Source organism: Frankia sp. CcCS3 (assembly GCF_977927575.1).
In genome coordinates, this window is the sequence record NZ_CDWRCL010000005.1 from 1 (window position 1) to 41,742 (window position 41,742).

At 69.9% G+C, this 41,742-nt stretch carries 43 protein-coding genes and 1 pseudogene; 23 read left to right on the forward strand and 21 right to left on the reverse strand.

The window, feature by feature from the left end:
* Together AC08OQ_RS00965 and AC08OQ_RS00970 are read left to right on the forward strand one after the other, a co-directional pair.
* Nucleotides 1–900 (forward strand): hypothetical protein (locus AC08OQ_RS00965; RefSeq protein ID WP_476611868.1); only part of this gene is annotated, 900 nt, incomplete at its 5' end.
* Nucleotides 897–1,469 (forward strand): GNAT family N-acetyltransferase, encoded by a 573-nt coding sequence (locus AC08OQ_RS00970; RefSeq protein WP_476598784.1) that lies wholly within the window; start codon nt 897–899, stop codon nt 1,467–1,469. The genes AC08OQ_RS00965 and AC08OQ_RS00970, both read left to right, overlap by 4 nt.
* 600 nt (nt 1,470–2,069) lie before the next feature.
* Here AC08OQ_RS00970 and AC08OQ_RS00975 read toward each other — a convergent pair.
* From AC08OQ_RS00975 to AC08OQ_RS00985, 3 genes are all read right to left on the reverse strand, one after another.
* Nucleotides 2,070–2,429 carry a hypothetical protein gene (locus tag AC08OQ_RS00975; RefSeq protein ID WP_476611869.1) on the reverse strand — a complete coding sequence of 120 codons (360 nt, stop codon included), beginning with the start codon at nt 2,427–2,429 and terminating at the stop codon, nt 2,070–2,072.
* Nucleotides 2,430–2,885: 456 nt separating this feature from the next.
* Nucleotides 2,886–3,491, reverse strand: a complete 606-nt coding sequence (locus AC08OQ_RS00980; RefSeq protein ID WP_476598799.1) for a GNAT family N-acetyltransferase — start codon at nt 3,489–3,491, stop codon at nt 2,886–2,888.
* Between the two features lie 89 nt (nt 3,492–3,580).
* Complete coding sequence (locus tag AC08OQ_RS00985; RefSeq protein WP_476598780.1) at nt 3,581–4,144, reverse strand: hypothetical protein; 564 nt, start codon at nt 4,142–4,144, stop codon at nt 3,581–3,583.
* A 647-nt stretch (nt 4,145–4,791) separates the two neighbouring features.
* On the opposite strand from AC08OQ_RS00985, the gene AC08OQ_RS00990 reads away from it, so the two are divergent.
* Nucleotides 4,792–5,067, forward strand: coding sequence for a hypothetical protein (locus AC08OQ_RS00990; RefSeq protein ID WP_476611870.1), 276 nt, complete (start codon nt 4,792–4,794; stop codon nt 5,065–5,067).
* A 141-nt stretch (nt 5,068–5,208) separates the two neighbouring features.
* A complete protein-coding gene (locus AC08OQ_RS00995) occupies nt 5,209–6,132 on the forward strand; it encodes an HAD-IIA family hydrolase (protein ID WP_476604222.1) in 924 nt (307 codons plus the stop codon).
* Nucleotides 6,133–6,167: 35 nt separating this feature from the next.
* Here AC08OQ_RS00995 and AC08OQ_RS01000 read toward each other — a convergent pair whose 3' ends face one another.
* Nucleotides 6,168–7,616, reverse strand: coding sequence for a hypothetical protein (locus AC08OQ_RS01000; RefSeq protein ID WP_476598774.1), 1,449 nt, complete (start codon nt 7,614–7,616; stop codon nt 6,168–6,170).
* Between the two features lie 274 nt (nt 7,617–7,890).
* Between AC08OQ_RS01000 and AC08OQ_RS01005 the strand changes: the two genes are divergently transcribed.
* Nucleotides 7,891–8,577, forward strand: coding sequence for an adenylate kinase family protein (locus AC08OQ_RS01005; protein WP_476598797.1), 687 nt, complete (start codon nt 7,891–7,893; stop codon nt 8,575–8,577).
* Between the two features lie 26 nt (nt 8,578–8,603).
* Here AC08OQ_RS01005 and AC08OQ_RS01010 read toward each other — a convergent pair whose 3' ends face one another.
* The gene (locus AC08OQ_RS01010) at nt 8,604–8,864 is read right to left on the reverse strand and encodes a hypothetical protein (RefSeq protein WP_476611871.1); all 261 of its coding nucleotides are present in this window, start codon (nt 8,862–8,864) and stop codon (nt 8,604–8,606) included.
* A complete protein-coding gene (locus AC08OQ_RS01015) occupies nt 8,843–9,163 on the reverse strand; it encodes a hypothetical protein (RefSeq protein WP_476598771.1) in 321 nt (106 codons plus the stop codon). Before AC08OQ_RS01015 ends, AC08OQ_RS01010 begins: the two co-directional genes overlap by 22 nt.
* A gap of 844 nt (nt 9,164–10,007) precedes the next feature.
* Between AC08OQ_RS01015 and AC08OQ_RS01020 the strand changes: the two genes are divergently transcribed.
* Nucleotides 10,008–10,565: an NUDIX hydrolase gene (locus AC08OQ_RS01020; RefSeq protein ID WP_476611872.1), complete on the forward strand. Its 558-nt coding sequence runs from the start codon at nt 10,008–10,010 to the stop codon at nt 10,563–10,565.
* A gap of 74 nt (nt 10,566–10,639) precedes the next feature.
* On the opposite strand, the gene AC08OQ_RS01025 is transcribed toward AC08OQ_RS01020, so the two are convergent.
* From AC08OQ_RS01025 to AC08OQ_RS01045, 5 genes are all read right to left on the reverse strand, one after another.
* A complete protein-coding gene (locus tag AC08OQ_RS01025) occupies nt 10,640–10,990 on the reverse strand; it encodes a winged helix-turn-helix transcriptional regulator (protein ID WP_462187137.1) in 351 nt (116 codons plus the stop codon).
* A 42-nt stretch (nt 10,991–11,032) separates the two neighbouring features.
* Nucleotides 11,033–11,914: an MBL fold metallo-hydrolase gene (locus AC08OQ_RS01030; RefSeq protein ID WP_476598769.1), complete on the reverse strand. Its 882-nt coding sequence runs from the start codon at nt 11,912–11,914 to the stop codon at nt 11,033–11,035.
* A 66-nt stretch (nt 11,915–11,980) separates the two neighbouring features.
* Nucleotides 11,981–13,393, reverse strand: coding sequence for a Si-specific NAD(P)(+) transhydrogenase (gene sthA, locus AC08OQ_RS01035; protein WP_476598768.1), 1,413 nt, complete (start codon nt 13,391–13,393; stop codon nt 11,981–11,983).
* A gap of 559 nt (nt 13,394–13,952) precedes the next feature.
* A complete protein-coding gene (locus AC08OQ_RS01040; RefSeq protein WP_476598766.1) occupies nt 13,953–15,344 on the reverse strand; it encodes a class II fumarate hydratase in 1,392 nt (463 codons plus the stop codon).
* 349 nt (nt 15,345–15,693) lie between these two features.
* A complete protein-coding gene (locus AC08OQ_RS01045) occupies nt 15,694–16,653 on the reverse strand; it encodes a 4-hydroxy-3-methylbut-2-enyl diphosphate reductase (RefSeq protein ID WP_476598764.1) in 960 nt (319 codons plus the stop codon).
* Nucleotides 16,654–16,795: 142 nt separating this feature from the next.
* Between AC08OQ_RS01045 and xseA the strand changes: the two genes are divergently transcribed.
* Nucleotides 16,796–18,010 carry an exodeoxyribonuclease VII large subunit gene (xseA, locus tag AC08OQ_RS01050; protein ID WP_476598762.1) on the forward strand — a complete coding sequence of 405 codons (1,215 nt, stop codon included), beginning with the start codon at nt 16,796–16,798 and terminating at the stop codon, nt 18,008–18,010.
* Between the two features lie 68 nt (nt 18,011–18,078).
* Here the strand turns inward: xseA and AC08OQ_RS01055 are convergent, their stop codons facing one another.
* Nucleotides 18,079–18,348, reverse strand: a complete 270-nt coding sequence (locus tag AC08OQ_RS01055; RefSeq protein ID WP_476598761.1) for an exodeoxyribonuclease VII small subunit — start codon at nt 18,346–18,348, stop codon at nt 18,079–18,081.
* Nucleotides 18,349–18,897: 549 nt separating this feature from the next.
* On the opposite strand from AC08OQ_RS01055, the gene AC08OQ_RS01060 reads away from it, so the two are divergent.
* Complete coding sequence (locus AC08OQ_RS01060; RefSeq protein WP_462187145.1) at nt 18,898–19,104, forward strand: hypothetical protein; 207 nt, start codon at nt 18,898–18,900, stop codon at nt 19,102–19,104.
* A gap of 71 nt (nt 19,105–19,175) precedes the next feature.
* Here the strand turns inward: AC08OQ_RS01060 and AC08OQ_RS01065 are convergent, their stop codons facing one another.
* Nucleotides 19,176–19,751 carry a DUF4245 domain-containing protein gene (locus AC08OQ_RS01065; protein ID WP_462187146.1) on the reverse strand — a complete coding sequence of 192 codons (576 nt, stop codon included), beginning with the start codon at nt 19,749–19,751 and terminating at the stop codon, nt 19,176–19,178.
* Nucleotides 19,752–20,188: 437 nt separating this feature from the next.
* Between AC08OQ_RS01065 and glpX the strand changes: the two genes are divergently transcribed.
* Nucleotides 20,189–21,193, forward strand: coding sequence for a class II fructose-bisphosphatase (gene glpX, locus AC08OQ_RS01070; protein ID WP_462187147.1), 1,005 nt, complete (start codon nt 20,189–20,191; stop codon nt 21,191–21,193).
* Nucleotides 21,194–21,310: 117 nt separating this feature from the next.
* A complete protein-coding gene (locus tag AC08OQ_RS01075) occupies nt 21,311–22,045 on the forward strand; it encodes a sterol desaturase family protein (protein ID WP_476604220.1) in 735 nt (244 codons plus the stop codon).
* Between the two features lie 14 nt (nt 22,046–22,059).
* Here the strand turns inward: AC08OQ_RS01075 and AC08OQ_RS01080 are convergent, their stop codons facing one another.
* The 3 genes from AC08OQ_RS01080 to AC08OQ_RS01090 all read right to left on the reverse strand — a co-directional run bounded on the left by AC08OQ_RS01080 (nt 22,060) and on the right by AC08OQ_RS01090 (nt 25,446).
* Complete coding sequence (locus AC08OQ_RS01080; protein WP_476601971.1) at nt 22,060–22,896, reverse strand: polysaccharide deacetylase family protein; 837 nt, start codon at nt 22,894–22,896, stop codon at nt 22,060–22,062.
* 385 nt (nt 22,897–23,281) lie between these two features.
* Complete coding sequence (locus AC08OQ_RS01085; RefSeq protein WP_476601972.1) at nt 23,282–23,848, reverse strand: DUF6542 domain-containing protein; 567 nt, start codon at nt 23,846–23,848, stop codon at nt 23,282–23,284.
* A gap of 146 nt (nt 23,849–23,994) precedes the next feature.
* The gene (locus AC08OQ_RS01090; protein ID WP_476601970.1) at nt 23,995–25,446 is read right to left on the reverse strand and encodes a DNA recombination protein RmuC; all 1,452 of its coding nucleotides are present in this window, start codon (nt 25,444–25,446) and stop codon (nt 23,995–23,997) included.
* 171 nt (nt 25,447–25,617) lie between these two features.
* On the opposite strand from AC08OQ_RS01090, the gene ychF reads away from it, so the two are divergent.
* On the forward strand, nt 25,618–26,694 hold the full coding sequence (ychF, locus tag AC08OQ_RS01095) for a redox-regulated ATPase YchF (RefSeq protein ID WP_476601969.1): 1,077 nt from the start codon (nt 25,618–25,620) through the stop codon (nt 26,692–26,694).
* Nucleotides 26,695–26,824: 130 nt separating this feature from the next.
* Here ychF and AC08OQ_RS01100 read toward each other — a convergent pair whose 3' ends face one another.
* Together AC08OQ_RS01100 and AC08OQ_RS01105 are read right to left on the reverse strand one after the other, a co-directional pair.
* Nucleotides 26,825–27,271 carry a hypothetical protein gene (locus AC08OQ_RS01100; protein WP_476601968.1) on the reverse strand — a complete coding sequence of 149 codons (447 nt, stop codon included), beginning with the start codon at nt 27,269–27,271 and terminating at the stop codon, nt 26,825–26,827.
* Nucleotides 27,272–27,295: 24 nt separating this feature from the next.
* On the reverse strand, nt 27,296–27,991 hold the full coding sequence (locus AC08OQ_RS01105; RefSeq protein ID WP_476604219.1) for a heparan-alpha-glucosaminide N-acetyltransferase domain-containing protein: 696 nt from the start codon (nt 27,989–27,991) through the stop codon (nt 27,296–27,298).
* A gap of 122 nt (nt 27,992–28,113) precedes the next feature.
* Here AC08OQ_RS01105 and AC08OQ_RS01110 point away from each other — a divergent pair, with 122 nt between their 5' ends.
* A complete protein-coding gene (locus tag AC08OQ_RS01110; protein WP_476601222.1) occupies nt 28,114–28,488 on the forward strand; it encodes a DUF952 domain-containing protein in 375 nt (124 codons plus the stop codon).
* Between the two features lie 44 nt (nt 28,489–28,532).
* On the opposite strand, the gene AC08OQ_RS01115 is transcribed toward AC08OQ_RS01110, so the two are convergent.
* On the reverse strand, nt 28,533–28,832 hold the full coding sequence (locus AC08OQ_RS01115) for a 4a-hydroxytetrahydrobiopterin dehydratase (protein WP_462187153.1): 300 nt from the start codon (nt 28,830–28,832) through the stop codon (nt 28,533–28,535).
* A gap of 160 nt (nt 28,833–28,992) precedes the next feature.
* On the opposite strand from AC08OQ_RS01115, the gene AC08OQ_RS01120 reads away from it, so the two are divergent.
* The 6 genes from AC08OQ_RS01120 (at nt 28,993) to AC08OQ_RS01145 (ending at nt 35,094) form a co-directional block, all read left to right on the forward strand.
* Nucleotides 28,993–29,496, forward strand: coding sequence for a (deoxy)nucleoside triphosphate pyrophosphohydrolase (locus AC08OQ_RS01120; RefSeq protein ID WP_476601220.1), 504 nt, complete (start codon nt 28,993–28,995; stop codon nt 29,494–29,496).
* Between the two features lie 275 nt (nt 29,497–29,771).
* Nucleotides 29,772–31,634 carry a translational GTPase TypA gene (gene typA, locus AC08OQ_RS01125; protein ID WP_476601218.1) on the forward strand — a complete coding sequence of 621 codons (1,863 nt, stop codon included), beginning with the start codon at nt 29,772–29,774 and terminating at the stop codon, nt 31,632–31,634.
* A gap of 102 nt (nt 31,635–31,736) precedes the next feature.
* Nucleotides 31,737–32,624, forward strand: coding sequence for an N-acetyl-1-D-myo-inositol-2-amino-2-deoxy-alpha-D-glucopyranoside deacetylase (gene mshB / locus AC08OQ_RS01130; RefSeq protein WP_476601226.1), 888 nt, complete (start codon nt 31,737–31,739; stop codon nt 32,622–32,624).
* 151 nt (nt 32,625–32,775) lie between these two features.
* Nucleotides 32,776–33,780 (forward strand): S1C family serine protease, encoded by a 1,005-nt coding sequence (locus AC08OQ_RS01135; protein WP_476601216.1) that lies wholly within the window; start codon nt 32,776–32,778, stop codon nt 33,778–33,780.
* 23 nt (nt 33,781–33,803) lie between these two features.
* Nucleotides 33,804–34,310 (forward strand): DUF6113 family protein, encoded by a 507-nt coding sequence (locus AC08OQ_RS01140; RefSeq protein WP_476611873.1) that lies wholly within the window; start codon nt 33,804–33,806, stop codon nt 34,308–34,310.
* A 157-nt stretch (nt 34,311–34,467) separates the two neighbouring features.
* Nucleotides 34,468–35,094, forward strand: coding sequence for a flavin reductase family protein (locus tag AC08OQ_RS01145; protein WP_476593187.1), 627 nt, complete (start codon nt 34,468–34,470; stop codon nt 35,092–35,094).
* A 36-nt stretch (nt 35,095–35,130) separates the two neighbouring features.
* On the opposite strand, the gene AC08OQ_RS01150 is transcribed toward AC08OQ_RS01145, so the two are convergent.
* A complete protein-coding gene (locus AC08OQ_RS01150; protein ID WP_476601213.1) occupies nt 35,131–36,132 on the reverse strand; it encodes a transglutaminase family protein in 1,002 nt (333 codons plus the stop codon).
* Complete coding sequence (locus AC08OQ_RS01155; protein WP_476611874.1) at nt 36,129–36,578, reverse strand: putative acetyltransferase; 450 nt, start codon at nt 36,576–36,578, stop codon at nt 36,129–36,131. The genes AC08OQ_RS01150 and AC08OQ_RS01155 overlap by 4 nt, the downstream gene beginning before the upstream one ends.
* An 85-nt stretch (nt 36,579–36,663) precedes the next feature.
* Between AC08OQ_RS01155 and fdxA the strand changes: the two genes are divergently transcribed.
* The 5 genes and pseudogenes from fdxA to AC08OQ_RS01180 all read left to right on the forward strand — a co-directional run.
* Entirely contained in the window at nt 36,664–36,987 is a 324-nt protein-coding gene (gene fdxA, locus AC08OQ_RS01160; protein WP_011438232.1) for a ferredoxin, read from the forward strand.
* A gap of 59 nt (nt 36,988–37,046) precedes the next feature.
* Nucleotides 37,047–38,118: pseudogene (dapC, locus tag AC08OQ_RS01165) on the forward strand (succinyldiaminopimelate transaminase); the annotation flags it as partial.
* A gap of 178 nt (nt 38,119–38,296) precedes the next feature.
* Nucleotides 38,297–39,139, forward strand: a complete 843-nt coding sequence (locus tag AC08OQ_RS01170) for a 2,3,4,5-tetrahydropyridine-2,6-dicarboxylate N-succinyltransferase (RefSeq protein WP_462188423.1) — start codon at nt 38,297–38,299, stop codon at nt 39,137–39,139.
* A 90-nt stretch (nt 39,140–39,229) separates the two neighbouring features.
* Entirely contained in the window at nt 39,230–40,309 is a 1,080-nt protein-coding gene (gene dapE / locus AC08OQ_RS01175) for a succinyl-diaminopimelate desuccinylase (protein ID WP_462188422.1), read from the forward strand.
* Nucleotides 40,310–40,585: 276 nt separating this feature from the next.
* A partial coding sequence (locus AC08OQ_RS01180; RefSeq protein ID WP_476611875.1) for a nucleoside-diphosphate sugar epimerase/dehydratase occupies nt 40,586–41,742 on the forward strand: 1,157 nt, incomplete at its 3' end.

The window sequence follows — 41,742 nt, forward strand, 5'->3', positions numbered from 1 at the left end:
GACGAGATCGACGACTCGATTAACAACCATGCTGCCGCGTTCACCATCGAGCCGCATCACCAGCTCGCGCCGAAGGTGTGGAGAACCTGGGAGTCGGCACACACACTCCTGCGTAGCGGCGGTGCCCGCGCACGGTCGCAGGTGCAACTGACTGTTGCGGCCGGCTACGCCTCGTACATGCTGTGCAGGCTGGCGTTCAACCTCGGTGACACCGTCACCGCCCGCCGGTTCGTGCGCCTCGCGGGTGAGCATGCCGAGCAGACCAACGATGTCGTGCTGGCCGCGTCAGTGGGAGAGATGCTGTCCACGCTGGCGTTCTACGGCCGGCGCTACCGGGAAGCGGCCACCGCGGCGCAGCGGACCGCCGCGGTGGCCGACGGCCCGTACACCCGTGCCCGTATGGCCGCGTACGAAGCGCGGGCGCTCGGCGCGCTCGGCGATGTCGGCGGCACCCGGGCGGCGTTGAACCGGATGCGCACCTCGGTGACAGATCTACCGTTGCAGCCGGGGTGCAGCCCGTTCGGGCAGGCGACCGCGGCCATGTTCGAGGCCGGCGTGCTCGCTCGCATCGGCGCCGGTATCGAGGCCGAGCCGATCGCCCGTCGAGCCGTCGTCGCTTACGAGACCGACCGCGCTACCGGATATGAGGATTACGGGAATGCGTTGCTAGCGATTGCCTGGAGCCTTACCAACCGCGAGCGGCCAGCGGTCGACGAGGCCGCGACAGTCGCCGGGCGTGCTGTTGCGTTGTTGGATGCCAGTCCTACCGCGTCTGTTTCCGCGCGGGTCGTCGAAGTGGCCGCCGGGTTCGGCTCTTACCCGGCGGTGGAGCCCGTACGGGACTTTTGGGACCGATGGAAAGCCCGGCCGCGGCTTGCGTTGACCGGAGGCCACGTATGACCTTCGTCTACGACGCCCCGTCCGTCTTCGAGATACCGACGGTCGTCACGGATCGGCTGGTCCTGGGTGGTTGGCGGGCCGCGGACCTTGAACCGTACGCGGCGATGAACGCCGACCCTGAGACGATGCGGTATCTCGACGGCACCTTCGGCGCGGCCGGAACAGAGCGTCTCGTCACCCATCTCATCGGCATGTGGGTGATCCGCGGTCATGGCATGTGGGCGGTCGAGGATCGGGAGACGGGGGAGTTCCTCGGTCGGGCCGGGACGTACTTCGCGGACGGCTGGCCGGAAGTCGAGGTCGCGGTGTCGATCCGCCGCGATCGCTGGGGCCAAGGGCTTGGCACCGAGGCGATCCGGGCAGCGCTCGACTTCGGCTTCCAGCGGCTGCCCGTCGACGAGCTCATCACGGCGACGCACCAGGAGAACGCGGGGATGAACGCGATCGCGCGCAAGCTTGGGATGACCTTCCGGGAGGTGGCTGACGTCGGCCCATGGAGGGCGAACAACGTCTATGCGATCAGCCGAGTCGAGTGGAACACCCGGCGTGGGGCAACCTCCAGAGCCTGAGCTGCCGGGTACCCATGCCGGAGCCCACGCGAAGGATACGGCGCGGCCGCGCCGGCCGGGCCATCCTGACGGCATGGACGAGGCGCCTGGCAGGCCGTGGCCCAACCCGGTAATCGTGCTGCGCTGCAAGCTGAGCAGCGCCGAGAACCACGCCATCAATATGCAGAGCTGGATCATCGCCACGCAGAATTGGGTGAGTGAGCCGATCAGACCCCCGCCACCCCAGCCGCCACCAAAGCCGATCCTCGGTCCGGAGAGGTTGAAACCTCCCAGACCTAACGACATGCGTGGTCCCCGCATCCGCATTGCAGCCCCCGCTACCGACATATGGAGCGGCAAGCTACAGGAGGACGGCGTCTAAGGGGACGTAATGAAGTAACAAATACGTGATCGAGAGCATCATCGCAGGTCACAGGCCTGTGGAGGGTTCGAAACGCGCAAGTTATTTTATTTCGACTCCTAACCGTCGAGGCGGTGGCGACGACGCGCAACGTGGGCAACGGATGCATGTCGCGGGTAGTCCGCAGGTCCGCGCGCTGTGCTGCGAGACAAGTTCAGCCTGAGCCCTGCTCTACCTGCCACAGCGACGTGCCCGGAGCATCACCAGCGGGCGAGCTTCTCCGCATTGCCCACGAGCGGGTCGTTACTGCGGGTGACTACGTAGCCGTTCTCTTCCAAGACCCGGATCGCTTCCTCGGGAGCATCGTGGACCAGGGCGCCGATCTGACGCTGACGCCAACGGATCCGGCCAGCCTCGACGACCGCGCGCCAACCCTCCTTTGCATCGAAGCTGCATTCAGAAATCAGGAACTGGATGAAGTCCTCGAGACACGGTCGCATCCGCGCCCCGCCCACAGGAAGATGGAGGGACGCCAAGTCATGCGGCGTTTTCTTGCCGGCATGTGCAAGGAGGGCACTGAATGCACCGCGCTCCGCGTGGAACTGCCAGTGCGCAACCAAGTAGGTAGTCGATCTTTTCCAGCTCGGTGAGTGCCTCGAACTCGTCGCCGGTGAGCGCGTAGGCGTCGCAGCGGGCTCGAAGCTCGTCAGCGGTCAGGCCGATATCGATCCAAGATCGACTTCCGGCGCGCCTCAAGCTCCTCCCGGATCGGCTTGATCACGTTCCGCAACATAGGTTCCTCCTCCAGGCTCACCGCCCAAAGTAAGCCACAGAGGTCCGACGGTTTCGCTCATCGGCCAAAAGAGGTCATTATTGCATGTCGGTGTTGGCCGTCCGGTGCCGTGGCACGGCCTGTCAGACCGGTAGGACGGTCCCACGGGACTGGCCGGTCCACGCACAGCCGTATAGACCTACTCGCCGAGGAACGCCGACAAGGCGTACGTCCCGTGCCGGTCGAGGTTGTCGCGGACCCGGTCGTAGCCGCGGGTCGTCCGCGGGTCCCGCCGGTCCGGCGCTCAGTCGAGATCGATGGCCATCAGCATGCGGGAGTTCGGGGCGAGGCCGAGCTCGCTCTCGTGCGCGACGAGGTCGGCGAGCGCCGGGGTCATCTCGGCCGCCACCAGTTCCCGGAAGCCCCACCGCGCATACAACGGACCGTTCCACGGCACCGTCCGGAAGGTCGACAACGTCACCCTCCGCACACGACGGGAGCGCGCATAATCGATCACGCTTAGGCTCAGCGCCCGGCCCCGACCCGACCTCCCGTGCTCCGGACGCACCGAGAGCTGTTCGAGATGGACACTCGCCGCCGGAGTCCCCACGCGTGGCGGCGCGCCGTCGGTCCCCGGCCCGGGCTCGGAGACGTCCGTGGGGAGGACGTCGGCGAGGGCGTAGCCCACCGCGACCCCCACCGGGGCGTCGCTCACCCAGGCCCGCCCCCCGGCGACATACTCCGCCAGCTTCTCGGCCGAAAGCGGAGAATGTCCGGCGATGTCGGTCATCCCAATCCCGGCGAACAGCACTCCGGCGGTCCGCTCGATGTCGCGCATCACGTCGACGTCGTCCTCGCTCGCCGGTCGGACCGACCGCAGGGCGTCGTCGAGGTCACGCGGGTCGGGCATCGCGCTCAAAGCCCGGGAAGAAGTCCACGTAGCCGAGTTTGACAGGACGTGCGGGCCGAGTCGTCCGGCGAGCGGCCGGCCGGGTGCGCTCAGCCGGTGGGAACGATCTGCGCCGGGGCCCCGATCTGGGCGACGAGCATGGTCCAGTGCCCGTCGCCGGCGTTGAGGGCGTCGGTCGTGCGCTGCAGCAGCACCGGCGGGGGGACGGGTGTGCCGTCGAACAGGTTCCCGCACGCCGTGACCGCCTGGGCGTAGGCACCGGCGCCTTCGGTCCAACTCCTGCTCACGCTCTCGACGGGCGGGAGGCCCAGAGGTCCGATGCGGTCGACGGCCCGCCCCAGGTCGGCGCAGGCCGGTTTCAGCGACATGCCGTCCGCCGCCTGGATGTCGGCCCGTACCGCGTTGACCGCCCGCACGACCTCCGAACGGACCTGGGCGGTGGTGGCGTACCAGGACGTGAGCCGGGCCTTGACGTCGGTGGTTGGCGGTGCCGCCGCACCGGCCCCGCCACCGGCCCCGCCACCGGCCCCGACGACGAGGAACACCACGACCACCGCCACGACCCCGACCACGGAAAGAACTGCCAGCCCGCGTCGACGTTCCTCCCTGGTCAGTTCCTCCCAGGTGCGGTAGTCGCTCCGGCGCCGGCTCACGGGTCCCCCAGATAGCAAGAAGTCAGCGACAAAGCAGACGCACAGCTCAATCCTGACGTTGCGTCGGGAGCGACTCCCGACCGCGCCGGTGACGCGACGCCCGGCGTCCCACGTACCCGGTTCAACCTCCCGCTGCGGCACCGAGGCGCCGCGGGGGCACCGAAGAGGCCCCGCGGGGGCACCACCAAAGGGGCACACCGCGAGGGGCACCACCAGACGGGCACCGCCAAATGGGCTCCGGGGCTCTGCGGCTCCGGGGCGGCTGTCCCGGCTACCGCCATAGCAATACGCCGGACCGGCGGTATGCGCGGCGGTAGATGCGGCTGCACGACCGCGAGCGCGGGCAGCGGGCAAAGTACCGGCCTGCGACATCACCCGAGTGTCGGTGCGGGAAAACGCACCGTCTTCTCCTCCCTCCCAAGGGGATCCCCACACGGGAACTTCGATTTTCGTCACACACATCTGCGTTCCGCTCCCGGCCGGCTCGGCGATGTACTCACGGATGTACGAACGGGCCGCACCCGGCCGTTGCCGGCGGAGGATCCCGGACCGACCCAGGTCGACATCCGGCGTTTCGATGCGCAAAGCTGCGTGAAAGCGTCAAGATATCCCGGGTGCTTTACCACCCCGCGGCTCGGTGGATACCGGTGAGGGACGTTCGCGAAGGGGCACAGATGGACTATGTGATGGACTTGTCGGAGTCGGAGTGGGGGACACCCGCACCGGACCGGACGGGCAGCTGGGCGATCATCGTCCTGGAGCAGGGGACCCGGCAGGTGCAGGGAGTCATCGGCCCGTTCCGGTCGCCCGGCCATGCGCAGGCCTACGCCTGCGACGGGGGATTCGCCGACTGGCTCATCGTCCCATCCCTGTATCTGATGTCGCCCACCGAACCGGAGATCGCCGCCATCGCGGTGCTGTGAGACGGGATCACCCGAACCCGGCGAGGTGAGGCGAGGTGACCGAACCCGCCGGATCGTCCGGGCCGGGTGGTCCCCATCATGGTGCCGAGTGGGGACCACCCGGCAGACGGCATCGAGCGCCGGCGGGGAGAATCGGGGGTCATGGCGGAGCATCTGATCGAGAACTATCTCATCGACATGGACGGTGTTCTGGTCCATGAGGAACATCCCATTCCGGGCGCGGATGCCTTTCTGGTCGGGATCAGCGCGGCAGGCCTGGGTTTTCTCGTGCTGACCAACAACTCGATCTACACGGCCCGCGACCTGTCCGCCCGACTGGCTGGCGCTGGACTCACAATCCCGCCGGAGCGGATCTGGACCTCGGCCCTCGCCACCGCGCTCTTCCTACACACCCAACGCCCCCAGGGATCGGCGTACGTCGTCGGCGAAGCGGGCCTGACCACGGCGCTGCACGACATCGGCTACGTCCTCAGCGACCGGTCACCCGATTACGTCGTCCTCGGGGAGACTCGGACCTACAGCTTTGAGGCAATCACCAAAGCGGTACGGCTGGTGCGCGACGGCGCACGCTTCATCGCGACGAATCCCGATCCCACCGGTCCCTCGGTGGAGGGTCTCCTGCCCGCCACCGGGGCGGTCGCGGCGATGATCACCCGGGCGACCGGCGTCACACCGTACTTTGTCGGCAAGCCGAACCCGTTGATGATGCGCAGTGCGCTGAACACCCTGTCCGCGCACAGCGAGACCACCGTGGTGATCGGCGACCGGATGGACACCGACGTCGTCGCCGGCCTGGAGACCGGAATGGACACCGTGCTGGTGCTGTCGGGCATCACGTCCATCACCGACGTCGACCGGTTTCCCTACCGGCCGACCGCCATCGTCGGCAGCATCGCCCAGCTGCCCGTCGGTCGGGACGTGCGGACGCTCGACAGCATGCCGACGGCCGCCGTGCGCCCGGCGCCAGCCGAGACCCCCGAGCGCACCGGAGCCCCCGAGCGGGCCGGGGCGCACGGTCGGACCCTGGGAGCGATGCACACCCCGGGGTCCACCACACGTGGGTGAGGGTCCACCACGGAATCAGGGAACCCCGGACGGGATCAGGAGCCGCCCTGCGAACGGCGGAACAGGGTCGCGGTCGGCGCGGCGGCGGTCAGGGTCACCTTCGTCGGCGTGAACAGGAACGACTGCTGCGGCAGGCCGTCCGGACCCAGCAGGAACGCCCGCTCGATCGAGTCGACCTGGATGCGCGCACCGGTGTCGGCACCCGCACCGACGACCCGGGTCGCCTGGATGGACGCGATGTCCTCCGCGACCGTCCCGGGCGGGAGTTCGACGGCCGTGGCGGCCGGCGCGTCCCGTTCGATGGACCAGGCAGGGTAGGTCTTGTTCGACCGGTAGGTCTCGGGGTTGCCGGCGAGCCGCACCCCGACCGACAGCCCGACCCAGGCGTCGGCGGTGTTCGGTGTGCCGACCGTGTTCTTCCGGACGATCAGGTACAGGTAGTTACGCGGGTCGCTGATCCGGGTGCGCGAGTTCGGGACCGGGGCGTCGGCGACCTTGCCCTCCCGGGCGACCTCCTGGGACATCACCCAGTAGGTCCACGGGTTGCGGTCCATCTCCCGTTCAGGGGCCTCGGCGTTCGGGTCGAGGGTGTCCGCGGCCGACAGGGCGAACCGCATCGGGCCGTTGGTGTTCTGGCACATGCTGTTGCTGCGCGTGCAGGTCCCGAGCAGCGGGTGCGTGCCCTCGTACCGGCCGGTGAACGGCTGCGACGTGTGCTCCGGACCCTGGATCACGGCGCTGCCGGGGATGGCGTTGCCGGTGGCGTCGATCTCGACCTGGTAGGTCCACTCGATGTCGGTGGTCCGCCCCCAGAACGCCATCAGGGCCGGGGTCGGGGTGCCTTCGTCCTCGTTGCTCCACACCATCGAGTAGGTCAGCAGGCGATGACCGGCGATCGCGGTTGGCGCTTCGGAGTGGAAGGCGAGCAGTGGGGTGTCGGTGACGGCGTTCTGGAACGGCCCGCCGGCCATCGGATTCGCGGTGGCGGCCGGTGCCGTCCGGCCGTAGATCACCGGAGCGTGGGCCAGGGCCTGGTAGCCGTTGTCCTGCGGCGTGACGGTGCGGAAGGTCAGATCGGTCAGGCGCGCCGTGGCGGCGTTGCGGGGCGACCGGTCCGCGGCGAACAGCGTCCGCAGGGTGTGCTTGCCGGCGGCCAGGTGACCCAGCGCGAGGCTGCGCTTGATCGGGAAGGAGGTGGGGATCACGAGGTCGGTGGCGTAGGCGGTGTCGACGTAGAGCGACAACACCGCGGACTCGCCGCCCGGGGAGCCCCAGGAGACCCCTGGGGCGGTGGTGGTGATGTCCAGGAGCACCTCGCCGTCGGCCTCGGTGCGGAAGGGGATCGACGAGTCCTGCCCCCGGTTGAGGACGATCTCCGCGGGTGGAGCCGGTGCCTTGTCCCCGGAACCGCACGCCGCGAGCCCCACCGCCAGCACGGTGGCGGCCAAGCTGGCGCCGAGCGTCTGACGCAGTCCCCTTGACACCCGCGTTCCCTCCTAGAATCCGGGATCGCCGCCGCCGCGGCCCGTTCCGCGCTCCCCCGATCCCCACACATCCTGACATCCTGCTCTTTACGGCATTGTCGCCGTGCATCGGTCCGGGTTGGGCTGCGGACAGCCCGCCGGTCGGCCGTGCGGGTGTCATGACGTACCCGCCACCGCTGGGCCGCGGAAACCCCTAGTGATCTCCATGGCGGATAACGTCGCGACGGAGAGGCCGGTGGGACAGCTGGGGGCGGAGGAACGAGCGGGAGTCGGCGTGCGCAAGTTCGTCATCATGGGCGTGCAGGGCAGCGGCAAGGGAACCCAGGCGACGATGATGGCCCGGGACTTCGACCTGGTCCACATCAGCGTCGGCGACGTCTTCCGCTGGAACGTGCAGAATCACACCAAACTCGGTGCCCAGGTCAAACGCATCGTGGCGGCCGGTCACCTGGTCGGGGACGATCTCGTCGAGTCAGTGGTGCGCTCCCGGCTGGCCGAGCACGACTGGAACTATGGGTTCATCATCGACGGGTTCCCGCGCAACGCACGGCAGGCCGAGTTCTTCCTGGAGAGCTACGACATCGACGGGGTCATCTACCTCGACCTCCCCGACGACGAGGTCTACCGGCGGGTGCTCGCCCGCCGGTTCTGCTCGCGGTGCGTCCTGGACTACAACCTGATCGCCAGTAGGCCGCAGGTGCCGGACACCTGCGACGTGTGCGGAGCGCCGCTGCTGACCCGGGCCGACGACAACCCGCAGGCGCTGGCCGTCCGCCTGCGGGAGTACCACGAGAAGACCCGACCGGTCATGGAGATCTTCCAGCGCAAGGAGTTCGTGGCCGTCGTGGACGCCAGGCACCCGCCGCGCGAGGTGCAGGCGGAGATCCGCCGGCATTTCGATCTTCCGCAGCTCGATCGCTCGCAGTTCGGTCTTCCGCAGCGGCCGGTCGTGTCCGGGTGAGCCCGGCCGCGATCCCCCCGGGGGGGCTACTGCTTAGTGAATACCACGGCGACGCCGTCGGTGTTACCGACCCCCGCGGCCCCGATACTCCCGTTGACGCCGTGCCCGTTGAACTGGATGGCTCTGGCGACTCCCGGAATCCCCACATCCGTTGTGATCTTATAGCCGGCGCCAGGCAGGGTCTGCCGGTAGAAGGTGGCCACCCCGTCGCTGGACACCCCGCCCAGCGTCACCGTCGACGTTTTCCCGGTGGTCGTGCCGACCTTCACGGTGGCCCCGGGCGGCACCGGGAAATCGGAGGGACATTCGTGCCACGCAGGGCATCCGCGCCGCTGACGGCGTCGATCCTTCCCACCCCCGGCAGCGAGGTAGGCAGCGAGGTGGGCAGCCCGCTCGGCAGCGCGGTGGGGATCGACGTCGGCAGGGTCGGTGTGCTGACGGAGGGCGGCACACCGATGTCGTCGGACCCCCCGCAACCGGCGGTCAGCGCGACCATTCCCGCGAGGACCAGCCCCGGAAGCAGCGTCATGGTTCGGCCGGACCGGATCCCTCGGCGTGGTTCGTCAAGGGTGAGGTTCTCCCGCACGGCTGGTCCTCCTGCTCGGTCCGACCGGCGGGACAGGGGTCCCGCGGGCGGACGGTAGATCATCACTGTGGATCTGTCCAGGTGTCTGATTCCCGGATCTTTCGGATCCATGCTGTCGACCTTAGGGGACGTAATGAAGTAACAAATACGTGATCGAGAGCATCATCGCAGGTCACAGGCCTGTGGAGGGTTCGAAGCGCGCAAGTTATTTCATTTCGACTCCTTAGTCGCGGACGGTGCACGCCGCGTGGCGGTGTCGGCTCAGCGTCATTGCCTGCGTGGGGGTGGGCCGTGTGGGGGTGGCCTGCGTGGGGGTGCGGTCGGTGCGTCGCCACCCGGGGGGAGCACACCTGAGCATCACGTCGGGTCGGGGGTCGAGATCGTGCGTCGGGGCGGCCGAGCTTTCGGATTTGTGTCATAGGTGAGGTTTGAGGGGTTAGTCGCCGGGTATCCGCACGGCGGATGTTACTTGCCCTGTTTATCCGCTTAGTCCTTGGCGGGGTCGATGGCGATGGTCGCCCCGAGGGGGCTGGACGCGAAGGGATGGGCGGGGCGGCACTCCGGTACCAACAACTACCTTCCGTAATCGCAAGAAAGGGATGGGTCGCATGGGGGTGGCGACTACCTGGGGTGTTGGTGCCACTGCTTCCAGCTTCCGCCTTCCTCGGCCGGTGGTGGATCCCCTCGCGGGTGAAGCCCCCTTTCTAGCTGTCGGAATTCCGATTCGGTCCGTTCTGTTACCTTTTTTATCACTGTAAGTGAGGATGTCGATGCGACACGAGTTTCGGTGTGTCCCGTCCCAGTGCGCCGTGATCGGCGCCCGATGCCTGTACGTTCCTTAAGCGTGGCGGTCACCAACAACGCGGTGATCGGTGTGGCCTTGGGCTACATCGAGGCAAACCCGGATGAAGTGGACCTCATGCGGTCCTTGGTCGTGCTGGCTCTGCACGGGCCATCCATCACAGCCCGTAGCACGATGCCGGCCCACGTCACGTGCCGAGCCGCGATCGTGTCCCCGGACTGGCGGGTGCTGGAGATCCTGGAGCCGTCCACCGCGGTCTGGCGGATGCCCGGCGGTCATGTAGATGCCGACGACTCCTCGCTGCTCGGCGCCGCGCTCGGGCTCGCCGCGCGCCGGGCAGGTGTCGAGGCCGACGCGGTGATCCCGGGCGGGATCCTCCCGTTCGACGTGGAGGTCGGAATCGTCGACGCCGCGCCGATCCTCGGTGAACCCGAGCACGTGCACTACGACATGACCTATCTCTTCCACGTCGAGGACCGCAGCCTCGCGGTGCGGGAGAGCGCCACGACGCAGGTTCGGTGGGTGGCGCCCGAGCAGATTTCCGGCCAGCTGGGCGCGAAGCTGACCAGGGCGTTCCAGCAGGCCGGGCTGGTGCGCTGACCGGACCCATGCGGGCCTGATCCAGCCGGGGTGCCGAGCAGCCCTAGGCCAGCAGGGCGGGCCGCCAGGGCGGGTCAGCAGCATGGGTCGGGGAGCCAGGTCTCGGCCCAGAGGGAGAGGGCCGCGACCGTGTCTGCGAGGTCCGCTCCCTTCGCGGTCAGGTGGTACTCGGTCCGCGCGGGCGTATCCGGGACGACGGTGCGTCTGACCATCCCTTCGGCTTCAAGTTCTCTCAGCCGCACGGAACAGAGCCGGTCGGACAGGTTGGGCACCGCCGTCGTGATCTCGGAGAACCGGGTTGCGCCGGCCAGCATCGCGCGCACGATGGCCCCGGTCCAGCGCCGCCCAATGGTCTCGACGGCATGGTGGTAGCGCGGGCAGAACGAGGACAGCTCCACCCTGATCAGCCTATGCTTGCCCGCCATTAGCCGGCCCGATCCGGTAATAGCGGCTTACCTTTCGTCGGCTTATGACGTCGTGGGGCGAGGAGCCCGGGACTCGGGTGGAACCGGTCCCTGGGGCGTGTCGTCCGCCACGAACCGCAGATATCGCTCGGCGGAGCGGCGCACGGCGGCCCGACCGCCGGCGCGGACGATCGCCTGCCAGAACGCGCCGTAGACGACCTCGAAATCGAAGGGTTCGAGGAGCGCGACCGTCCGCCGGACCGCCCCGGGCCGTTCCGGGATGTAGTTCGGGTAGCTGTACATGAAGCTCACCCACCGCCGGTCCTGCACCACCTGCAGGATGTCGCCGGAGAACAGCGCACCGCGCCCGTTCTCCCCGTCCGCCCAATGCAGGACCGTGCCACCGGCGAAGTGCACACCGCCGTTGACGAGGGTCAGCCCCGGGCCGATCCGGTGGGTGTCGCCGGACCAGAGCACGATCGCATCGCCGGTCCGGCCGATCCAGGCGGCGTCGGCGGCGTGGATGTAGATCGGCACTCCGCCGAAGGCGTGACTCCAGTCCACCATGGCGCCGTAGAAGTGCGGGTGGCTGACGGCGATGGCGCGGATGCCGCCGAGCGCATCAACCTGACCCGCGAGATCGTCGTCGAGGAAGGGCACGCAGTCCCAGAGGATGTTGCCCTCGTCCGTGCGGACCAACAGGGCCCGCTGCCCGATGGAGATCTTCGGTTCGGCGCCGACGCCGAACACGCGGTCCCCCTCGGGGCGCAGTACCCCGCGGTATCCTGCGGCCCGCAGCCGTGCCCGCGAGGTCCACCGCTGACCGTCCCAGCCGACGTACTGCCGTTCGTCCTCGCACACCGGGCAGTCGCCCCGGACCGCACCGTACTGGATCCCGCAGGTTAGGCAGATCGGCAGATCGAGACTGGCGGGATCGAGTGGCACGGGCGCTCCTGGGGCGTCACCTGCCGGTGTAACCACGGTGGAACACCGGGATGTCGCCGAGCCTATTCAGCCGCTGAAGCGGGCGACCGCGTGCATCTTGTTCATCGCGTCCAGAGCCGCGACCTTGTAGGACTCGGCGAGCGTCGGATAGTTGAAGACGCTGTCGATGAGGTAGTCGATGGTGCCGCCGCAGCCCATCACAGTCTGTCCGATGTGGACGAGTTCGGTGGCTCCTGTACCGAAGACGTGTACCCCGAGAAGGCGCCGGTCGTCCGGGCTGACCAGTAGCTTCAGCATCCCGTACGAGTCACCGAGGATGGCTCCGCGGGCCAGCTCCCGGTACCGGGCAATGCCCACCTCGAACGGGATGGCCTGCTCGGTCAGCTCGTCCTCGGTGCTGCCGACATAGGAGATCTCCGGGATCGTGTAGATCCCGATCGGCATCAGCTCGGCCCGCATGGCGTTGACGTCCTCGCCGCAGGCGGAGTAGGCCGCGAGACGTCCCTGTTCCATTGACGTCGCCGCGAGAGCGGGGAATCCGATCACGTCGCCGACCGCGTAGATGTGGTCGACCTCCGTGCGGAAGTCCGAGCCGACCTTGATCCGGCCGCGGTTGTCCGCGGAAAGGCCGGCCGCCGGAAGGTTGAGGATGTCGGTGAGCCCCTGCCGCCCGGCCGAATACATCACCGTGTCCGCCGGGAGCTTCTTCCCGCTTTCGAGCAGGGTGAGGGTACCGCCGTTGTGGCGTTCCACGGAGACGACCGACTCGCGGAAACGGAAGGTCACCGCAAGATCGCGGAGCTGGTACTTCAACGCCTCGACGATTTCGAGGTCGCAGAAGTCGAGCATCCGGTCACGGCGCTCGACGACGGTCACCTTCGTGCCGAGCGCGGCGAACATCGAGGCGTATTCGATACCGATCATACCGGCGCCGACGACGACCATCGACCGGGGCAGTTTCTCTAGGGCCAGGATCTGGTCGCTGTCGACGACAGTCCGTCCGTCGAAGTCGACCGTGTCCGGCCGCGCCGGGCGGGTGCCCGTGGCGATGATGATTCTTTCCGCCTGGATCCGGCGGTCCTCGGTGTCCTCGCCGCCCGCCCGCACGTTCACGGTGTGCGGATCGACGAAGCTGGCCAGTCCCGTCAGCAGGGTGACGTGGTTACGGCTGAGCTGATTGCGAATCACGTCGATCTCGCGGCTGATGACATGTCTGGTCCGCGCCGAGAGGTCACCGACGGTGATGTCATCCTTTACCCGGTAGCTCGACCCGTACAGCTCACGCTGTGACATGCCGGTCAGATAAAGGACCGCTTCCCGCAGCGTCTTGGACGGGATCGTGCCAGTGTTGATGCTGACACCACCGATCATTTCCCGTTTGTCGACGATCGCGACCCGTCGGCCGAGCTTGGCCGCTGCGATCGCGGCCTTCTGCCCGCCCGGCCCGGATCCGATGACGAGGACGTCGTAGTCGAACATCGTCACATCCCCCGCAATCTATCGGTCTCCGGTGAACCCGAGGCTATCCGGCCGGACGGGTCGGGTCGGCACGTTGGCCGTGCTTGTTACGTCCATTTCTTCTGGGAAATTTCTCGGGAGTCGCTTCACCTGCGGATTATCACTCGAGGTAGGTGTCGCGAACCCGTCTGTGATGGCCGAGGTGTGCCGTCATGCCCGCCATATGTGCCGGTGTGGTTCCGGTTGAGAGCTTTTCGAGTCCAACTGGTGGGAACCTGTCGAGGACTTGCGCCGCCAGGCCGCCGGGCCCCCGCCGCCGGGCCGTTGGACCCTGCTGTCGGGCCGGGCCGTCGTGCCGGCAGGTGAAATTGAGGCACCCGCCACCCGTAACCAATCCGCCGCCGGCCCGTTAAACCTCTAGCGGGGGTCGTGGAGGCTGTCTGGGGGGTCTTCCACGGCTCCCGCCGCGCCGTCGGTCGCCGCCTGTCGGGTCGCGCTGTCGGGACGGGACACCCCCGTGGGTCACGGAGGTGTCCGGGAGACGCGACGGTCGGGGGAGAGGCCGCCCGACGAGCTTCGGCTACGGGTGGGTCATCGACAGCACGTCGAGCGCGGCGTCGAGCTGTGCCTCGGTGAGTTTGCCCGCCTCAACGTAACCGCGCTCGAGAACGACCTCGCGAATGGTCTTCTCCTCGGCGAGCGAGATCTTGGCGACCTTCGCGGCCTCCTCGTAGCCGATGTACTTGTTCAGCGGCGTCACGATGGAGGGGGAGGACTCGGCGTAGCGGCGGCAGCGTTCGACGTCGGCGACGATGCCGTCGATGCAACGGTCGGCGAACAGCCGGCTGATCGTCGACAGGATGTGGATCGACTCCAGCAGGTTACGTGCGATCACCGGCAGCATGACATTGAGCTCGAAGCTCCCGGCTGATCCGCCGAACGCGACCGCCGCGTCGTTGCCGATGACCTGGGCGACGACCTGACAGACCGCCTCGGGAATGACCGGATTGACCTTGCCGGGCATGATCGAGGATCCGGGCTGGAGGTCGGGCAGCCGGATCTCGCCGAGCCCGGCTCGTGGGCCGGACGAGGCCCAGCGCAGGTCGTTGGCAATCTTGTAGAGCGAGAGGGCGATCACCCGCAGCACGCCGGACGCCTCGACGAGGCCGTCCCGGGAGGCCTGCGCCTCGAAGTGGTTGCGTGCCTCAGTCAGGGGAAGACCGGTGCTGGCGGACAGTTCCTCGATTACCGCGGCGGAGAAGCCGGGCGGGGTGTTGATGCCGGTCCCGACGGCTGTCCCACCGAGCGGCAGCTCTCCGATCCGGGGCAGTGCCACCTGCAGGCGCTCGACGCCGAGCCGGACCGCGGCGGCGTACCCGCCGAACTCCTGGCCGAGTGTCACAGGGGTCGCGTCCATCAGATGGGTCCGGCCGGACTTCACGACGTCGGCGAACTCGGTCTCCTTGCGACCGAGCGCGGTGGCAAGGTGCTCCAGGGCCGGGATCAGGTCGCCGACGATGCCCTGGGTGGCGGCGATGTGGATCGATGAGGGAAAGACGTCGTTCGAGGACTGCGAGGCGTTGACGTGGTCGTTCGGGTGAACCGGGCGGCCGAGGCGCTCGGAGGCGAGCGAGGCCAGCACCTCGTTGGTGTTCATGTTGGACGAGGTGCCGCTGCCGGTCTGGAAGACGTCCAGGGGGAACTGGTCGTCCCAGTCACCACGGGCCACCTCCGTGGCCGCGTCGGCGATCGCCTCGGCGATGTCCGCGTCGAGCACGTCCAGCTTGGCGTTCACCGTCGCGGCGGCGGCTTTGATCCGGGCGAGCGCCGCGATGTGCGCGCGGGAGATCCGCTGGCCGGAGACGGGAAAGTTCTCCACCGCCCGCTGCGTCTGGGCCCGCCACCGGGCCGTGACCGGTACCCGGACGTCACCCATGCTGTCGTGCTCGATGCGGTATTCCTGCTCGCTCATGCGCCCGTTCTCCCGATGCTCGTCGCCCTTGACCTGTACTGCCCGTGCCCTGTACCGCACACTGGGGCCGCGTCCCGGCGAGATGCCGCCTGGACGCGGCCCCAGGGCCGACCTTAGGACATGTCGGGCCTGCCCCGCATGGCGCCTTCGGCGCAATGCGGGGACCCCTGGCATAGGGCACCGTTCGGGGTTTCCGTTACCTCGCCTTCGGTGAGGTTCCTGGGGGAGCCTCGGGGGCCTTCGGCGTGATGCGGGGACAGTGAGAATGGCTATAGGGGAACGTCGGGGGCTTCGGCGCAATGCGGGGAAGGGTGGCTCCGACGAGTCTGATGTGAGGGGCGGTCCGGGCTCAGCTGGCGGCGCGCTCGCGGGTACGCATCTCCCGGCGAAGCTCCGGCGGCAACGCAAAGAGAAGGTGCTCGTCCGCGGACGTGACCTCCTCCACATCGGTGAAGCCCCGCTCGGCGAGCCAGGCCATCACGCCGGTGACGAGCTCCTCCGGCACCGATGCGCCGCTGGTGACCCCGACGGTCTCGACACCATCGAACCAGCTCAGGTCCACCTCGGTGGAGTCGTCCACGAGGTAGGCGGCCGGCGCGCCGGCGTCGAGCGCGACCTCGACCAACCGGACCGAGTTCGAGGAGTTCCGCGAGCCGACGACGATGACCAGGTCGACCGCGCCGGCGATCTCCTTGACGGCGACCTGGCGGTTCTGCGTGGCGTAGCAGATATCGTCGCTCGGTGGACCCTGCAGGTGCGGGAATCGCTCGCGCAGCGCGTCGACCGTCGTCATCGTCTCGTCGACGGACAGCGTGGTCTGGGAGAGGAAGGCCACCCGCTTCGGATCGCGGACCTTCACCCCGGCGGCGTCCTCGGGCCCGTCCACGAGGTGGATGCGGTCCGGAGCCTGCCCGGTGGTGCCGACGACCTCCTCGTGGCCCTCGTGGCCAATGAGGAGGATGTCGTAGTCCTCGCGGGCGAACCGCCTGGCTTCAGAATGCACCTTGGTGACCAGCGGGCACGTGGCGTCGATTGTGTGGAGCTCGCGCGCCGCAGCCTCTTCGTGCACCGTTGGTGCTACTCCATGGGCTGAAAACACGACGGTGGCGCCGTGCGGCACCTCGTCGGTTTCGTCCACGAAGATCGCACCCTTGGCCTCCAGCGTCTTCACGACATGAAGGTTGTGAACGATTTGTTTGCGTACGTAGACCGGTGAACCGTACAGCTCTAGTGCTTTCTCCACGGTCACGACGGCTCGATCGACACCAGCGCAGTAGCCGCGCGGTTTGGCAAGAAGGACCCGGCCCATAGGTGGGAGTCTACGCGGCGGCCGGCGGCCGGGAAGTCGGCTAGGCGATGCATCACCCGATGGCGACATCGTCCGGTCCGGCCGTGACGAGGGCCGCCGACTGTTGTAGGGCGAGGCTGGAGGGCGAGGTTACGGTGCCCGGGTGGCACTGACATCGTCCCCGGAACAGCCGCTGCCGGTCCGCAGCGTGTCGCGCGCGCTGGGAGACTGGATCAACCGGCTGGGGCGAGTGTGGGTCGAGGGGCAGGTGACCGGGATCGTCCGCCGTCCCGGGATGGGAACGGTCTTCCTCACCCTGCGGGACCCGGTGGCCGACGTGTCCCTGCGGGTCACCTGCCCGCGCGCGGTGTGCGACGCGGTGGGGCCGGCGCTCGTCGACGGGGCCCGCGTCGTGGTGTGGGGCAAGCCGTCGTTCCACCCCGGCCGAGGCACGCTGGCCCTTGCGGTTGTTGAGATTCGCCCGCTCGGTGCCGGTGCGCTGCTGGCCCGGCTCGAACAGCTCAAGGCCACGCTGGCGGCCGAGGGGCTGTTCGCCGCGTCCCGTAAGCGGCGTCCTCCGTTCCTCCCGGCGGCCGTCGGTCTGATCACCGGGCGGGCCAGCGCGGCGGAGCGGGACGTGGTCGAGAACGCGCGCCGTCGCTGGCCGGCGGTGCGTATCGTGTTACGGGAGGTGGCCGTCCAGGGGCCTCTCGCGGTCGCCCAGGTCATCGACGCGCTGCGGGAACTCGACGCGCGTGCCGAAGTGGAGGTGATCGTCATCGCTCGTGGCGGCGGGTCGCTGGAGGATCTGCTGCCCTTCTCTGACGAGGCGCTGCTGCGGGCCGTCGTGGCCGCGCGTACCCCGGTGGTGTCGGCAATCGGACACGAGCAGGACACCCCTTTGCTCGATTTTGTCGCCGACGTCCGCGCCTCCACACCGACGGACGCGGCGAAGAGGGTGGTGCCGGACGTCGGTGAGCAGGCGATCGCGGTCGCCCAGCTGCGGGCCCGGGCCCGGCGGGTCGTCGAGCACCGGCTCGACCGGGAGGAACGTTGGCTGGCGGACACCCGGGGGCGCCCCGTGCTCGCAACGCCCACGCGCGACGTGGGCCGCAGAGCGGACGACGTGTCGGCGCTCCTCGCCCGTTCGCGCCGCTGCGTCCGCCACATGATAGATGTGACCGGGAACGATCTGGCCGCCACCCGCGCCCGGATGCGCGCGCTGTCGCCGGCGGCGACCCTCGACCGCGGGTACGCCGTGGTGCAGCGCACCGTGGATGGTGCGGTTGTGCGCGGGCCTGCCGAGGTTGCGGCCGGGGACGGGCTCGCCATCCGGGTGGCGGGCGGAACGCTGCGCGCGACGGTCGTGGACGGCTGAGCAGGCCCGGCGGCCCGTCGGCTGGAGGGGCCGCTCGCTCAGGAGACGCTCAGGAGATCAGGAGACGCTCAGGGGAGTGGAGTCGCCGCGGCCAGTCGAGCGCGGGCGCCGTCGAGCAGCGCCTGACAGGTCCTGGCGAGCTCCTCGCCCCGTTCCCAGAGGATCAGTGACTCCTCCAAACTCACCCCGCCGGCCTCCAACCGGCGGACGACCTCCTCGAGTTCGGCCCGCGCGGCCTCGTAGGTGACCGGTGGGGCCGGGACGCCCGGCGGGGGGACATCGGCGGAGTCCGAGGCGTGACCGGTAGGGCTGTCGTTGAATGCTTCGGGCATGGCCACCTCCGTGCCGCCTCCGCGGCCCTCTAACCTCTAGAACCCTCTATGCCTCTACAACCCTCTACAGCGAGGTCCGCTCAATCCGTGGACCGCGCGGTTCCGGGCCGGCCCCGGCGGAGCGGGGAGGCCCCCTGCCTCGGGGTGCCATCGTTTCAGGATGCCATCGGCGTTTGCGGCTCGGTCCCGGTGGGTTACGGGTTCGGCCCCGACTCAGCATCCACCGTTGGGCGACCCGACGGCCAGGGGGCACCGGCGTGGCGATTTCCCCTCCGCCTGGCCAACATGATATCCAACAAGGAACAATCATGGCTGAACCCGGTCGGTCCGGTAGAGATCCATAGTACAAGGTCACTGCACGGCGTTTCAGGTCGGTCGCGGTCCGAGACGGATCACGTCCGGCCTGGCACACTGGCCGTTACCCGCAGGACATCCAGTCCGGAGGTAGCAATGCCCGCGCTACGCCCGACGCCTCGTCGCCGGCCTCTCGGCGACCTCGCCCGAGAGTACGCTCCGCCTTCGGTTGCCGCCGTGGGTGCCGTGCCGAGGGGTGGGATGACCGGGACGCGGGGTGGCGGCGCCCACCTCGGATGGCGGATGCCGACGACGGGCCCGCTGCTACGTCGGGCGGCCGGGCTGGTCATCGGCATGGCGATTCTCATCCCGGCCGCCACCGCGCTGGAGGGTGGGGGCGAGCCACCGGCCGCAACGGCCGTCGCGCCCGCACGGCCTCCCGTCATCGCGGTCGCCGTCCAGCGATGACCGGGTTCGCGCTGACCGGGCGGCTTGCACCGACCGGGTTCCCACCGACCAGGCTCGCACCGGCGGCGCGATCAGTTCGTGGCGGCGGGAACGACCGGTCGCAGTGACGCGGCGAGGGTGACCAGATCGGCCTGATTCGCCCCGCCTTTGCCGCCTCCATCATCCACGATCACGGTGACGCCGCCGTCGGTCCGGGTGAGCGCGAGATGCCCATCGCCGTCCCGGCGTTGCTGCCAGGCGACGCCTTCCACATCGACCGTGCCGTTGGCCGGTCGGTTCCCCAGGATCCGCTGGACCGCGGTGGGAGCGTTGCTCTCGACGAAGCGAGCGAACGTCCGATGGTCGGGCCGATCGACAACATAGCCGATCGTCGCCTCGGCGGGACCACCGTCGGCACCACCGGTGGGCAGCGTCAGGCGGATGGAGGTCGGCTTCCAATAGGAGGGCAGGCCAGCCGGCCCGAGTGGGGAGTAGGGCGCCTGGCGGGCGAACGCCGCCATCGGCTCACTCGTCGCGACGACCTTGACCGTGGGCTCGTCGCTTCCGCGGGGCATGACGAAGATGACGAAGAGCAGGACACCCGCCATGACTACGGCGAGAGAGAGCGCCATGTCTCTGATCGTTTCCTGACCGCGTCGTCGTGCCACGTCCCCATCTTCCAGGTCTGAGCCCCCGGATGGGCACCCAGACCACGTCTGGGCGGCTCGCAGGGGTGGTGGTGTGTTCAGGCTCTCGCCCGGCTGGATGGCCTTATCGGGGAGCGCGGGGTGAGGAACCGGCCACGCCGGGACCTGTCGGGCAGCCGTCACGCCCCCTCCGCGTGACGGCTGCCCGATGCTTCGTTGGACGCGCGTACCGGGTTGAAGGTTGCGTGCCTCTTCGGCGGATTCGAGGTGTCGTGTCGACGACAGGCCGGATTTGCCGGACGGCCGCAGGCACACCTTCGCGGCGGGATAGGGTCATGGAGGTATATTCGGCGTCACTCTGGGCCTATCTCGGGCGCCGACGGGGCTCCCGAACTAGGCTCGGGGCCGTGTCTTCCACTGCTGAATCCTCCGTTTCCAGGCCTTCCGACGCCTCGTCCGTGCCCGACACGCTGGCCGTGCAGGGACAGGCTCCGGATCGCAACCTCGCGCTCGAACTTGTCCGGGTAACCGAGGCAGCCGCGCTCGCCGCGGCGCGCTGGGTCGGCCGTGGTGACAAGAACGGCGCGGACGGGGCCGCCGTCGACGCGATGCGCCGACTGGTCGGCACCGTCTCGATGCGCGGGGTCGTCGTGATCGGCGAGGGGGAGAAGGACGAGGCCCCCATGCTGTTCAACGGCGAGGTGGTCGGTTCGGGGGAAGGGCCCGAGTGCGACGTCGCCGTGGATCCCGTGGACGGTACGACGCTGACCTCCAAGGGGATGAATAACGCCATCTCGGTCATGGCGGTCAGCGAGCGTGGCTCGATGTACGACGCGAGCGCGTGTTTCTACATGGAGAAACTGGTCACCGGCCCGGAGGCGGCCGGGGCGGTGGATATCACGGCCTCGGTGGAGGACAACATCCGCGCCGTGGCGAAGGCCAAGGAGATCCTCCCGCGGGACGTCACCGTGGTGGTCTTGGACCGGCCCCGGCACAGCCAACTGGTCGAGCAGATCAGGGCGGCCGGCGCCCGAGTTAAGCTGATCTCCGACGGCGACGTCGCCGGAGCGGTGATGGCCGCCTCGGCGGACACCGGCGTGGACCTGCTGCTAGGGATCGGCGGCACTCCCGAGGGGATCATCACGGCCTGCGCGGTGACCTGCCTGGGCGGAGTGATCCAGGGCCGGCTGTGGCCGCGGGACGACGCGGAGTATCGCAAGGTCGCCGACCTCGGGGGCGACCCGACCCGGGTACTGTCCACCCGGGACCTCGTCGACAGTGACAACGTCTTCTTCGTGGCGACCGGCATCACGGACGGCGAACTGCTCGCCGGGGTGCGGTACCGGCCGGGCGGGGCGAACACGTCCTCGCTGGTGATGCGGTCACGCTCGGGCACCATCCGCCGAGTGGACAGCCAGCATCAGCTCACCAAGCTGCAGGCGTACTCCACCGTCCCGTTCTGAGCCGCCGCTGTCCCGGTCGCCACTCCGGTCGCAGCTCCGATCCAAGTCGCCGGTCCGGTCGGAGTTCCGTACAGTTTCCATGCTGTTCCGGTTCCGATCTGGTCGGGAGGTGGTCGCATGGTGCTCTACCCGCGACCTTCCGTCCCCGCGAGGGTGTTCGCGCGCCTCGACCCCCCGGGACCGCACGGCAGCGCCGCGGAGGTCCGGACGCTGGCGGGTGCGGCACGCAGGTTCCTGCGCCATCCACGGCCCCCCGTCCTGCTTGGTTGCGTGGGGACGCTTGCCGCCCTGCGGGCGGTCCGAGGCCCGTGGCGGATCCGGGACACCGGCGTCGCGGTGGCTGCCATGGCGGCGCAGCCCTTCGTCGAGTGGAGTGTGCACCGGATACTGCTCCACGCCCGGCCGGGCAGTCGGCTGGGATCGATCGGTTACCAGCTTGCCGGATACGGGCACGAGCAGCATCACCGCGATCCGACCAACCTCGACACGATGTTCTTGCGCCCCCGCGAGGTGATCAGCGGAACCGTCGCCGTCGCGGCGCCGGCGCTGCTCGGGCCGCCGTGGGCGGCGACCGGCGCGCTCTGCCTCGGGATGGGTGCGCTCGTCTACGACTGGACGCATTTCCTCATCCATACCCGGGTCCCCCCGCGCACGGCCTACTACCGGCGGTTGTGGCGAGGGCATCGTTTGCACCACTACCGCAACGAGCGGTACTGGCTCGGGGTGACCAGTCCGCTCGGTGATCTGGCCCTGCGCACCGACCCGCCGCGGGACGCCGTGGCACTCTCGCTGACCGCCCGCGGGCGGAGTACCGCCGCCACCCCGTCTGCTCAGTTTGTTCGGACTGCTTAGTTTGTTCGGCCTGCTCAGTGCTCCGGCAGGGCCTGTGACGGCGAGCTGAGGCTGGGGGATGCGAGGTCGTCCGGGTCCCCGGTGCCGGTTACCGGGCCAGGATCAGGCTGACCGAGCCGGGGGGTGAAAAGATCGGGCTGACGGGCTGCGCGCCGAAACCGATGGGTGTGGGCTCGTGGCACCGTGAGAGGCGGCGCGGGCCGCCCGACGCCTTCCAACCACGCGAGAAGCCGGCTGTCGGGCGTGTTCGCCTCGACGGTCAACCGAGCGAGGGCGAAGCGGTCGTCGGCGGGATGCGAGAGGACGTCGCGTACCGCGCAGGCCGAACTGTAGCCGGCCGAGATCACAAGCTGGCGTACGGACGGGTCGTATCCGCCGAGGGGGTAGGCGAACGTGCGAGGTTCGTCCCCGGTCGCCACGGCCAGCCGACGACGCGACAGCGTCAGTTCGGCGATCACGTCGGTCCGCGCCAGCTCGTCCAGCCGCCGTCCGGTGTGACCGGATCCGCCGATTTCTATCCCGAGACCCCGTATTCGATGAAGGTCGGTCCGGTTGAAATAGCCCGGATCACCGACCCGCGAACTGGTCACGAATACCGTCGCCGTCAGACCCGTCTCGGCCAGCCGGCGGAGAGCCTTCAAGGTTTCCACGCCGCCGTCGTCGAAGGTGATGACGACCGGGTTGGCCGACCAGGTGGCCGCGCGCAGGGATGCGGCATATTTCGACACGGTGAGCGCCTGCCGGCCGGAGGCGGCGATGATGGCGCAGTGCCGCATGAAGGTCGAGAAGGGGATCAGCCGACGTCGCGGGCCGCGTGGCGGCTGCGTGTCGAGAGACCGGTAGCGCAACATCGGGATCACCGGGGTTCTCTCCGCTGAGCAGGGACTGGCGGTCACCGGGACCCGGCCGGCTCACCAGCGGACAGGACGTACTCGCCGGAGAAAGGGTGAGACGTGCACGACAAGCGGGCCTCCCTACGTCCGCCGCCTCCAGGGGATGCGGCACCCGATAGGCCAGTGGAAGTGCGCCTGAGCGGCGGGTGCGTGATGCGGCATGGAATCTAGCACGAGCTGCGGCAATAGGTGTGGTCGCGTTGCCGGTGTTTGTCGTCGGCCGTTCCAGCTACATGCCTGTTATTGTTTTTATTGAGGGCGCGGATTTACTCATGGGTCGGTTGTGGCGGTACGGCCGACCTGGCGTGGGGAACTGGCGCGGGGAAGCGGCGGTCCGGGCCTACTACGACCGGCGTCGGCGCTCGGCGGCCGACTGCGAGAGGGAACGTTGCCGCTCGCGGCGCGCCACCTGGGCGCGGCGACCCCGGAAGAGCGCGATGACGGCCACCAGGATGAAGGCCGTCAGCAGGATCGGAGCGTGAAAGATCATCTCTGAGCCGACGTCGATGGCCTTGTTGCGCAGGCCGGAGCTGCCGTCCCCGGCCGCGGGGTTCAGGTAGCCGACGCCGAGGGCGATGAGCGCGTAGGCGAGCGGCGGCATGATCACTACGCCGATGAGGTCATCCGCATGCACGCGGACCGCGGCGAGGACGCACGAGCCGATGAACAGCACGCCGAAGGCGAACTTCAGGGAACCGAAGATCGCGGAGTCCACGATGGCACCTAGCCCACCGAGGACGAGGACGAGGATGCCGGTGCCGAGCGCGGTGAGGCCCCGGCGGCTGCCCGTGAACAGCGTGGGCGGCGGCCCACCCGCCCGACCGCGCGAGCTGCGGGCGTACAGATCGTCATGCCCGCGAGCGCGTGCGGATCTGCCCGGCGGTCCGGCCGACTGCCGGTGAGGCGGCACACTCACGAAGGCAAGGTACCGCCCGCAGATTTCCAATGCGTCAGGGCGATGCGCCAGACATGCGCATCAGCTCTCGTATTTGAGCTTTCGGTGTCGATCTCACTGCTTTCCGTTGCTTAAGCCTCCTTATGCTAGTCGTCTGCGTCTCATCTGACCGGATCTGCGCCGTCAGAGGTCTGATACCCGGCATCGACTCCGAGGTCCTCTATGGCGCCACCCCGCCCGGTCGTCGCGCCCTCCCCGATACTCCTCAGGAGCTCGGCGGCGGACAGCGGCCGCACGCCGGTCTCCACCGGAACCGGACTGGGGAGCCCCGCCTCGACGACTTCCATGGCCGCGAGCCGGCGGGCAGGGGTCAGCACCCGGCTTTCCAACGAGCCGACGGTGGCGTTGAAGTCCCCCACCGCCCGGCCGAGCGAGCGACCGAGGCGATCGACGTGTTCGCCCAGGGTGCCGAGGCGGGTGTAGAGGTCGCGACCCAGCTCGAAGATCTCTTTCGTCCGTGCGGTCAGCGCATCCTGAGTCCAAGCGTGGGCGATGGTGCGCAGCATGGCGATCAGCGTGGTTGGGGTAGCGATGATGACCTTCTTGCCGGCGGCGTGTTCGAGCAGGCCGGGATCGTGATCGAGGGCAGGGGCCAGGAACGCCTCGGCGGGGACGAAGAGCACCACGAACTCCGGGGACGACGGCAGCCGCCGCCAGTAGGACTTGGCGCCGAGGCCGTCGACATGCGCACGCAGATGGCGGGCGTGGGCGGCCATCCGGCGCGCGCGATGGTCCTCGTCCGTCGTGTCGGCGGCCTCCAGGAACGCGCTGAGCGGAACCTTCGCGTCGACGACCACGTTGCGGCCACCGGCAAGATGGACGACCATGTCGGGCCGTTGCGGGCCGTCGTCGCCCTGGATCGTCATCTGCTCGGTGAAGTCGCAGCGGTTGAGCATGCCGGCCACCTCCGCCACCCGGCGCAGCTGCATCTCGCCCCAGGCACCGCGGGCCTGGGGCCGGCGCAGCACGGTCACGAGCGCGGCGGTCTCCGACCGGAGGTTCTCCGACGCCTCACGGGCGAACCGCACCTGCTCGACGAGCGCCGCGTAGGCCTCGGTGCGCGCGGTCTCCAGCTCCCGCAGCCGGTCTTCCATCCGCCCGAGGGCCTCCCGCAGCGGCGTCACCATGCTCTCGACCGCCGAACGACGGGCGTCGAGGTCGCCGCGGGCACGGGCGCCGGCCTCGTCCAGCCGGGCGGAGGCCAGCTCCACCAACTGACGGCTCGCGCCCTCCAGAGCCTGCGCGGACAGCGCTCGGAAGCTCTCGGCGAGCCGGTCCTGGCTCTGCTCGACCAGCGCCACCCGCTCGGCCGCCGCTCGCTGCTCGTACTCCAGCGCGGTGCGCAGGCTGGACACGTCCGACTCGGCCAGCATCGCGCGCTCGGCAGCGGCGGCGGCGGCCTCCCGGGCCTGGTCGCGCTCCCGCATGGCGGCGGCGTGCGCGGCCGTGAGCGCGGCGACCCGCGGATCGGGGAAGCGGCGCGCGGCGGCGAATCCGCCCATGGCGCCGAGAGCCAGCCCGATCAGGGCCAGCAGCGCGCTGGTCGTGTCCACGGGAGAGAGGCAATCACGGCCCTCCGACAGTTTCGCGCGGTTTCGCGGTGAGTCGGTCCCCGGCGGGGCCCTTCCCGGCGGGGCGCTTCCCGGTGAGCGGCCGCAGGGCCCGTAGCCGTGAGGCCCGTAGCCGTGAGGTCCGTAGCCGTGAGGTCCGTAGACTGACCGGCCATGGGCTTGTCGATCGGGATCGTCGGGCTGCCCAACGTCGGCAAGTCCACGTTGTTCAACGCCCTGACGCGCAATGAGGTGCTGGCCGCGAACTACCCGTTCGCGACGATCGAGCCGAACGTGGGCGTGGTCGGGGTGCCCGATCCGCGTCTCGGCGAGCTCGCGAAGCTCTACGACAGCGCCCGGACGGTGCCGGCCACGGTCAGCTTCGTGGACATCGCCGGCCTGGTCCGAGGCGCGTCCGAGGGGCAGGGCCTGGGGAACCGCTTCCTCGCGAACATCCGCGAGTCCGACGCGGTCTGCCAGGTCGTCCGGGTGTTCTCCGATCCTGACGTGGTGCACGTCGAGGGCAGGGTCGACCCGGCCGACGACATCGAGACGATCAACACCGAGCTGATCCTCGCCGATCTGCAGACCGTCGACGCGCGCCTGCCGAAGCTGGAGAAGGAGGCCCGGGCCGACAAGGCGAAGCAGCCGTTGCTGGCCGCGGTGAAGGCCGCGCGCGAGGTGCTTGACGCCGGTCGCACGCTGTCCTCGGAACCGAAGATCGATCGCGACGCCCTGCGGGAGCTTTTCCTGCTCACCGCCAAGCCCTTCCTCTACGTCTTCAACGTCGACGAGGACGTCTTCGCCGATCCCGGTCGGCGCAAGGAACTTGTCGGGTCCGTCGCGCCCGCGGACGCGATCGTGCTGTGCGCCAAGGTCGAGGCCGAACTGGCCGAGCTCGACGAGGCCGACGCCGCGGAGCTGCTGGCCTCGCTCGGCCAGGAGGAGAGCGGCCTCGCCCAGCTGGCCCGGATCGGTTTCCACACCCTCGGGCTCCAGACGTTCCTGACGGCCGGCCCGAAGGAGGCCCGGGCCTGGACCATCAGGGCCGGGGCGACCGCGCCGGAGGCCGCCGGGGCCATCCACACCGACTTCCAGCGTGGCTTCATCAAGGCCGAGATCGTCTCGTACGATGCCCTGATCGCGGCCGGTTCGATGGCCGCCGCCCGCGCGGCCGGCAAGGTGCGCATGGAGGGCAAGGACTACGTGATGGCCGACGGCGACGTCGTGGAGTTCCGCTTCAACGTCTGAGCAGCCTCCCGACCGCTATGGCCGGACCGCGAAGGAATGCGAGTCCGGAAGTAGCTTTGGGATCAACGGCCGCCTCTACAGCGAGGCTGTGGCCGCGGCCTGAAGATCTCCGGCGGCCGTGGTCACCGCGCTAAACGAGCTGCCGGGTGGCCGCGGCGACGACCGCCTCGACCGGTCCTCGCATCCCGCTCGCCCGCCAGGCGGTGGCGACGGTCAGGGCCACGGCCGCCTGGAGCAGGAAGGACGGCGTCGGGTCCGCGGGGAGGAAGGACGCGGACATCACGATCACGTGGGCGCAGTAGAGGGTCAGCGTCATCGATCCGACGGCGATGAGCGGGACCAGCATCAGGGGCGGCAGCAGCCGGCTCAGGAGCAGGACGAACCCGAGCAGGGCGACCGCGGTCGCGCTGGTGTGCAGCAGATCGACGGGCGTGGACGAGTGCGGGGTGTCGACGGCCAGCCACCACCAGGTGTTCGTCGGGGTGCTGCCGTACAGCCCGGCGTCGAGGATGGAGCGCACCGGCAGCGGCCCGACTCCCGCGACCTCGACGGGATCGACGGATTCGAGTGCGGCCATGCCTGCGGCGTGCCGGAGCAGTGCCTAGGAGGCCAGCGACGCCGCCGCGGCGATCGTGCCACCCTCCGCGAGCAGGGCGGCGGCGACCCGCGTGGACCGTAGATCCAGCCGGCCGGCCGCGAGTCCCACACAGAGATACCCGAGCCAGGCGAGCGCCGGATAGAAGCCGGTGAAGCCCATCTCCAGGGTCAGGCTCACCGGGTGGGTGAACACCCGGCCGAAGGTTGGGTCGTCAAGGGTCGGGGACGGCAGATGGTCCCGGCTGAGGAGGCCTGCGGCCGGGACGACCGCGAACGCCAGCACCGTGACGACGACCAGCGCTCCGAGCGGAGCCCGCAGCAGCGGCACGGCCAGGATGAACATCAGCGCGTAGTAACAGAGGATCACCGCGATGCCGGAGTGGGTGTAGCCGAGGGCGAGGCCGATCGTCCCGATGCAGGCCGCTCGTGCCACAGTCGACGCGCGCGCCTGTGGCGCCGGCAGCCGGCCGGTCGACAACGCCAGCGCCACCCCGGCGAGTACCGCGAAGGCCGCCGAGGCCCGGCCGGAGGCGAGCAGATGCGCGGGGGTCGCCGCCCCGTCATCCTCGACCGCGGGATAGACGTGCGTCGCGACCATGCCGATCAGGGCGATGCCCCGCGCCGCGTCGACTCCGCGTACGCGGCCTCCCCCGGGGGCCTGCGGGTAACGGGGCTGAAGCATCGCGGGCACGCCCTTCACACTGGTCTCCGGGCGGGGGTGGGTTTCGTCCGGCCCGCCGGGAGTATCCCCGGGCCGATGCGGGCACCGCGACCGTGGCTCGGCAGTCAACGACTGATGAGTGGCAAGGAGAGGGGGATGGCGTGATCTGCCATCTGGCGGGCCGGTCCGAGTGGGCGGCCGGGGCTGGCGGGTACCGCCCGGCGAGCCTGGCATCCGAGGGGTTCATCCATTTCTCCGCCCCGGAGCAGGCCGTGGCCACCGCGAACCGGTACTACGCCGGGCATGCGGACCTGCTGCTGGTCGTCGTCGACCCGGAGCGGCTGAGCGCGGAGCTGCGCTGGGAGCCGCCGGCGGCCGGGGTGCCCGCCGGCCAGGCGCCCGCGGGGGGCACGCCCGCGCCAGGGGAGCTCTTCCCGTATCTCTATGGGATGATCGACACCGGCGCGGTGACGATCGTCGTACCGTTCCCGCCTGATCCGGATGGTGTCTTCAGGGTGCTGCCCAGCCTCTGGTGATCTCCAGATCTGTTCGGTACGAGACGTCTGTTCGGTACGAGAGCTCAGTACGAGACACCGGCCGAGTACAGGATCTGTGAGATCCTGCGGGCCAGGGCCACGTCCAGCTCGGTGACGCCGCCGACCGAGTGGGTCCAGACCGTGAAGGTCGTTGTTCCCGGGCCCCGCTCGACGACCGGATGATGGTTCATCGCGTCCGCTGCCTGCATGACCTCGGCCACGATCGCATCGGCCTCGTCCCCGTCCAGCATGATCTCCAACTGGATCCGGTCGGCGTCGCCGATCCAGCCGGGTAGTGCCGCCAACGCCTCGGCGACTTCGGTGGTGTCCAGTCTGCTCGGCATACCGATTCCCTCCGGCTGGTGATTCTCTGATTCTCTGGCTTGCGGTCCGACGTCCCGCTGCTGGGCGAGCCGTCCTGGTGGAGCCACCCGAAAGGCTCATCAGACACGATCCGCCGGGAACGGATCCACGGCTGGCCGGACTCTGGGAGAGTCCGGCACCATGAACGCGGATGTGGAGGGCTTGGATGCCCTCCCTTCTACCCATGGACGACGGCGTGGAACACCCGAGGACCGGGACGGCACCGACGTCCCGGTGGTGAGGGGACGTCTGGTCGTCGCCGTCGCGCTGCTCGACGACGATCGCCGGGTGCTGGCCGCCCGGCGCCGGGAACCGCATCCCTATGCCGGGATGTGGGAGTTTCCGGGCGGCAAGGTCGAGTCCGGCGAGCACGAGCTCGACGCGCTCGCCCGGGAGTGCCGGGAGGAGCTCGACGTCGAGATCGAGGTCGGTCCGCCGCTCGGCGAGGTCGGGCTGTCCAGCCCCGGGTGGGTGCTGCGGGTGTGGCTCGGCCGGGTGACGCGCCGGCAGCCCCAGCCCGTCGAGCATGACGAGCTGCGCTGGCTCGGCGTAGCCGAACTGGACGATGTCCGGTGGATGCCGGCCGACGGGCCCCTGGTGGCGGAGTTGCGCCGCGTGCTGTCGACTCCCGGATCGCTTTTCTGAACGCCGGCTTTTCTGAACGCCGGCGACGGGAGGTCGCGGACCGGTGAAGCCCCGGACCGGTGAAGCCCGTTGTAGCCGTGGCATCCGTACCATGGGTGCATCCGTACCATGAGTGGCGGTGCGACTGTTGCCGGTGTACGCGTGACGGGCAGATCGTCGTGCCGCGGCGCCGACACCATGGCGGGCACCCGCCAGAACGTTCGCGTCACCGGTTCATGCGTTACCGTCGTTTCATGCGGTGACGTCGTCGTCGTTGTTGCGGGGTCGCGAACCCCATGTCCGCCCCGGAGCGCATCACCGTGTCTCTTCGTGCCGATCTTCGAAACGTGGCAATCATCGCCCATGTCGACCACGGCAAGACCACCCTCGTTGACGCCATGCTGCGCCAGTCCGGCGCGTTCGGCGAGCATGCCGAGCTCACCGACCGCGTGATGGACTCGATGGACCTGGAGCGTGAGAAGGGCATCACGATTCTCGCGAAGAACACCGCGGTCCGTTACGGCGACATCACGATCAACATCGTCGACACGCCCGGTCACGCCGACTTCGGCGGTGAGGTCGAGCGCGGCCTGTCGATGGTCGACGGCGTCCTGCTGCTCGTGGACGCGAGTGAGGGCCCACTGCCCCAGACGCGCTTCGTCCTGCGCAAGGCGCTCGCGGCGCGGCTGCCGGTGGTGCTCGTCATCAACAAGGTGGACCGGTCGGACGCCCGGATCGCCGAGGTGGTCGACGAGACCTACGAGCTCTTCCTCGACCTCGACGCCGACGAGGACCAGATCGACTTCCCGATCGTCTACTGCAACGCGAAGGCGGGCCGTGCCTCCACCACCCGCCCGGCCGACGGGGTGAGCCCGGACTCACCCGATCTCAAGCCGCTGTTCGACCTTCTGCTGGAGACCGTGCCGGCGCCGTCGTTCGATCCGGACGCGCCGCTGCAGGCCCTGGTCACCAACCTCGACGCGTCCCCGTACCTCGGCCGGCTCGCGCTGTGCCGGGTGCACAACGGCACGATCAAGCGTGGTCAGCCGGCGACGCTGTGCCGGGCCGACGGCAGCCAGCAGCGCGTCAAGATCAGCGAGATGCTGATGACGCAGGCGCTCGAGCGGGTGCCGGCGGAGTCGGCCGGGCCGGGCGACATCATCGCCATCGCTGGCATCCCCGACATCACGATCGGGGAGACCCTCGCCGACGCCGATGATCCCCGGCCGCTGCCGGTCATCACCGTCGACGAACCGTCCATCAGCATGACGATTGGCATCAACACCTCCCCGCTCGCCGGCCGTTCCGGCAAGAAGCTGACGGCACGGCTGGTCAAGAACCGGCTGGACGCCGAGCTCATCGGCAACGTGTCGATCCGGGTACTGCCCACCGAGCGGCCGGACACCTGGGAGGTGCAGGGCCGCGGGGAGCTGCAGCTCGCCGTGCTCGTCGAGCTGATGCGGCGCGAGGACTTCGAGCTGACCGTCGGCAAGCCGCAGGTCGTCCCCCGCATTGTCGACGGCAAGATCCACGAGCCGGTGGAGCGCCTCACCATCGACGCGCCCGAGGAGTTCCTCGGCACGCTGACCCAGCTGCTCGCGCTGCGCAAGGGCCGGGTCGAGCAGATGGTCAACCACGGCACCGGCTGGATCCGGCTGGAGTACCTGGTCCCGGCCCGCGGGCTGATCGGGTTCCGGACCGAGTTCCTCACCGAGACCCGCGGTACCGGGCTGCTGCACCACGTCTTCGACCGGTACGAGCCCTGGTTCGGGGAGCTGCGCACCCGGGCGACAGGCTCCATGGTCGCCGACCGCAGCGGGGTGGCGACCGCGTACGCCCTGTTCAACCTCCAGGAACGCGGCACGATGTTCGTCGGGCCGACGACCGAGGTCTACGAGGGCATGATCGTGGGTGAGAACTCCCGGGCGGACGACATGGACGTCAACCCGACCAAGGAAAAGAAGCTCACCAACATGCGTTCATCCACCGGCGACGAGCTGGTCCGGCTCACCCCGCACCGGGTACTCACCCTTGAGCAGGCGTTGGAATTCTGCCGCGAGGACGAGTGCGTGGAGGTCACCCCGGGCTTCGTGCGGCTGCGCAAGGTGGCGCTGACCGCCGCCGAACGCGAGAAGATCCGCTCCCGCCGCCGAGCCTGAGCCCGGTCCCCAGATTGCGGCAAAGTCGCCCGTAGGGTCGTCAATGTGACGACAGCTGCCCCATCATCACCCTCTACTGCGCCACTTCCCGCCCGGCGGGTGATGTTCGTGCACGCCCACCCCGATGACGAGGTGATCTCGACGGGGATCGCGCTTGCCTCGTACGCCGCCGCCCCCGACACCCACGTCACCCTCGTGACGTGCACATTGGGGGAGGAGGGAGAGGTACTGGTGCCCGAGCTGATCAATCTGCAGGCGGATCGGGGCGATCAGCTCGGCGGCTACCGGATCGGCGAGCTGGCCGGTGCCTGCGCCGCGCTCGGCATCACCGACCAGCGTTTTCTTGGCGGTCCCGGGCGTTGGCGGGACAGCGGGATGATCGGCACCCCTGCCAACGACCATCCCCGCTGTCTGTGGCGGGCGGACCTGGACGAGGCCGCGGCGGAGCTGGTGCGGATCGTGCGCGAGGTCCGGCCGCAGGTGCTCGTCAGCTACGACGCCCGCGGTGGTTACGGGCACCCCGATCACATCCGGGCCCACGAACTCACCCGGAGGGCCTTCACCGACGCCGCCGACCCGTCCTTCGCCCCGCAGGCCGGTCCGGCCTGGCAGGTCGCCAAGCGATACGAGACGGCGCTGGCGCGGTCGAGCGCCGTCGCGGGCTTCGAGTACTTCCGCGATTCCGCCGCTGAGAGCAGCCCGTTCGCGGGTCTGAAGTCCGTGGACGAGCTGGGGATGACGCTTGTCGACGATGCGGACATTACGACCGAGCTCTCCGCTCCCCACTTCTTCGAGGCGAAGATCGCCGCCATGCGGTCGCACCGGACACAGATGAGCGTCGACGGGTTCTTTTTCGCGCTCGCCGATGGCATCGGTCAGCGAGCCTGGAGTGTCGAGCACTTCGTGCTGGCCGAGGGCGCCCGGGGGCCGGGGGACGGTCCGGGCGGGCGGGAGCGGGACCTGTTCGCCGGTCTCGTGTGTGAGCCCTGATCGACTCCAACGCCCCGGCCCGCTGACGACCTGGCCCGCTCGCCCGCCCGCCGGCCGCGGTGGCACAGGCACCTCGGTGGGAATGTTCTGGACGGCCCCGTGTTCGTAACGCTGTAATCAATGTAAGTGTGGCGTCGGCCGAGGAGGTCGGATGCGGACCAGACGTGCCAGGGGAGACGGACCCGACCCGGCGCGGCCCGGCGGTTCCCCGCCGGTCGAGCCGCTGGACGCCTATTCCGCGGTCGTGACCCGGGTGGCCGCGGCGCTGACCCCGTCGGTGGCGAGCCTACGGGTGCGTACCCGGCGCGGCGCGGGGGCCGGTTCCGGGGTGGTGTTCACCGACGACGGGTTCCTGCTGACCTCCGCGCACGTCGTCGAGGGGCATCGGGCCACCTCCGGAGCGTCGGTCGGGCTGGCGCAGTTCGCGGACGGCACCGAGCGCGAGGTCGACCTGGTGGGTGCCGATCCGCTCTCGGACCTGGCCGTGCTGCGGGCCCGGGGCACGACCCCGCCGGCTGCTGTCCTCGGGGACGCCGCGGGTCTGCGGGTCGGCCAGCTCGTCGTGGCTGTCGGCAACCCGCTGGGGCTCACCGGCAGCGTGACCGCCGGGGTCGTCAGCGCCCTCGGCCGGTCGTTGCCGACCCGTTCGGGCTCGGCCGTGCGGGTGGTCGACGAGGTGATCCAGACCGACGTGGCCCTCAACCCGGGTAACTCCGGCGGGGCGCTGGTCACGGCCGACGCCCGGGTGGTGGGGGTGAACACCGCCGTCGCCGGTGTCGGCCTGGGGCTGGCCGTCCCGGTGAACGACACGACGAGGAAGATCCTCGCCGCGTTGATGCGCGACGGCCGGGTCCGCCGGGCGTACCTGGGGGTCGCGGGGGCGGGTGTTCCGCTGCCGCCCGCCGTGGCCGAGCGGATCGGGCAGCGCCACGGTGTCTGGCTGGCCGAGGTGGTTGTCGGCAGCCCGGCCGGGATCGCCGGGCTGTTCACCGGGGATCTCGTCCTGTCGGTGGCCGGGACGCCCGTCGTCACCCCGGGTGATCTCCAGCGACTGCTGACCGAGGGCACGATCGGCCGGCCAGTGGAACTCACGGTGTGGCGGCGGGGCGCGTTGGTGGACGTGATCGTCGTACCCGCCGAGCTGGTGACCGCCTGAGGACCGGGCGGGCCCGGCGGACGATGTCCTACTGTCGGAGAATGCCCCGTCCCAGCGCCGGTCCCCGCCGGACGCCGCCCTCAACCCGGTTGTCCCGACAGCCGGCGCGGCCGTCGTTGCAACCGTCCCCGGACCCGCAACCCGGCAGGGCCTTTCTGACCGCCTCCTACACACTGGGGGTATTGCTGGGGGTCGGGCTGGGTCTCTACGGCGTCTTCCTCGTTCCCGCCGGTCCGCGGCCGGGGGGGATGCTGCTGTCGCTCGGCGTACTGGTCGCGCTGGTGGGCAACGGGGGTGCCGCGCTGCTGGTGCGGTGGCTGACGGGCACCCGGCTGGGACCCACGACCGTGCTCATCGGCTGGGCCGTCGTCGTGCTGCTGTTCGCCAGTTCCCGCCCCGAGGGGGACCTGTTGTTGCGGGCGAGCGGATTCGGGTACGCGTTCCTGTTGCTCGAGGCACTGAGCCCGATCGCGGTCATCGTCCTCGCCGGGGCACGGCGGGGGCTCGCGGTGCTTCCTCCCGGTCGCTGAGCACCGGTCCGGTCACCCGGCCGTCCGGTCACCCGGTCGTCCGTCTCGCCCTGGGAGATGTCACCGGCTCTTGTGATGTGGGAGATGTCACCGGCCCTTGGGGACTGTCGCCCACGTGGTGAGCCCACGCGGTGAGCGGAGCGGGTAGCGTGGTCGGGTGGGCAGCCCTGCGCACCGTGGAGAGAACCGGGCCGGCGCGCCCGCCTCCCAGACCTCTCAGACCCTCCAGGCCGACCGGCCGACGCTGCGGACGGCGGACTTCCGCAGGGCGGTCGGCAGGTTCGCTACCGGAGTGACGGTCCTCACGACCGTCGCCGACGGTCGCCATCTCGGCATGACGGCGAACTCGTTCGTCTCGGTCTCCCTCGACCCGCTGCTGGTGCTCGCCAGCATCCGCCGGGACGCCCGCTTCCACGGTCCGCTCATGGCCTCGGGGGTGTGGGGAGTCTCGGTGCTTGCCGAGGACATGGCCGAGACGTCGCGCTACTTTGCGAAACGCGCGTATGACCAGCCCGGCGACATGTTCGCGGGATGGGAGCACTCGATCGGGCCAGAGACCGGAGTGGTCCTGTTCGACGGCGCGCTGTCGGTCTTCGAGTGCCGGACAGTCACGACCCATCCCGGGGGGGATCACACCCTCGTCCTCGGTGAGGTCGTCTCGTTCGCCCAGCCGCGGGACGATGTCGGACCGCTCGTCTTCTACGACGGGCGCTACCTCGACCCGGTGGGTGCGGATACGGGAGGAACAGAGGCGCGGAGGGAAACAGACGGTTCCCGAAGCTAACGGGCGATTCCCGAGGCGAGCGGGCGGTCTCCGGGGCTAGTTGAGCCGGGCGCGGGCCGCGGCGGCGGCTTGGCGGGCGGCCGCCGCGGCGGCCGGCTCGACCGCGGCCACCGTGTTGGCGAACGCGGCCAGATCGGTGGCCCCGCCGAGAAAGTCGCCCAACCGGACGCGGAGCTCGCCGCGCTCCCGGCGCAGGCTCGCCGGGTGGTGGGGGAGCAGCAGGGACAGCTCGACGGCCCACAGCCGCATGTGCGGCGCGTCCGAGCGCGCCCCGAGGACCCGGATGTTGCCGAGGATCCGGGTGAGCACATCCTGCGCGCTCATCGGAGCGAGGTGGGCACGGGTGAAGGCGAACCCGGCCGCGCGTACCTTTTCTGCGGCGTCGTGCACCGTCAGTAGCCGGCCGGCGGCGAACGGATCGACGAGCACGTGGTCCTGGGGGGAACCCACCGCGACCACGACGTGCCCCGGAAGCCCGACGGGATAGGCGGGGACCCCGAGCCGGGCGGCCACCTCGAGCCAGACGACGGAGAGCAGGATCGGCAGGCCGCGCCGCCGGCGCAGCACATCGGGGAGCAGCGAGGAGCGGAGGTCGGTGTAGTCGTCCTCGGCCCCGGCGAAGCCGGCGGCGAGCCCCAGGGACTCGTGCAGCGTCTCGGCGGCGATCCTCGGGTCGAAATCCCCCGCTCCCGGGCCGACCCCCTCCAAGCGCCCCGCCGCCTCGGATCCGGATCCCGGCTGTGCCTGCCCGGGCTGTGCCTGCCCGGGTGGTGCCTGCCCCGGTGCGCCGGTCTGGCGTGCCATCGGCGTACCGTGGTCGGCCCGGGGGAACCGGGACCGTCGGCTCGAGGTCGTCCGCGCGGCGAGCAGTGGACGGGCCTGCGCGGCGAGTGTGTCGAGGGCGTTCAGGGTGGCGGTGGCGTTGGGGGTGTCGGCTGCCGGGTCGACCTCGGCGGTGAGCAGATGGCAGGCGACCGCCAGGTCGATCGGCTCGCGGCGCACGACCTCGGCGAACCTGCCGCGGCTGCGGGTGCTCACGAGAGCTCGCTCGGAGCGTTCACGCCGGGGGCAGCCGCCTCCGGGGCAGCCGCTCCTGGTGGGGCAGCCGCCTTCAGGCCGGGCACCTTCGAATCGGGCGCCTCTGGATCGGGCGGGTCCGGGACGGTCGTCCCCAGGACAGTCGCCTCCGCGATAGTCGCCTTCGGGGTAGTCGTATTCGGGACAATCTCCGTGAGAGCCGTCGCACCCGGGACATTCCGCGTACGTCGTGTCGGTGGGCGGGGTGGGATGACGCGTGCCGCTACGACGGCATCCTCGGTAACCTGGACGGGTGTGCCCTCGGCAGTGACAACCGTGAGCACACCCGATGACCATGACCGCAACGTTCCGAGAACATCACTGAGGGATACCGGTCCGGGGATGCGGTGGCGGAGCATAACTCGCGCGCCGACATCGGCCGGAGTGATGCGGACGACATACACCACCAGCGCACGCCCTTGTTGTCGACACGGAACTGTCCAGGTCGATACTAAGGACTCAGTCGCCCGTGAGCCGGAGGAGGAAAAACCGGTGACCTACGTCATCGCAGAGCCCTGCGTCGATGTCAAGGACAGGGCCTGCATCGAGGAGTGCCCGGTCGACTGCATCTACGAAGGCGGACGGATGCTCTACATCCAGCCTGACGAGTGCGTCGACTGTGGTGCCTGTGAGCCGGTCTGCCCGGTGGAGGCCATCTACTACGAGGACGACGTTCCCGATCAGTGGAAGGGGTACACCGACACCAACGCGAACTTCTTTGAGGAGCTCGGGTCGCCTGGCGGCGCATCGAAGGTCGGCGCCTTGGACTTCGACCCGCCGACGGTCGCCGCGCTGGCTCCTCAGGGCGAGTCCTGAGCGGCCCTGGGAGACCCGGCAACATCTCCGGAGTCCCGCGGTCACCGGCCCGGTCCCGGGTGCGGCTGCCCGACTTCCCGTGGGACCAGCTGGTCTCCTTCAAGGAGAAGGCCCGGCTGCATCCCTACGGGTTGGTCGACCTCTCGGTGGGTACTCCGGTCGACGCCGCGCCGGCCGTCGTGCAGCAGGCGCTGGCCGGCTCCGCTGACGCTCCGGGGTACCCGCTGACCGCGGGTACCCCGGAACTGCGCGAGGCGGCGGCCGGCTGGCTGGCCCGCCGGCTCGGCGTGCTCGTCGACCCGGGCGCGGTGCTGCCCGTGCTCGGGACGAAGGAACTGGTGGCTCAGCTCCCCGGTCAGCTCGGGCTCGAACCTGGTGACCGGGTGTGGGTGCCGACTCCGGCCTATCCGACCTACGAGGTCGGCGCGCTGCTCGCCCGCTGCGAACCGGTGGTGGGCCCGGCCGACGGGGTGACCCTGATCTGGTTGAACTCGCCGGGGAACCCGACCGGGCGGGTGCTCACGGTCGCCGAGATGCGCGCCGTGGTCACCTGGGCGCGGGAGCGCGGTGTGATCGTCGCCAGCGACGAGTGCTACATCGAGCTGGGCTGGGAGAGCCGGCCCGTCTCGGTGCTGCACCCCGACGTGTGCGGCGGCTCCCACGAGGGACTGCTGGCAGTGCATTCGCTGTCGAAGCGGTCCAACCTCGCGGGCTACCGGGCCGGGTTCGTCACCGGTGACTCGGCCCTGGTCGAGGGCCTCCTCGCGGTCCGCAAGCACGCCGGCTTCATGATGCCGACGCCCGTGCAGGCCGCCATGGCGGCCGCGTACGCCGACGACATGCATGTGGCGGATCAGCGGGCGCGCTACGCCAACCGGCGGGCCGTCCTCGCGGCGGCACTCGCGGTCGCGGGATTCACCATCGATCACAGCGAGGCCGGCCTCTACCTGTGGGCAACCCGGGGTGAGGACGCCTGGGCCACGGTGGACGCGCTGGCCGAGGTCGGGATACTCGTCGCGCCCGGGACGTTTTACGGGGAGGATGGCCGGTATCACGTCCGGATCGCCCTGACCGCTGCGGACTCGCAGGTGGCGACCGTTCCCGAACGGATGACGATGCTGTCGCCGGTCGCCGCCACGGGGCAGCCCGACTACGGCGCTCGGCCTGACTACGGCGCTCGGCCCGACTACGGTCAGCCGATCGCTCAGGGTAGCTATGGGGGCGCCGAGCCGGACATCCGTTAGCACCCGGCCCGGATCCGTGGCCCCGCTACCTCGCGAGGCCGGGGCCACCTCGTAGGGTCGGGCTTGTGAGCGCCTCGAACACATCCCTCGACTCTCCGATCGATCCCGCCGTCGACGAACTGTGGGAACGGCGGGCGGAGCTGAACACTGACGACGCCGACGCCCGCAAGATCGTGGTGGCCGCCGTCGACGCCATCGATGCGGGCGTGGCCCGGGTCGCCACGGTCACCGCGGGCGGCTCGGTCGCCGTTGACGAGCGGGCCAAGCGGGCGATCCTGCTGTCCTTCAAGGTTCTCGCCATGGTCGAGTCGTCCGCGGGTGACTTCCGCTTCCATGACCGGGTGCCGCTCAAGACCCGATTCGACGGCGTGCGGGTGGTACCGGGCGCGATCGTGCGCTGGGGCGCGCACGTCGAGCCCGGGGCCGTCCTCATGCCGAGCTACACCAACATCGGCGGCTACGTCGGTGCCGGCACCCTCGTCGACACCTGGGCCACGGTCGGGTCCTGCGCCCAGGTCGGCCGCAACGTGCACCTGTCCGGTGGGGCCGGGCTCGGCGGGGTTCTGGAGCCGCCGAACGCGGTCCCCGTCGTCGTCGAGGACGACGCCTTCGTCGGCAGTCGCTGCATGGTGGTGGACGGCGCGCGGGTGCGCCGCGGGGCCAAGCTCGGCGCCGGGGCGATCCTGACCGCCTCCACCCATGTCTTCGACGCCACGACCGGCGCGGAATACCCGCGCGGGGAGATCCCGGAGCGGGCGGTCGCGGTCGGTTCCAACCGGGTGAAGTCGTTCCCGGGCGGGGAGTTCGCGATGCCCTGCATCCTGGTGCTGCGGACGCTCGCCGAGGGCGAGATCCACGACAAGCTGGCGCTGAACGACATCCTGCGGGAGCACGGCGTCGCCGGCTAACGATCCTGTCACCGGTTAGCGATCTTATTGCTGGCTGGCGTCCTGTCGCCGGTTAACGATCCGCTGGCCCGGTGGCCGTAGGGTGACGGCATGAGCCTCGACCTCACGGCGCCCGTCGGCGAGCTGACCCGGGCGCTGGTCGACGTGCCCTCGGTAAGTGGGGACGAGGCCGCCCTCGCGGATGCGGTGGAGAAGGCGCTCACCGCGGTGGACGGGCTGCGGGTCGACCGGGACGGTGACGCCGTGGTGGCCAGGACCGAGCTGGGGTTGCCCGGCCGGATCCTGCTCGCCGGCCATCTGGACACCGTTCCGCTGGCGGGCAACCTGCCCTCGCGTGTGGTGGGCGGGCGGCTCTACGGCTGCGGGACCTCGGACATGAAGGCAGGGGTCGCGGTCGCGCTGCGGCTCGCGGGCACGCTCCCGGTCGCCACGCCCGGCGCGATGAGTCACGACGTTACCTGGGTCTGCTATGACCACGAGGAGGTCGAGGTGGCCCGCAACGGGCTGCGCCGGCTCGCTGCCTGGCACCGGGACTGGCTGGCGGCGGATCTGGCCATCCTGATGGAACCGACCTCCGGCGAGATCGAGGCGGGTTGCCAGGGCACCCTGCGGGTGGTCGTGACGCTCCCCGGCACCCGGGCGCACTCGGCCCGGTCGTGGCTCGGGGACAACGCCATCCACAAGGCCGGCGATCTGCTCCGCCGCCTCGCCGGCTACCGGGCGCGGACGGTGACGCTGGACGGCTGCACTTACCGCGAGGGGCTCTGCGCGGTGCGGATCGACGGTGGGGTAGCGGGCAACGTGATCCCCGACCGGTGCCAGGTCACGGTAAACTTCCGGTTCGCCCCGGACCGCGGCCCCGACGAGGCGGTGGCGCATGTCCGCGAGGTGTTGGGGGGCTACGACGTCGAGGTCACCGATCTCGCTGGCGGGGCGCTGCCCGGGCTCGCCGCCCCGCCCGCGGCGGCGTTCGTCGCCGCCACCGGTCGAGTGCCGGTGGCGAAGTACGGCTGGACGGACGTGGCGCGCTTCGCCGAGCTCGGAATCCCGGCGCTCAACTACGGGCCGGGCGATCCCAACCTGGCCCATACCCGGGACGAGTACGTCGAGCTCGCCGCGATCGACGAGGCCGAGCGGCTGCTACGGGCGTACCTGTCCGGTGTTGCTTGACCGTGGTGTCGCTGGACGCCTAGTTGCGATTTTTGTTACGCGTATGAGTCATCGGGGGTTGACGCCGTGGATCCTCCCATCTCGGCACGTTAGAGTTACGCGCGTACGTGCAGTGCCGGTCGGATGGGGGGTCCGGATGGTCGGTGGTGCGGCGGGTTCGGGGGCTCGGCACCAGGCCGGGGCGCGTCGATACACAGGTGACACGCGTTGTCGGCGCCAACCAGTGTTCTCCCCGTCGTCGGTCCGAAGATGTTGCGGCCGTGGGGGGTCTGCCAGGTGACGGGCACTGTCTTCAGCCATGCACAGGTGGGGTTGGCCGCGGGGCCGGGCACGGATGCCATCCCGAAACCGCTCGACGGGGCCGATGGGCCCGCCTGGTACGACCGCTACGAGGTGGGCGCGGACCCCGGCGCGGACCGAGCGTCCGACGGTGCCGTCGGCTACCGGGCGAAGGTTCGCTGGGAACGGCCGTACGGCTGGCTGCTCGTGGGCTCCGACGCGGCCGCCTGCGTGGTCGCGGCGGGAGTGGCCTACCTGGTCCGGTTCGGCGGACTGGTCGAGTTCGACCTGAAGCCGGTCTCCGCGACGCCGTATGTCGCCATGTCGATCCTGCTGCCCGTCGCATGGGTGTTGTCGATGTACCTGAGCCGGGCGTACGAGAGCCGGTTCCTCGGCAGTGGCTCGGAGGAGTTCCGCCGGGTCCTCAACGCCGCCGCGCAGCTCACCGCGGTGGTGGCCGTCCTGTCCTATGCGACCAAGGCCGAGCTCGCGCGTGCCTACGTGCTGATCGCCTTCCCGGCGGCGCTGCTGCTGACCGTGGCCGGCCGCGCCGCCGCGCGCGGCTACCTGCACCGGATGCGCCGGGCGGGCCGCTGCCTGCACCGGGTGCTGGTGGTCGGGGCGGGAGACTCCGCGGCGGCGTTGGTCCGGCTGGCCCAGCGGGATCCGACGTCGGGCTGGTCGGTCGTCGGTGTCGTGCTCGACCGCTCGCCCGGCCGGCACAGCCACGACTCCCCGGAACGCGGGGGGTTCGACCTGTTGGGGGTGCCGATCGTCGGGACGTCGGAGACCCTGCACACTGCCATCACGGCCACGCACGCCACCACGGTCGCGATCAGTCCGCAGATGGACGGCGAGACGCTGCGCCGGGTGCTGTGGACGCTGGAGGGCAGCGACGTCGACGTGCTGGTCTCCTCGGCGCTGACCGACGTGACCGGGCCGCGGATCTCGATCCGTCCGGTGGCCGGGCTGCCGCTGCTGCACATCGAGGAGCCGGAGCTCACCGGCGCGCGGCGGGCCATGAAGGGCCTGTTCGACCGCAGTGTGGCCGCGGGGGTTCTCCTGCTGTGCGCGCCGTTGTTCCTGGCCCTGGCGCTGGCGGTGCGCCTGACCAGTCGGGGGCCGGCCATCTTCAAGCAGACCCGGGTCGGCCA

Coding starts and splice junctions, on each gene's coding strand:
- AC08OQ_RS00970 (WP_476598784.1), top strand. CDS start 897: ATGACCTTCGTCTACGACGCCCCGTCCGTCTTCGAGATACCGACGGTC.
- AC08OQ_RS00980 (WP_476598799.1), bottom strand. CDS start 3,491: ATGCCCGACCCGCGTGACCTCGACGACGCCCTGCGGTCGGTCCGACCG.
- AC08OQ_RS00995 (WP_476604222.1), top strand. CDS start 5,209: ATGGCGGAGCATCTGATCGAGAACTATCTCATCGACATGGACGGTGTT.
- AC08OQ_RS01025 (WP_462187137.1), bottom strand. CDS start 10,990: ATGGCGGGCAAGCATAGGCTGATCAGGGTGGAGCTGTCCTCGTTCTGC.
- sthA (WP_476598768.1), bottom strand. CDS start 13,393: ATGTTCGACTACGACGTCCTCGTCATCGGATCCGGGCCGGGCGGGCAG.
- AC08OQ_RS01040 (WP_476598766.1), bottom strand. CDS start 15,344: ATGAGCGAGCAGGAATACCGCATCGAGCACGACAGCATGGGTGACGTC.
- AC08OQ_RS01045 (WP_476598764.1), bottom strand. CDS start 16,653: ATGGGCCGGGTCCTTCTTGCCAAACCGCGCGGCTACTGCGCTGGTGTC.
- AC08OQ_RS01060 (WP_462187145.1), top strand. CDS start 18,898: ATGACCGGGACGCGGGGTGGCGGCGCCCACCTCGGATGGCGGATGCCG.
- AC08OQ_RS01075 (WP_476604220.1), top strand. CDS start 21,311: ATGGTGCTCTACCCGCGACCTTCCGTCCCCGCGAGGGTGTTCGCGCGC.
- AC08OQ_RS01080 (WP_476601971.1), bottom strand. CDS start 22,896: ATGTTGCGCTACCGGTCTCTCGACACGCAGCCGCCACGCGGCCCGCGA.
- ychF (WP_476601969.1), top strand. CDS start 25,618: ATGGGCTTGTCGATCGGGATCGTCGGGCTGCCCAACGTCGGCAAGTCC.
- AC08OQ_RS01100 (WP_476601968.1), bottom strand. CDS start 27,271: ATGGCCGCACTCGAATCCGTCGATCCCGTCGAGGTCGCGGGAGTCGGG.
- AC08OQ_RS01115 (WP_462187153.1), bottom strand. CDS start 28,832: ATGCCGAGCAGACTGGACACCACCGAAGTCGCCGAGGCGTTGGCGGCA.
- AC08OQ_RS01120 (WP_476601220.1), top strand. CDS start 28,993: ATGAACGCGGATGTGGAGGGCTTGGATGCCCTCCCTTCTACCCATGGA.
- typA (WP_476601218.1), top strand. CDS start 29,772: ATGTCCGCCCCGGAGCGCATCACCGTGTCTCTTCGTGCCGATCTTCGA.
- mshB (WP_476601226.1), top strand. CDS start 31,737: ATGTTCGTGCACGCCCACCCCGATGACGAGGTGATCTCGACGGGGATC.
- AC08OQ_RS01135 (WP_476601216.1), top strand. CDS start 32,776: ATGCGGACCAGACGTGCCAGGGGAGACGGACCCGACCCGGCGCGGCCC.
- AC08OQ_RS01140 (WP_476611873.1), top strand. CDS start 33,804: ATGTCCTACTGTCGGAGAATGCCCCGTCCCAGCGCCGGTCCCCGCCGG.
- dapE (WP_462188422.1), top strand. CDS start 39,230: ATGAGCCTCGACCTCACGGCGCCCGTCGGCGAGCTGACCCGGGCGCTG.